The organism is Novosphingobium lentum NBRC 107847 (assembly GCF_001590965.1).
GTDB classification, from domain to species: domain Bacteria; phylum Pseudomonadota; class Alphaproteobacteria; order Sphingomonadales; family Sphingomonadaceae; genus Novosphingobium; species Novosphingobium lentum.
This window is the reverse complement of record NZ_BCTW01000008.1, coordinates 1-55,710: the sequence shown is the minus strand read 5'-3', so window position 1 is coordinate 55,710 and position 55,710 is coordinate 1. Positions and strand designations below refer to the sequence as shown.

Genomic DNA, 55,710 nt, shown 5'->3' with positions numbered 1-55,710 from the left:
CCGCTAGATGGGGCGGTGCGGCGCGGGCCGCAAGGGCTTCAAAGCTCGACGCGCACCGCCGCGCCCGAATTGCCGAGCGTTTCGGCATCGGGATTGGCGACGTGGAACTGCCAGTTGAGCACGGTGGCAAACAGCACCCAGCCGAAATACGGCACCAGCAGCCATGCCGCGAGCGGCCGGATGCGCGCGAACAGCACGATCGTGACCAGCACCATCACGTCGAGCGCAATCAGCAGGTACATGGCCCAGGTCACCTGGTGGGCCGAAAAGAACAGCGGGCTCCACGCCAGGTTCAGCGCCAGCTGGATCGCGAACGCCAGGATCGCCCACCCGCGCCCGGACGCGCCGCGCGCCGAAGCGATCACCGCCAGCGATATGCCGATCATCACGTACAGCACGGTCCAGACGATGCCGAACGCGGCGGGCGGCGGATAGATCGCCGGCTTGTGCAGCGCATCGAACCAGACATTGCCGGGGCCACTGCCGGCAGCGCGGCCCGACAGGAATCCCGCCGCCACCACCACGGGGACCGTGAACAACGACCATCGCAGCAGGCTGGCGCGCAATTGCGCAGGGGAAGCTAGATATCGCATGCTGGACCTGACGGACGCGCCCTTGTTTGATTCGCAACGGATATTGGCTGGCCCCAGCCATGCTGGCAACCGATCGCACCGCATCCGCGCAATCTGCCGGCAGACGGCGGACGGCAACCGAACCGATGCAGCGTCACGCGTGAAATGCCGAGATCAGGAATTCCACGTTGCCCTCAGGCCCGGTGATCGGGCTTTCCACCACCCCTTGCACCTGCCAGCCGCCCGCCTCAAGCCATTCGCGCACACTGTCGCAAACCCGGACATGCAGCGCGGGATCGCGCACGACCCCGCCCTTGCCCACTTCGCCGCGCCCTACTTCGAACTGCGGCTTGATCAGCGCCACCAGCCGCGTGGGCCGCGCCGCCAGCGCCAGCGGCACTTCCAGCACTTTGGCCAGCGCGATGAAGCTGGCGTCGCACACCACCCAATGGGCCGGGGCGGTGATCTGTGCCGGGGTCAGCAGCCGCGCGCTGGTCTGCTCCAGCACGGTCACGCGCGGGTCCTGGCGCAGCTTCCACGCCAGCTGGTTCGTTCCCGAATCAACCGCGAACACGTGGACTGCGCCCCCCTGCAACAGGACGTCGGTGAACCCGCCGGTCGAACTGCCGATGTCCATCGCGGTGACCCCGGCGGGATCGAGCGCGAAGTGTGCGATCGCGTGGGCCAGCTTGATCCCGCCGCGCGAAACCCACGGATGGTCGCGTCCGCGCACGTCGATCGCGGCATCGGCGGCCATCGGCTGGCCCGCCTTGGCCAGCTTGGTTTCGCCGCTGAACACCAGCCCGGCAAGGATCAGCGCCTGCGCGCGGGTGCGGCTTTCGACCAGGCCGCGCTCGACCAGCAACTGGTCGGCACGGATCTTCTTTTGCGGGCGCGGGGTTGAGGTCACGCGCGGTTGATCCCATACCCGGGGCATGAAGATCAACCGCCTGATCCTGTCGTTTGCCGGAATTGCCATGCTGGGCAGTTGCGTCGGGGAACCGCGTCAGGCGCCGCGCCCGGCCCCGACCCAGGCTCCCCGCCCGGTCCCCGCGCGCCCGGCACCGCCACCGCCGGCAGACTGGCGCGATGCTCCGATCACGGCGGGCGACTGGAGCTGGCGCCCGGAAACCAACGGTTCGATCGCCGCGTTCGCCCAAGGGACCGAAGCCCCGCTGATGGCGCTGCGCTGCGATCGCACGCGCGCCACGGTCACGCTGCTGCGCCGCGGGTCCGCCGCGGGTCCGGTCCCTGTCACGGTGCAGACGACGTCAGGCGGGCGCGCCTTTCAGGGTGATCCTGTCGCGGCGGGCGGCACGGCGGGCATGCTGGCCGTCACCCTGCCCGCGCGCGATCCGCTGCTCGATGCCATCGCGTTCAGCCGTGGGCGGATTGCCGTGCAGGCCAGCGGATTGCAGACGCTGTACGTGCCCGCATGGAGCGAACCGGCCCGGGTGGTGGAGGATTGCCGCTGAACCTTGCGGTGCCGGTGATCCCTGGTGACCCGAAGCCCGGCTGCGAGGAGCGCGAAAGCCCGATACTGACGACAATATATTTCTTTGCAAGACTTGTTGTTGTGCGCGCGATGATTCACATATTGCACAAGGTCGACGCAGGGCCCCGCCCTGATCGGCCGAGCCGCAGCAACGCGGTACTTTGGCTCAACAGCGCGAAAGGAGGTGATCCGATGTCTCATGGTTCAGCACAGAGGTCGGAGCAGTCCACGACGGAGCATTATCGCTGAGTTCCGCAAGGTAAGCGATAAAGGCTTCGTGGGCGGCACTTCCGGCCGCTGACCATGCGAAGGGCCGTCTCCGGTTTGCCGGGGCGGCCCTTCACATTTATTTCGATAAGCTTGCTTTTCACGCAACAATCGTTCACGGCGACTGGGCTTACCGACGCGCTCAGAAGGATTCCGAACGATGGCGACGCTCGCCGACCCTGCCCTTACATTTTCGCGGCTGCCGCATCCCTCGCCCGTGCCCGGCGCGACGCGCGCGCTGGCCTTGCAGGATCCCGGCTTCGGCAAAGTGTTCTCCGACCACATGGTCTCGATCGAGTGGGACATCGATCGTGGCTGGCATGATGCCACCATCGGTCCGCGCGGCCCGATCAGCATGGATCCGGCCACGGCGGTGCTCCACTACGCGCAGGAAATCTTCGAAGGGCTGAAGGCCTACCGCCTCGCCGATGGCGGCACCGCGCTGTTCCGCCCGCATGCCAACGCAGCGCGCTTCAACGCCTCGGCCCGCCGACTGGCGATGCCCGAACTGCCCGAGGAAACGTTCGTCGAAGCGGTGCGCCAGATCGTCGCCGCCGACCGTGACTGGTTTCCCCCGATCGACGGCGGATCGCTGTACTTGCGCCCGTTCATGTTCGCATCCGAAGCGTTCCTCGGCGTGCGCCCCGCGCAGCAGTACCGCTTCCTGGTGATCGCCAGCCCGGCAGGCAATTACTTCAAGTCCGGCGCACCGGCAGTGTCGATCTGGGTGAGCGAGGACTATACCCGCGCCGCGCCCGGCGGCACCGGCGCGGCCAAGTGCGGCGGCAACTATGCCGCCAGCCTGGTGCCGCAAGCCGAAGCGATCGCGCGCGGGCACGACCAGGTGGTGTTCCTCGATGCCGCCGAACGCAAGTGGATCGAGGAACTGGGTGGGATGAACCTGTTCTTCGTGTTCGACGACGGCAGCCTGCTCACCCCGCCGCTGGGCGGCACGATCCTGCCCGGCATCACCCGTGACAGCATCATCGCGCTCGCCCGCGAGGAAGGGCTGACCGTGCGCGAGGAGCGCTATGCCTTCGAACAGTGGCGCGCCGATGCCGCATCGGGCCGGCTGATCGAGACATTCGCCTGCGGCACCGCCGCCGTGGTCACCGCCGTCGGCACGGTGGCCGGCAAGCATGGCGAATTCACCATCGGATCGGGCGGACCGGGCCAGCTCACGCAGAAGCTGCGCAACCGGCTGGTGTCGATCCAGCGCGGCGAAGCACCCGATCCGCAAGGCTGGGTGATGCGGCTCGACTGAACGGCAGCGTTTACGCAGCCGCCAGCAGTTTGGCGGCGGCGGGCCCGTTCTCCAGCAGCGCGATCAGCGCGCGCTCATGGCGGGTCAGCCATTGCGTGCCACGCGGCAGCTTGAGCGACTTGCGCCACTTCTCCTGGCTGTCGACCAGCGCCAGCACGGCGGGATGGACATAGCTCTTGCGCGCGATGGCGGGGGTGTTGCCCAGCCGGTCTGAAACATCCGCCAGCAGGTCCTTGAGCGACAGCGGCGCCGTGGCACCCGCCAGCAGTTCCAGCGCCAGCGCGCTGGCGGTCCAGGTGCGGAAATTCTTGGCGGTGAAATGCTCGCCCATCGTCTCGCACAAGTAATCGTTCACGTCGGTCGAGCCGACCGGGCAGGCCACGCCGTCATCATCGAGATACTGGAACAGGTTCTGGCCCGGCAGATCCTGCATCCGGCGCACGAACCGCACCAGGCTTTTGTCGGTGATGCGCATCTCGCGGTCCTTGCCGCTCTTGGCCTTGAACCGCAGCCGCAGCGTGCTGCCCTTGATCGCCGCATGCCGCATGCGCAGCGTGGTCGCGCCGAAGCTGGCATTGGCCTTGGCATACGCTTCGTTGCCGATGCGAATCCCGCCGGTATCGAGCAGCCGCATGATCGAGGCGATGGCGCGTTCGCGCGTCAGCCCCGGGGCTTTCAGATCGTCATCCACGCGCTTGCGCACCAGCGGCAACAGGCGGCCGAAGCGCGCGCAGCCATCGAACTTCTCGCCCTCTTTGGCGGCGCGGAATTCGGGGTTGTAGCGATACTGCTTGCGCCCTTTGGCATCGATCCCCGTCGCCAGGATATGCCCGTTGCCCGCCGGGCAGAACCATGTGTCGACATAGGCGGGCGGCAGGCCGATCGCGTTCAGGCGGTCGATCTCGTCACGATCGGTCACGCGCTTGCCGGTCGCGTCCCAGTATCCCCAGCCCCGCCCCGCCTTGCGCCGAGTCAGGCCGGGCAACGAATCGTCGACAAACACCAGCCGGTGCTTGCCGGCGCGGGTCGAAGCGGGGGGTATGGGTTTGTCCATGTTCGGCGAACGAACGGATGACCCTTGCGGTTCCGCCGGGGCGACCGCATCTAGGCGGCAACACATACGATCCACAGGAGCGTTGCGATGAGCGAAGCCGAATACGTCCCCCCCGCAGTCTGGACCTGGGACAAGGCCAACGGCGGCCAGTTCGCCAGTATCAACCGCCCGATCGCCGGCCCGACGCACGACAAGGAGCTGCCCGTCGGCAAGCATCCGTTCCAGCTTTATTCGCTCGCCACGCCCAATGGCCAGAAGGCCACGATCCTGTTCGAGGAACTGCTTGGCGCGGGGCACGCGGGCGCGGAGTACGACGCGTGGCTGATCAACATCGGGCAGGGCGACCAGTTTTCCAGCGGCTTCGTCGCGATCAATCCCAATTCGAAGATTCCCGCGCTGCTCGACCGCAGCGGCCCCGAGCCGATCCGCGTGTTCGAATCGGGCGCGATCCTGCTGCATCTGGCCGAAAAGTTCGGCGCGTTCATCCCCACCGAGGCCAAGGGCCGCGCCGAATGCCTGTCTTGGCTGATGTGGCAGATGGGCTCGGCGCCGTTCATGGGCGGCGGCTTCGGGCATTTCTATCACTACGCGCCGTTCAAGATCGAATACGCGATCGACCGTTACGCGATGGAAACCAAGCGCCTGTTCTCGGTCGCCGACCGCCGGCTGGGCGAAGCGCGATTCCTGGCGGGCGACGACTACTCCATCGCCGACATCGCGGCGTACGTGTGGCTGGGCAACCTCTATCGCGGCGAAGCCTATGGCGATGCCGCGACGTTCCTGTCGCTGCACGAGTACGCGAACGTCGGCCGCTGGGTGGCAGAGATCGACGCGCGCAAGGCGGTGCAGCGCGGGCGCATGGTCAACCGCGGACAAGGGCCGCTCGACCAGCAGCTGCGCGAACGCCACGACGCTTCCGATTTCGATCTGCGCACGCAGGACAAGCTCGAACCCGCCGAGAGTTGAGCAAAGGCTGATGCTGAAGACCTGATGTTCGGGGCTTGATGTTGGGGGGCTGGCGCTCCGCATCGGCGGCGCTATAAGCGCGCCTCGCTGATGGGGCGTCGCCAAGTGGTAAGGCACCGGTTTTTGGTACCGGCATCCGCAGGTTCGAATCCTGCCGCCCCAGCCAGCGTTCCCCGATCCGGCCCGGCAGCGTAGGGATCATCCCCGGCGCGGATGATGACCGGACGGGCTCTGGGGGGAGCGGCGATGCACAACACCACCGAAGTGTTCCTGATCGCGCTGCTGATCATCTTTGCCGCGCCCTACCTCGTGTGGCGGCTGGCGCGGACCGATCACTATGCACCGCTGGTGGTGGTGCAGATCATCGGCGGCATCCTGCTCGGCCCCGGCGTGCTGGGCGCGGCGTTTCCGGCCTATTACGCCTATGTGTTCAACCCGCAGGTGGTGGGCGCGCTCAACGGCATCGCGTGGTGGGCGGTGATGCTGTTCGTGTTCGTGGCGGGTATCGAACTCGATCTGGGCGAGGCGTGGCAGCGCCGCCGCGAGACCGGTCTGACCTCAGGCCTCGCGCTGGCGGTGCCGTTGCTGTTCGGTGCGGGCGCGGCACTGGTGATGCTGCAGTGGCCCGGCTGGATTGGTCCTTCGGGCACGCGCTGGCAGGTGGTGCTGGGCATCGGCATGGCCTGCGCGGTGACCGCGCTGCCGATTCTGGTCCTGTTCCTCGAAAAGCTCGCCATCCTGCGACAGCCGCTGGGCCAGCGCATCCTGCGCTATGCCAGCCTCGACGACGTGGCGATCTGGGGCGTGCTGGCGCTGATCCTGCTCGACTGGCAGCGCGTGGGGCGGCAGGCGGCGTTTCTGGCCGCGTTCGCGATTGCCGCCGTGCTGGTGCGCAAGCTGGTACGCGCCATCCCCGCCAACGACCGCTGGTATGTGGGGCTGGTTTGGCTGGCCGCCTGCGGCTTTGCGGCCGACTGGTCGGGGCTGCACTTCATGGTCGGCGCGTTCATCGCCGGCGCGGTGATGGACAAGCAGTGGTTCGACGAACCGCGCCTCGATGCGTTTCGCGACAACATCCTGCTGGCGGTGATGCCGGTGTTCTTCCTCAGCACCGGACTGCGCACCAGCTGGGGTGTGGGCGGCGCGCAAGTGTTCGCCGCCGCCGCGCTGCTGCTGGTCGCCTCGGTCGCCGGCAAGCTGGCGGGCGTCCATCTGGCGGGTCGCCTCCTGCGCTGGGACAAGGGCGAGGCGTCGGTCATCGGCTGGCTGCTGCAGACCAAGGCGCTGATCATGATCATCTTCGCCAACATCCTGCTCGATCGCGGGGTGATCACCAGCGAGACGTTCACCGCGCTGCTGCTGATGGCGGTGGGCAGCACGATGCTGACGATACCGATCGTGGCGCGAAAGCTGCCGGGACTGGCCTGAGCCGTCGCTGGTCAGGCGGCGACGACCTCTACGGGATCAGCCTCGATCCGCACCGGGATCGACTTGGACGCGGGCGTCTTCGACAGTTCGTCGTGGTACGACAGCGGCACCAGCACGTTGCATTCTGGATAGTACCCCGCGACCGTCCCGCGCGGCAGCTTGTAGGCGGTGAGTTTTAGCCCGCCCAGCCGCCGATCGGTGCCGTCGTCCACGTCGGTGACCATGCGCACCTGCTGCCCATCGACCAGCCCGGCCTCGGCGATGTCATCGGGGTTCATCAGCAGCACGTCGCGCGTGCCCTCGATGCCGCGAAACCTGTCGGAATAGCCGTAGATCGTGGTGTTGAACTGATCGTTCGATCGCATCGTGATCAGGCGGAAGCGGCCCGGCGCATCGGTGAAGCCCAGCGAATTGAGCTCGCCCGGGGTGGTGAACACCGCACGGCCGCTGTCGGTCTTCCACACCCGCTCGTGCGCCGCGTTGCCGCGATAGAACCCGCCGGGCTCGAACATCCGCGCGTTGTAGTCGCGAAAATCCTTGGGGTAGGTCTGCTCGACCAGGTCGCGCACCAGCGCGTAGTCGCCGGTCCATTCGTCCCACTTCAGCTTGTCCGACGGCGGCAGCGCCGCCTTGGCGATGCCGGTGACGATCGCCAGTTCGCTGCGCAAGTGCTCCGACGCGGGCTTGCGGTGCCCGATCGAGCCGTTGATCATCGAGAAGCTGTCCTCGGTGGTGATCGCCTGCACGCCGCCCGCCTGCACATCTTCCTCCATCCGGCTGAGGCAGGGCAGGATATAGGCGGTCCTGCCCGGGAACAGGTGGCTGCGGTTGAGCTTGGTCGAGATCATCACGGTCAGGTCCTGCGCCGCCCACGCGGCTTCCATCAGCTTCTGGTCGGGCACCGCGCGCAGCAGGTTGCCGCCGAGCGACACGAACGCGCGCACTTTGCCCGCGATCAGCGCTTCGACCGCATCGACGATGGCCATGCCGTCCTGCTTCGGCGTGTCGACGTCGAACAGCGCCTTGATCCTGTCGACCGGGATCAGGTGAACCTTTTCGGCGATGCCCACGGTGCGCTGGCCTTGCACGTTGCTGTGCCCGCGCACCGGGCAGCACCCTGCCCCCGCCCGCCCGATGTTGCCGCGCAGCAGCAGCAGGTTGACCAGCATGGCGATGTTGGTCGCGCCGTGGATGTGCTGGGTCAGCCCCATGCCATAGACGCCGATCACGCGTTCGGCGGCGATATAGACTTGCGCCGCCTCGCGCAGCGCTTCTTCGGCCAGCCCGCTTTCCTGCTCGATTTCCGCCCATGGCACCGCGCGGCAGCGGGCGATAAAGGTGTCGTACCCGGTGGTGTGCTGCTGGATGAACAAGTGGTCGATCACCTCGGCCTTGCCCGCCGCCTTCGCCGCATCGTCCGCCTCGACCACGCATTTGCACAAGCCCAGGATCGCGGCGATATCTCCGCCCGCCTTGACCTGCAGGTAGTGGTCGGAAATTTTGGTCTCCTTGCCGGTCAGCATCGCGGTGGGGCTTTGCGGGTCGATGAACGAGACGAGGCCCTGCTCGATCACCGGGTTGAACGTGACGATCTTGCCGCCGCGATCCTTGCAGGCTTTGAGCGGATGGAGGAACCGCGGGCTGTTGGTGCCGGGGTTCTGGCCGAAGAAGAAGAACGCGTCGGCCTGTTCCAGATCGTCCCACACCACCGTGCCGACCGGCGATCCGATCACCTTGGTCAGCCCGACCGAGGTCGTCTCGTGGCACATGTTGGAGCTTTGCGGCAGGTTGTTGGTGCCGAACGCCCGCGCCAGCAGCGCGTAAAGATACGACGCTTCCAGCCCTGCATGGCCCGAGGCGTAGAACACCACGCTGTCGGGCTCCATCGGCTTCAGCTTGGCGCCGATGTCGGCCAGCGCCTCGTCCCAGCCGACCGCTTCGTAGCGGTCGGTCGCGGGATTGAAGCGCAGCGGATGCGTCAGGCGCCCGGCCATTTCCAGATCGTGGTCGCGCCATTCACGTAAGGCGGTCACGGTGTGACCGTCATCGTCCCAGAACGCGGGCGTGCAACGTTGCGAAGTCGATTCCCACAGTGTCGCCTTCGCGCCGTTCTCGCAGAATTCGAACGCCGAATAGTTGGCGGGCTTGGGCCAGGCGCACGACACGCACATCACGCCCTTGGGCTTGTTGAGCTTGCGCAAGCTGGCGAGCGAGCCGGGCGTGGACCACGTCTCGCCGAAAATCTCGGCAATGCCTTTCATCGATCCCCACCCACCAGCGGGGCCGGGGGAATGCGGCAGGTCTTCGCTATCGGCCATGGTTCGAACGCCTTCCGTCGCTGGCCCGCAAGGGCCGCAATGATCCCGGCTCGACAACGCGCGAAGGGCGCGGTGGTGCCGGATCAGGGCGATGAAAGAATGCTCAGGCGTGCAGCAGCCAGCGCAAGGTCATCGCCACCAGCCCGAGCGCAAGGACGCTGCCCAGCCAGATCGCCGCCATCCAGCCGATCCGCTGGCGCAGCGGGCGGGCATCGCCGCGCCGCGCCCTGTCGAGCCGGGGGTCAATGATAGCCATGCGTGCCCACCTTGCCGCGGAACACCCAATAAGCCCACGCGGTGTAGGCCAGGATCATGGGCATGATGATCGCCACGCCGACCAGCATGAACACCTGGCTGCGTTCCGGCGCGGCGGCTTGCCAGATGGTGACCGACTGTGGGACCGCGTAGGGCCACATCGACACCCCCAGCCCCGCCATGCCCAGCACGAAGATGCCCAGCGCGCACAGGAACGGCGCGTACGTCTGGCGCTTCGCCAGTCCGCGCAGCAGCCCCAGCGCGAGCGCGGCGGTCACGATCGGCACCGGCGCCACGAACAGCAGCGCGGGCATCGTGAACCAGCGTTCGCGGTAGCCTTCGGACAGGAACGGGGTGGCCACGCTCACCGCGCCCATCAGCGCCAGCGTGGCGAAGGCGGCGATGCGCGCAAGGCGAAACGCATGGTCTTCGGCGCGGCCTTCCACCTTCATCACCAGGAAACACGCGCCGAGCAGCGCATAACCGGCCACCACCCCCAGCCCGGTCAGCACCGAGTACGGCGACAACCAGTCGAGCCAGCCTCCGGCATAGGCGCGCCCTTCGACGTGCACGCCTTGCAGCAGCGCGCCCAGCGTGATCCCTTGCGCCAGCGCGGCCACGACCGATCCGGCAGTGAACGCCATGTCCCAGAACGCGCGATGGCGTGGATCGCGCCAGCGGAATTCGAAGGCCACGCCGCGAAACACCAGCCCCAGCAGCATCGCGATGATCAGCGGATAGGTCGCGGGCAGGATGATCGCATAGGCCAGCGGAAACGCCGCGAACAGGCCGCCACCGCCCAGCACCAGCCAGGTCTCGTTGCCATCCCACACCGGCGCGATCGCGTTCATCGCCTGATCGCGCTCCTCGCCCACGCTGAAGAACGGGAAGAGGATGCCGATGCCCAGATCGAACCCGTCCATCACCACGTACATCAGCACGGCAAACGCGATCACGAACGCCCAGATCGAGGTCAGGTCGAACGCGCTCATGCCGCACCTCCCGCCGCTGGCCGGGCCGGGCCGGGCGTGATCCCGGCGGTGCGCACAGGCCCTGCTTCCTCTTCCTCGAGCGGCGGTTCATGCGCATGCGGCGGATCCGCCATCAGCTTGAGGATGTACCACACGCCGATGCCGAACGCCGCGAAGTACACCACCGCAAACGCGGCGAGCGACGCCGCCACGGCAGGCGCCGCGATCGGGCTGCGGCTTTCGGCTGTGGTCAGGAGGTTGTAGACCGTGAACGGCTGACGACCGACCTCGGTCGTGACCCAGCCGGCGATCACCGCCACAAAGCCCGACGGCCCCATCGCCAGCGCCGCGCGGTGCAGCCAGGGCCAGTCGTAAAGCTTGCCCCGCGCGCGCGCCAGCAGGCTCCACAGCCCGATCCCGAGCATGGCGAAGCCCAGTCCGACCATCACCCGGAAGCTCCAGAACACTATCCACACCGGCGGGCGCTTGGCGGGCGCGATGGTGTCCAGCCCGGCAAGCGGCGCATTGAGATCGTGCTTGAGGATCAGCGACGATGCCTTGGGGATGCCAATGGCATAGTCGAGGTGCTGGGTGCGGTCGTTGGGCAGGCCGAACAGGTAAAGCGGCGCGCCGTGGGGGTGGCTTTCGAAGTGCCCTTCCATCGCCATGACCTTGGCCGGCTGGTATTGCAGCGTGTTGAGCCCGTGCTGGTCGCCCGCCAGGATCTGGACCGGCGCGACCAGCGCGGCCATCCACATCGCCATCGAGAACATCTTGCGCGCGTGGGCGTTGCCGCGGTCGCGCAGCAGGTGCCAGCCGCCAACCGCGCCAACCGCGAACGCGGTGGTGAGGTACGCGGCGATCACGGTGTGGACCAACCGGTAGGGAAAACTGGGGTTGAAGATGATCGCCAGCCAGCTTGGGCCGGGCAGGAACTGGCCGTTGGCGCCGATCTCGTAACCCGTGGGCGTCTGCATCCAGCTGTTGACCGAGATGATCCAGAACGCCGAAACGAATGTGCCCAGCGCGACCATCAGCGTGGCGGCGAAGTGCAGCTTGCGCCCCACCCGCTCCATCCCGAACAGCATCACCCCAAGGAACCCGGCTTCGAGGAAAAACGCGGTGAGCACTTCATAGGCCATCAGCGGGCCGACCACCGGGCCGACGCGATCGGAGAACACCGACCAGTTGGTACCGAACTGGTAGGACATCACCAGCCCGGAAACGACGCCCATGGCGAACGCCACCGCGAATATCTTCAGCCAGTAGCGGAACAGATCGAGATAAAGGTCTTTGCCGGTCATCAGCCAGCGCGCCTCAAGCACGGCGAGGAAGCTGGCCAGCCCGATCGAGAACGACGGAAAGATGAAGTGGAAACTCACGGTGAACGCGAACTGCATCCGCGCCAGTTCCGTTGCATCGAACCCTGCGAACACGACCCGTTCTCCCCTGTCGCGGCACAGTGATATGGGCCGCGCCTGCCCTCTACGCCTTCTGCACCAAGCTCACGAATGCAAATGTCGTGATGTGGTGTGCACCACGCGCAATCGCGATGCTACGGCGCAGATCTCGGTTCGCTCGCTTCGGCCAGCACCAGGCCAAACCGCGCGTCGTCGTCCTGCCACTCGGCCAGCGGCGTCCAGCCGCTCGCGACCAGCAGCATGGTCGCGCTGCGCGGGTCGTACTTGTGGCTGTTTTCGGTGTGGATCGTCTGGCCGCTGCGCATTGCAAACCGCTGCCCGGCGACCTCGAACGCCACGTTGCGTTGCGCCACCAGATGCATCTCGATCCGCGCCAGCTGATCGTTCCACAGCGCGTGGTGGGCGAATTGCTCCACCGGAATGTCGCCATCTAGTTCGCGGTTGATGCGCGACAGCAGATTGAGGTTGAACGCGGCGGTCACGCCTTCCGGGTCATCATAGGCGGCGATCAGGATCGCGGGATCCTTGATCCGGTCCATCCCGATCAGCAGCTGCGAACCCTCGCCCAGCGTCTCGCGCATCGACCGCAACAGATCGACCGCGCTCGACGGCACCAGATTGCCGATGGTCGATCCGGGAAAGAACCCCAGCATCGGCGATCCGGCCAGCTGCGATGGCAGCGCGACTTTCTTGGTGAAGTCTGCCTCGACCGGAAGCACCGGCAGGCCCGGGAAATCGGCCGCGAGCGACGCCGCCGATTCGCGCAGGAAATCGCCCGAGATGTCGATCGGGACATAGGCGGCAGGCGCGATCGCGCGCAGCAGGTGCGGCGTCTTCACGCTGCTGCCCGATCCGAACTCCACCACGGCGCGGCCCTTGCCCGTGAGCGCGGCGAATTCTGCACCGCGCGCGGCGAGGATCTGGGTTTCGGCGCGCGTGGGGTAATATTCGGCGAGCCGGGTGATGTCCTCGAACAACTGCGATCCGCGCTCGTCGTAGAACCAGCGCGCCGGCACGGCTTTCTGGCGCTGCGACAGGCCGGCGAGCACATCGGCACGGAAGGCGCGATCCACGCCGTCCGCGCCTTCATCGACGATGCGCAGCGTGGGCTTCAGGTGAGGCTCGGCCATTTACTGGTCCTTCGCGAGTCGCAGCCCGGTGAACTGCCAGCGCTGGTGGGGGTAGAAGAAGTTTCGGTAGGTTTCGCGACTGTGCCCGCGCGGGGTCGCGCAACTGCTGCCGCGCAGCACCGCCTGCCCGCTCATGAACTTGCCGTTGTATTCGCCCACTGCCCCATCGGCGACGCGGAAACGCGGGTAGGGCAGGTACGCCGATCGCGTCCACTGCCAGCAATTGCCGTGGAGCGACGGTTGCAGTTCGGCGCGGGGGTCGACCGGGCCTGCCAAGTCGAGCTGGACGCCACCGCCGTTATCGTGGCTGGCGGCAAGCGCTTCCCATTCGGCTTCGAGCGGCAGCCGCGCGCCCGCCCATGCAGCAAAGGCATCCGCTTCATACTGCGAGATGTGCGTGACCGGAGCCTGCGGATCGACCGGTTGCCAGCCGGTGAGCGTGAAGCGCTGCCATCCGCCGTCATCCTGCCGCCAGTACAACGGCGCGGCGATGCCTTCGCGCTGCACCCAGGTCCAGCCGTCGGACAGCCACAGCGCAGCGGTGCGGTAGCCGCCGTGGGCGATGAACTGCAGCCAGTCGGCGTTGGAGACCAGCGCGCGCGACAGCGCGAACGGTTGCAGCAGCACGTCGTGGCGCGGCCCTTCGCAATCGAAGGCGAAGTGGGTGCCATCGTGCCCGATCCGCACGATACCGCCGGGATGGGTTAGCCATGGCGCTTCGCCAGCATCCCCGCCATGTCCTGCGTCCCCGCGACGGCGGGGACCTCGCGCAGGAGCAAACCCGCGCTGCGCAGGCCCGAGGTCCCCGCCTCCGCGGGGATGCAATTCCGGTGGCGATGGCTGATCCCACAGCGCCGGACCCAGCGGGTTCTGGAACAGCGCATGCTTGATGTCGGTCTGCAGCAGTTCCTGATGCTGTTGTTCGTGCGCCAGGCCCAGTTCGATCAGCGCCGCTACGCTGTCATCGCGTTCCAGCAGGCGCATCATCGCATCATCGACATGCGCACGCCAGGCCACGATTTCGGCCAGCGCCGGGCGCGACAGCATCCCGCGCGCAAACCGCCCGATGCGTGCGCCTTCGGCCTCATAATAGCTGTTGAACAGGAACGGAAAGCGATCGTCGAACAGACGATAGCCCGGCACACGGTCGCGCAGCAGGAATGTCTCGAAAAACCACGTGACGTGCGCCAGATGCCATTTGGTAGGCGAGGCATCGTCCATGGACTGGATCGTCGCGTCGGCGTCCGACAGCGGCGCGGCCAGCGCCGTGGTCAGCGCACGCAAGGCGCGATAGCGATCGGCCAGAGCCGGTCGCGCGTCGGGTTGCTGATGCTCTAAAGGCTGCGTTCGCGAAGCGATGGCGGAGGTCCCCTGTCACTCGACGGCACTAACGCCCACCGGCCTAGCGCGTTCCCGCGCTTGCGACCAGCCGCACGCGCGTCTATCGGCGCCGCTCCCGCGCAATCTCCCGAACGGACCAGCCGCTTGGCCAATATCATTCCCCTTGCCGATGTCGATGGCGCTCTGGTCGAGGACTTGCTCGACGCCGCGTTCGAGCCGGAGCGCCGGGCGCGCGTTGCCTACAAGGTGCGCGAGGGCACCGAATGGCTGCCCGCGCTGAGCTTTGCCGCGCTGGATGAAGACGACATGCTGGCGGGCACGATCCAGTGCTGGCCGGTGGCGCTGACCGATCCCGACAAGCGGCGTCATCCGATGATCATGGTCGGCCCCGTGGCCGTGCTTCCCGCGCTGCAGGGCGAGGGTTATGGCAAGGCGCTGGTGCTGGCGAGCATCGCCGCGATCGATCCGCGCGCGCCGTTGCCGCAAGTGATGATCGGCGATCCGGAATACTACGAACGCTTCTTCGGCTTCACCAACGCGCACACCGGTGGATGGCGCCTGCCCGGCCCGTTCGACCAGCGCCGCCTGCTGTGCCGCAGCGCCAATCCCGCCGTCCTGCCGGCCGAAGGGCTGCTGGGGCCTTGGCGCGGGTAGGCTGATCTGGCATCGGCGGTTGCAACGATGCCCTATGTCCCCCCTCCCGAACTTGCCGCGCTGTCGCTGGCCGAACTGGCCGAGGCCGCGAACGCGCGCCGCCTACCCCCGCTGGACCAGTGGACGCCCGAGCGGACCGGCGACAGCGAGATGCGCATCGCGCGTGACGGCACGTGGTTTCACCAGGGCGGCGCGATCACCCGTCCGGCCATGGTCCGCGCGTTTTCAAGCCTGCTCGCGCGCGATGGTGATGGCCAGCACTGGCTGATGACTCCGTTCGAGCGCCTGGCCATCGCGGTGGACGATGCCGCCTTCCTCGCCACCGATGTCGAAGTGCGGCAGGATGCCACAGGCCGCCCGGTGCTGGCGTTCCGGCTCAACAGCGACGACATCGTGATCGCCGGGCCGGATCATCCGTTGCGGATCGCGGGCAGCGCCGATGTTCCCGCGATCTACCTCGCGGTGCGATACGGCACCGAGGCGCGGCTGAACCGCAGCACGTATGGCCAGCTGGTCGATCACGCGCTCGATAGGGCCGATGGCGGCGATTTGGCGGTGGCAAGCAACGGCGCGACGTTCGTGCTGGCGCCCGCGCCATGACCGCGCCGCTGATCGACCGGCTGCAATCGCTGTATGGCGCCGGGCATGCCGAGCCGGTGGAAGGACTGCGCGACGATTCGCGCTTTTCCGGACGCGAGGATCTTCGCGAAGCTGCGGTGCTGGTGGCCGTCACCGACCGGGCGGAACCCGGGGTGCTGGTCATCCATCGCCCCACCAACATGCGCTCGCACCCCGGCCAGGCGGCGTTTCCCGGCGGCAAGATCGATCCCGGCGAATCCGCGATCGAAGCCGCGTTGCGTGAGGCCGAGGAAGAGCTGGGCATCCGCGCCGCCGATGTCACCGTGATCGGCGCGAGCGACCGCTACAGCACCGGCTCGGGCTATGTCATTACCCCGGTGCTGGCGGTGATACCGGCCGACCTGCCGATCCATCCCAACCCGCACGAAGTGGCCGACTGGTTCGAACCGCCGTTCGGCTATATCCTCGATTCGGCGAACCACCAGGTCAAAACGGGCACCTGGAACGGCGTGACGCGCGATTATCTCGAAATCTTGTGGAATGGCCATCGCATCTGGGGCGTGACCGCCGGAATGATCGCCAACCTTGCGCGCAGGATCGCCTGGCATGGCTGAAGGCGGACCCATCACTCGCCTGCCGCCCGCGCCATGGACGCAGCGCGCGGACCTGGCCGAACTGCTCACCGCGCTCGATCCCGCCGGCGAAGCCTGCCGGTTTGTCGGCGGCGCGGTGCGCGATACGCTGCTGGGGCAGGAGGTGGCCGACATCGACGTGGCGACCACGCTCGAACCGGTCGAGGTGATCGCCCGGCTCGACGCCGCGGGCATCCGCAGCGTACCCACGGGGCTGGCCCACGGCACCGTCACGGCGATCCGCGAGCACGGCAACGTCGAGATCACCACGCTGCGCCGCGATGTCTCGACCGACGGCCGCCGCGCCACCGTGGCGTTTTCGTCCGACTGGCGCGACGACGCGGCGCGGCGCGATTTCACCATCAACGCGCTTTACGCCGATCCGCACGAGCTGACGGTGGCCGACTATTTCGGCGGGCTGGACGATCTGGCGGCGCGGCGGGTGCGCTTCATCGGCGATCCCGAGCAGCGCATCCGTGAGGATTACTTGCGCATCCTGCGCTATTTCCGCTTCCAGGCGCGGTTCGGCTCGCTGCCTGCCGATACGGAGGCCGAAAGCGCCTGCGCCCGACTCGCGCCCGGGATGAAGGCGCTGTCGCGCGAACGGGTGGGCTGGGAACTCCTCAACCTGCTGGCGTTGCCCGATCCAGCGCCGACCGTCGCGCGAATGGCCGAACTGGGTGTGCTGCGCGAAGTCCTGCCCGAAGTGCGCGAGGCCGGCCCGCAGGCGCTTGCCGCACTCGTGATGGAGGAACGGTCACAAGGCGTTGCGCGCGACGGATTGCGGCGGCTGGCGGCGCTGCTGCCGCCTGAGCCCGCGCTGGCGGAGCAGCTGGCCGCGCGGCTGCGGCTGTCGATCGCGCAGCGCAAGCGCCTGTCGGTGGTGGCCCGCGGCGACGATGCCTCGTCCACCGGCGATCCGCGCGCGCTGGCCTATCGGATCGGCCGCGATGCGGCGATCGACCGGTTGCTGATCGCGGGACAGTCGGTTGCGCCGCTCGCTGGCTGGGAAAAGCCGCGGCTACCGATCAAGGGCGGCGACATCGTCGCGCGCGGCATCGGTCCCGGCCCGGAGGTGGCGCGAATCCTCCAGACGGTCGAGGCGCGGTGGGTGGCAGAAGGCTTTCCCGATGCAGCCCGCGTGGCGGAATTGCTGGAGGCGACGTTGCAGGGCAACGCTGCCTAAATCTTCCGGTTCAAAACGCGCCGCCCGTTCGTGTCGAGCGTAGTCGAGACACCGCGCGACATGTCTCGACTACGCTCGACACGAACGGGGTTGGCATTGATGCAGTCGTTCGGCCCGGTCAGCCCTTCCATTCGCGGCGCTCCTCGCCCGCGCGGAGCACTTCGTAGGCCAGTTGCAGCGCCTGGAACGCTTTCGCGGCATCGGCATCGCCCGGACGGACGTCGGGGTGGACTTCCTTGGCCTTGGACCGCCACGCCTTCTTGACCGCCTCGAAATCGGCATCGGGCTCCAGCCCCAGCAGGTCGAGCGCGCGCATTTCATCGCGGGTGCGGCTGCCATCGCCCGATCCGGCCCAGGCATAGTGCGCCGCCTCGCTGTAGCCGCCGGCATCGCGCCGCTCGTCGCTTTCGCGCGCGGCGGCTTCTTCCTTGCTCAGCCCTTCGAAATAGTTCCAGCCCGAGTTGTATTCGGCTGCGTGCTTCTCGCAGAAGTACCAGCGTTCGGGGCTGTTGGGCGATTTGGGCGCGGGGCAATCGCCCCGGTCATCGCAGCCCGAGCGATCGCACAACCGCACGGGCGCGGCTTCGCGGCCGCCGCTATAGCCGCGCCATCGGGGAAAGCCCCAGTCGGTGGATCGTCCATGCCGGGCCATCGCTACGCCTCGATCGGTATAAGCCAGCCCGGGAGTCGCCCGCGCTATGAATCCCCGCCTTTGCGACGGGATGGCGCGGGTGGAAAGTCCCTTTTTGCGCAAGCACCGGGATTACGCCGGATTGGCGGAACCGACGCTACTGAACGGTGACGGTGACTGCGCGCCGGTTCTGTGCCCAGCTCGCTTCATCGGAACCCAGCGCAATGGGGCGTTCCTTGCCGTAGCTGACCGTGGTGATGCGCGCGGCGTCGACGCCCAGGCTGACGAGATAGTTCTTGGCCGAGTTGGCGCGGCGCTCACCCAGCGCGATGTTGTAATCGCGCGTGCCGCGTTCGTCGCAATGCCCTTCCAGCGTCACGCGCTTGGCGGGATAGCGCCCCAGCCACTGCGCCTGGCTCTGCAAGGTCGCCATCGATGCGGTGTCGATGTTGAACCGGTCGGTGTCGAAATGGATCGTATCGGACGCAACCGAGGCGACGAAATCGGCCTGGCTGCCCGGCACCGGCGCGGTCGGACCGGCCGGCGGCATGGTCGTGGTGGTCGATCCGGTGCCCGGTTCGGGCGGCAGTTGCTTGGGCGCCTTGGCGCCACACGCGGCCAGCGCAAGGCTGCCGGCGATCACTGTCGCCGCGAAAATGGGGCGCGATCCAAAAAGTAGACGGGGCATGGCTAGTCTCCTTCGCTCGTCAACGGTGCGACCCGTATCGGCTGATTCAAAAACCCGCTCAAGGCAGAACGGGTCCCCAGGCGGGGTCGGACGCATCGACCGGGGTGTTGAGGCGGCGTTCGTTGCTGCCGGTCAGATCGACCTGCCACAGCGAACCCTTGCCCGAACCCTTGGCGGTGCGGAAAAACTGGATGATGCGGCCGTTGGGCGACCAGGTCGGCGCTTCGTCCTGCCAGCTGTCGGTGAGCGTCCGGACCGATCCGCCCGCCGGGCTCATCACCGCGATGCGGAAGTTTCCGGCGATCGAGGTGAACGCGATCTGGTCGCCGCGCGGGCTCCATTCGGGCGTCGCCGCGCGGCCACCGCCAAAGCTGATGCGGCGCTGGTCCGATCCATCGGCGTTCATCACATAGACTTGCTGGCTGCCCGACCGGTCGCTTTCGAACACGATCTTGCTGCCATCGGGCGAGTAGCTGCCGCCGACGTCGATCCCCGGCGAATCGGTCAGCCGGGTCGAGGGACCGCCTTGCGCCGATACGCGATAGATGTCGGTGTTGCCGGCCACGGCCATCGAATAGAGGATCGTCTTGCCATCGGGCGACCAGCGTGGCGCGAACGTGGCGTTGGTGCTTTGCGTCACCAGCCGCTGGTGGCCGCTGCCGATATCGTAGACGAAGATGCGCGGAAAGCCGTTGAGGTACGACAGGTACACGATCGACTTGTAGTCGGGCGAATAGCGCGGGGTCAGCGCGGTGGCCTGCCCGTTGGTGATGAAGCGGTGGTTGGCGCCGTCCGAATCCATGATCGCCAGCCGCTTGACCCGGTGGTTCTTGGGCCCGGTCTCCGCGATATAGGCGATGCGGCTGTCGAAGAACGGGCTTTCGCCCGAGAGCCGCGAATAGACCATGTCGGCGCATTTGTGCGCGGCGCGGCGCCATTCGCCCGGCTGCACGACATAGCCCTGCCGCGCCAGTTCGGTGCCCAGCGCCACGTCGTAAAGATAGCAGCCGACCGTCAGCCTGCCATCCGCCGCGCCCTTGACGAAACCCTGCACCAGCATCTCGCTGCCGCGCGAGCGCCACGTCGGGAATAGCGGCGCGGCGACTTCGGGATAGGCGATGCCGGGCAAGGCATCGGGCCCGGTCGGCTTGAACAGGCCGTTGTTCTTCAGATCGGCAGTGATCACTCCCGCCAGGTTGCGCCCCAATGCAGCGGTATTGCCGCCTTCGGCCGCGGTCGGCACTTCGCTGTCGGTGGCAAACGCCGGGATGGCGATGCCGAGGTCCTGCCAAGTCGATTCGTCGGACACGGACCCGGTCAGTCCGCCCGTGTCGGCAGCTGCATCGGTCGCGGCTGCGGTCGGCGCACTCGACACCGGCAGCGACGCCTTCTGCGCGATGGCCGGGCCGGCGAGCAGCGCAAACGCCAAGGCCAGCGATCCGGCAAGCGAACGGGAGGTCGGGAAGGATGGCGAGATCATTGGGACAATTTCCTGTCGAAACGGAACGCGGCGACGTGTTTCCAGCCGCTGTAGAATTCTGCCGGCAAATCGAACGGCGCGGCAAGCTGCACCGCGCGGATCGCCTGTTCGGCGTGGCGAGCGGCCTGCGGGCGGTTGGCATCGTTGATGCCGTCCTGGCTGACCACGCGCGGACGACCGGCCAGGCTGCCGTCGGGGTTGAGATCCCACGCCAGCACGGTCACCAGCTTGTCGGCATCGACGCCCTGCGGCGCGACCCAGTGCGGCTTGAGCTGGCGCGACACCGCGCCGCGCAGCGAGGCGGCGACTTGCGGACCGATCGTGGCGGCGGGCGGGTTCCTGCTGGCGCCGGCGGCCTGCGAGCCGGGAATGCCCTTGAGAAAATCGTTGCCGACGCGGCTCGCACCTTCGGGGGCATCGGGGCGGCGGCGCGGGCGATCGTCCGACGGGCGCGCAGCGGGCTTGGCCGGTGCCGGCTTGGCCGCAGGATGCGGCTGTGGACGCGGCGCAGCAACGGGCGGGGCGGGTCGCTCCACCGGACGCGCGACGGCCCTGGGCGCGGGTCGGGCAATCGGCCGCGGCTGCGGCACCGGTGCCGGTTCCACGCGCGGCGCAGGCTGCGGCATGGGCTGAGGTGGGGGTTGAGGCTGCGGCTGCACCACGGGCAACGGTTCGGGCTGTGGCGCGGATTGGGCCTCCCCGCGATCGGGTGCGACCTCGGGCGCGGCTTGCGCCTGCGGTTCGGGTGAGGTCGATTGCAGCGCGACCTGATCGGAAAACGTCACCGTCATCCGCTCGGGCAGCGGCACCGGCTTGCGGCCCGGCGCGCCCATCGTCAGGGCTACGGCCAGCGCGACATGCGCCGCAATGGCCACGACCAGCGCGATCCGCTCTTCCCGGGTCAGGCCGGCAGTGCGGGGCTCGGAAAATCCGGAGCCTGCGGGCGTCTGCCCGGCGGGAGAGAGTAAGGCGCGCATCGACGAACCGCTATGGCGCCTGCGATGAACTGTTGGTGACCAGCGAGACGCTGTTGCAGCCCGCGGCATTCAACTCACCCATCACCGCCATCACCCGGCCGTAATCCAGCCCCCGGTCGGCGCGCAGTGTGATCAGCGGCGGTTTCGCGGCGCTGGCGCAGCGCGACAGCCGATCGGCCAGTTCGCCCGGCGCCAGCGGCTGATCGTCGAGAAACACCTTGCCCGATGCATCGATGCTCAACGTCAGCTGGTCGGGATCGGGGCTCAGCGCCTTGGCCCGGCTGTCGGGCAATTCGATCGGCACCCCGGCAACCAGCAACGGCGCGGTGACCATGAAGATGATCAGCAACACCAGCATCACATCGACCAGCGGAGTTACGTTGATCTCGGCCATCGGCGCCCGCCCGCCGCGCCCGCGCCGGCCACGCCCCGATGTGCCCGATGAAAGGTTCATTGCCATCGCGTTATTGCTCCAGCTCGCGGCTGAGCGAGGCGTGGAAGCGGTCGGCAAAGCGGTAGAGCCGCGTCTCGAACCGGTTCACGCGATGCGAGAAGCGGTTGTAGCCGATCACCGCCGGGATCGCCGCGAACAGGCCGATGGCGGTGGCGAACAGCGCCTGCGAAATGCCCGGTGCCACCACCGCGAGCGAGGAATTCTGCTGCGCGCCGATGCTGAAGAAGCTGTCCATGATGCCCCACACCGTGCCGAACAGCCCGATGAACGGCGCCACAGAACCCACCGTGGCGAGGAAGTTCAGCCGGTTGGCCAGCCGGTCGCTCTCCTGCGTGACGGCGCCGTCGAGCGCACTGCCCAGCCGCTGGCGCGTGCCTTCGCGGTCCACGTTGCTGCCGGCGGTCGATCGCCGCCATTCCCCCAGCGCGGCGTTGACCACGCGCGCCGACGGAATGTCGCGCTTGGCGTTTTCCTTCTGGAACGCGTCGATGTCGCGCGCCTGCCAGAATTCGCCTTCATAGGTATCGCAGCGGCGCTGCAGCCGCCCGATCCGCAGCGAGAAGCCGACGATGATCGTCCACGTCCACACGCTGGCCAGGATCAGCCCGGCCATCACCGCCTGCACCACGATATCGGCATCAAGGAACAGGCGCACCGGATCGAGCCTGCTGGGTGAGGCGAGGCCGGAACCGGCGGCGGAGGCCAGGAGAGATAACACCATCATGCGGATTAAGGACTTTCTGCAGTCGCGGGCCGAAGCACGGATTGGAAGGCGGCCACCCAGTCGCGCGGCTGGCGCCGGGGGCGGCCCTGGGGGCTGACGAAAGCGGCGCGGACGGTCGCGCTGGCCAGCAGCACATCGCCGCGCCATGCCGCTTGCGCAATGCGGCAGCTGGAGGCGGCAACCTCGACAGTCTCGCTGCGCACCAGCACGGCGTCGTCGAGCCGCGCCGGTCGCAAGTAGCGGATGGCCAGTTCGCTCACGGCATAGGCGCCCTCGCCCGCTTCGTGCGCCGCACGCTGGTTGACCCCCAGCACGCGGAGCATGTCGGACCGCGCGCGTTCGAACCAGCGCAAGTAGTTGGCATGGTAGACCACGCCCGAAAGATCGGTGTCCTCGAAATAGACGCGCACCGGGAACAGGTGGGTCGCGCCGTCGAAGCGGCCGGTCTGGGGTTCGGGAAACGGCATGAAGCCCGCGTTCTAGCCGCCGGAGCGAACCGAGGGCAAGGCCGCGTTAACCATTCCTCGCCCGCAGGACTCATTCTGTCGTGCCCAAAGGCGCTCAGCGCACCAGCATCGGCCCCAGCGGACGCCCGGCAAACAGGTGAACATGCAGGTGCGGCACTTCCTGGTGGCTGTCGGTTCCCGCGTTGGCCAACAGGCGATACCCCGGCGCAACCAGCCTGGCATCGCGCGCCACCGTGCCCACCGCGCGCACGAACCCGGCGATCTCCGCCTCGGTGCCTTTGGCCGAAAAGTCGTCCCAGCTCACGAACGCACCTTTGGGGATGACCAGCACATGCATCGGCGCTTGCGGGTTGATGTCGTGGAAGGCGAGCGCGAAGTCATCCTCATAGACCTTGCGGCATGGAATTTCACCGCGCAGGATCTTCGCGAAGATGTTCCGGTCGTCATAAGGCTGGGTGGCATCGACGCTCATCGCGTGCTCCTCGGCATAGTACGCTAGGTGGTTGGACGCGCGGCCTTTTCGGCAATGCCCGACGTGCCTTCGCGGCGCTGCAGTTCGGCCAGCACATCGGCAAGCGGCACGCCTTTGGCGGCCAGCAGCACGATGAGGTGGAACAGCAGATCCGCCGCTTCGCCGACCAGTTCCGCATCGTTGCCGGACAGCGCCGCGATCACCGTTTCGACCGCTTCCTCGCCCACTTTCTGCGCGATCTTGCCGACGCCGCGCGCGTTGAGCTTGGCGACGTAGCTTGATGCGGGATCGCCGGTCAGCCGTTCGGCAATCGTGGCTTCGAGCCGGGAAAGGATCGCTGCGTGGTCCATCGGCGCGGCATGGCGCGCGGCGGGACGCGGGTCAAGCGCTGGGCGACTGGACCGCGTAGACCGCCGGATCAATCCTCGTCGCGATCGCGCCGCCGCGCGCCGCGTCGGCCGATCACCAGCCCGATCACACCCATCGCGAACAGCGCGAGATCGGTGGGTTCGGGCACTTTGGTTCCCACGGCCTGCGCCATCGCGGGCGAAGCGACCAGTGCGGCGATGATGGCGGTGGCAATGGCCGAATGGACGAGACTTCGCACGATGAATCAAAACCCCAAGCCTGCACCAAGGTTAAGCAAGCCTTGTGCCACGACTGCGGGAATCGCGCAGGTGCGGGATAACGTTGGTTAACGGTTCGCGACCGCTCGCACGAAGTGTATGGAAATCCGACAGTTGGGCTGTAACGGTGGCGAGCGTCAGCCGCGCGCGGGTAGGCCCGCCGCGCGCAACGCCGCGTGCGCCTCGCCGATCGAATGCGTGCCGAAGTGGAAGATCGAGGCAGCCAGCACCGCGCTGGCGTGGCCTTGGGTGACCCCCGCGACAAGGTGATCGAGCGTGCCCACGCCGCCGCTGGCGATCACCGGCACCGGCACCGCGTCGGCAATCGCGCGGGTCAGTTCCAGATCGTAACCGGCTTTGGTGCCGTCGCCGTCCATCGAGGTGACCAGCAGTTCGCCCGCGCCGAGCCGGGCCAGGTTGAGCGCATGCTCCAGCGCATCGAGCCCGGTGGCCTTGCGGCCGCCGTGGGTGAAGATTTCCCAACGTCCGGGCGCAACGCGCCGCGCATCGACCGATCCGACCACGCACTGGCTGCCGAACCGCGCGGCGATCTCGCCCACCAGTTCCGGCCGGGAGACGGCAGCAGAATTGACCGCGACCTTGTCCGCGCCCGCCAGCAGCAGCGCGCGCGCATCCTCGACCCCGCGCACGCCGCCGCCCACCGTCAGCGGCATGAAACACACCTCGGCGGTGCGCGACACCACGCCGAGCAGCGTGCCGCGCCCTTCGTGACTGGCGGAAATGTCGAGGAAGCACAGCTCATCGGCGCCGGCAGCGTCATACGCGCGCGCCTGCTCGACCGGATCGCCCGCATCGCGCAAGTCGACGAAGTTCACGCCCTTGACCACGCGGCCATCGCGCACATCAAGGCAGGGAATGACGCGGACGCGGACGGTCATGGGATCAACAGCAACCCAAGGAAAACGCAGGTCAGAAAAATGATAATTCCGCCTTGAAAGAGCGTTGTACCCCAAAAAGCACGCTGATCAGTTGCTCTTTCATATCGCAGGCTTTTGCCAGCGTAGCGCATCTTCACCGTCACGTAGCCGGCTCGAAATTCACGGACTGCGATAAATGCGCGCCATGACAAATATGCCAGCCCAAACACTGCCATGATTTGTTGAGGCATCATGCCTCTGCCGCCATCGCCAGCGCCGCCGCCAGATCGAGCCGCCCGTCGTACAATGCGCGGCCGGTAATCACGCCCTCGATCCCGTCATTGGCATGAAGCGCCAGCATGCGGATATCGTCGAGCCCCTTGACCCCGCCGCTGGCGATCACCGGCAGGCGGGTGGCGCGCGCGAGGTCGAGCGTTGCCTCGATGTTACAACCCTTGAGCAGCCCGTCGCGACCGACGTCGGTGAACAGGATCGAGGCGACGCCTGCATCCTCGAACCGGCGGGCCATGTCGGCGATGGGAACATCGGACACATCGGCCCAGCCGGCGGTGGCGACGAAACCATCGCGCGCATCGACCGCCACCACGATCCCGCCGGGATAGGCGCGTGCCATGTCGCGCACGAAATCGGGGTCCTTCAACGCGGCGGTGCCGATCACCACGCGGCTCACCCCCAGATCGAACCAGCCATCCACCGCCACCGGGTTGCGGATGCCGCCGCCCAGCTGGACGTGGCCGGGAAACGCATCGAGGATCGCACGCACCGCCCCTGCATTGCGCGCCTCGCCCGCGAACGCACCGTCGAGATCGACCACGTGGAGGTGCATCGCGCCCGCATCGGCGAACAGCGTGGCCTGCGCGGCAGGATCGTCGCCATAGACGGTGGCGCGGTCCATGTCGCCTTCGGCAAGGCGCACGACCTGCCCGGACTTGAGATCGATAGCGGGAAAGACAATCATGATGTGCGCGCGCCTAGCAGCGGTTCAGGCGGGGCGAAAGCTTCCTTTGGGCACATGGGTGATGCGGCACGCCAGATCGGCCTCGCCCGACGCGACGATGAAGTGATCGCCCGCGTCCACGATCCCTGTCGTGAACACCACGCTGTCGAGATAGAGCTGGTGGGCGAGCCGCGCGGTCAGGCCGGCATCGGGTTCGATCAGCGGTTGGTGGCTGGTGGCGATCACCCGGCTCGGGTCGGTGGGATCGAGCAGGGTCCAGTAGGTGCGATAGGTCCCCACCCCGGCGTTGGGTTCCACGCCGTGCCACAGCGACAGCCAGCCGCGCTGCCCGGCGATCTCGGTCAGGATCGGTGGCGCACCCCCGCCCATCCGCGCGGTCGCCACCGTATCGGCGTGCGGGCGCAGGCCCGGCCTTATGTGCGGCCGCCAGTGCAGCGCATCGGGCGACGTCGCCAGGTTGATCGACGGACCGGCGCGCCATTCGCTGCCCGGCGGATAGGCGAAATAGAGATCGCCCAAAGGCCGCGTCTGCGCCCAGTACTGGCCCCGGATCAGCCCTTCGAAGATCAGCATGTCCTTGTTCTGGTGATCCAGCACGATCCCCTCGAACGTCCAGTCGAGCGCGTCGGCCGAACTGTAGAGCGTGGTGGAATGGCGCTCGGGGCTGACCGAGCAGGTGGTCATCAGGTACGATCCGTCGATGCAACTGATCCGCGCATCTTCGATGCCGTAGCACTGGAGGCTGGCGTGCGGCGCGATCACGCGATCATAATGCACCGCGATGACACGGCCGCCGTCCGCCGACAGTTCGACCGGCAGCAGCCATGACAGCGAGGTCAGCCCCAGCACTTTCCAGCCCGCCGGATCATGAACGGTGAACGTGCGCGGGTCCGAGGTATCGACCCAGTCGAGCGGCCAGGCGTCCAGCACATAGGTTCCGTCGTGCCAGCGGATCGCGTGGATCTGGCCATCGCGGATCGGTTGGCGCAGCGCTTCGGCCACGCGCACCATCATCATAAGGTTGCCGCTGTCCAGCCGCGTCAGCCCCGGATTGAACGCTCCGAGCACGAACGTTTCGACGCCCAGCTGCCCGGCCAGCGGCGAACGCGACAGGTCGACTTCGTCAGGGGTAAACACCAGGCGGTCCATGCAAGGCTCCTTCGGATGATGGAAGGAGCGGGCGGAGCGTTGGTTCCCCGGACGATGGATGGAGTCGTCAGGGATCTGTTCCCACCCCGTTGATCCCGCGTGAAGTCGAGGGACGCTGCACGACGTTCAAAGTAGCGCGACGTGTCTCGACTTCGCTCGACATGAGTGGGTGAGGGTTTCGCTCGACACGAGCGGGTGAGCGTAACGTCTTCGCTCCTACGGCCGCCAGTCGAGAAAGCGCGCCAGCAGTTCCAGCCCGTAGGCCTGGCTCTTTTCGGGATGGAACTGCACGCCCAGGATATTGTCGCGCGCCACTGCCGCGACCAGCCCGCCGCCGTGGTCGGTCATCGCCGCGATCCGGGCGCCGTCCTCGGGCACGAAGTGGTAGGAGTGGAGGAAATAGGCCTCGCCGCCGCGCAGCAGTTGCGATCCGTCGTCGTGGCCCAGCGGCGCGACGTCGTTCCAGCCCATGTGCGGCACCTTGATCGCCGGATCGGTGACCTCGATCGCGCGCACTTCGCCCGCGATCCAGTCGAGCCCGAGGGTGACGCCGTGTTCTACTCCGCGCGAGGCGAGCAGCTGCATGCCCACGCAGATGCCCAGAAACGGCGCGGCGCCGATCAGCACGCGTTCTTCCATAGCATCGACCAGGTGGGGCACGCCCCGCAACGCATCGGCACAGGCCTTGAACGCGCCCACGCCGGGAAGCACGATGCGATCGGCCGCGCGCACCACGTTGGGGTCCGCCGTAACCTGCACGCCCTCTGCGCCCGCCGCCTTCAGCGCGTTGGCCACCGAGCGCAAGTTGCCCGCGCCATAGTCGATCAGGGCAATGACCTCGGCCATGCTGCCGTTCAGCTTTCGAGCGAGCCTGCGCCAAGGATGCCCTTGGTCGAGGGCACGGCATCGGCCTTGCGCGGGTCGATCGCCACCGCGCTGCGCATGGCGCGGGCAAAGCCTTTGAACACGCCTTCGATGATGTGGTGGTTGTTCTGGCCGTACAGCGATTCGACGTGCAGCGTGATGCCCGCCGCCTGCGCGATCGAGTGGAACCAGTGCTCGAACAGCTCGGTGTCCATTTCGCCTAGCCGGGGCTGGGTGAAGCCGACCTTCCAGATCAGCACCGGCCGCCCCGAAATGTCGAGCGCGACGCGGCTCAACGCTTCGTCCATCGGCGAATAGGCGCTGCCGTAGCGGGTGATCCCGCGCTTGTCGCCCAACGCCTGGCTGATGGCCTGGCCGATGGCGATGGCGCTGTCCTCGGTCGTGTGATGCTGGTCGACGTGCAGGTCGCCACGCACCCGACACTCGATGTCGATCAGCGAATGGCGGCTGAACTGTTCGATCATGTGATCGAGAAACCCGATCCCGGTCGAAACCGCATACGTGCCGGTGCCATCGAGGTTCACCGCCACGGCGATGTCGGTCTCCTCGGTCTTGCGGGTGATCGAGCCGGTGCGCATGGCGTTGCCTATAAGCTGCGGCGAAACGGAATCAACCATCTCCCCCTTGACCGTCGCGTCAACCACGGCCACTTGTCCGCAGAATGAACGACAGCGCGCCCGACAGCCTGATCCCTTACGACGAGATCGTGCAGGAAGCCCTGCGTGCCGTCGTCGGCCGCGTGCTGGGCCAGGTGGAAGCGACCGGCGGCACGCTGCCGGGCAGCCACCACTTCTACATCACGTTCAAGACCACCGCGCCCGGCGTCGATATCCCGACCCGCCTGCGCGAACGGTTTCCCGACGAGATGACGATCGTGCTGCAGAACAAGTTCTGGGATCTGCGCGTCGATGAAGACGGGTTCAGCGTGGGCCTCAGCTTCAACCAGATCCCGTCGAAGCTGGTGATCCCGTTCTCCGCGATCACCGCGTTCGTCGATCCCGCCGTCGATTTCGGGCTGCAGTTCCAGGCGATGGCCGAAAGCGAAACGCCCGAACCGCACGAGGACGCCGAAAACGATTCGCCCGAGCAGGACTCGGAACAGAGCGCGGCGGCCGACGTTGACAAAGCCGATGACGGATCCAACGTCGTCACGGTCGATTTCGGCCGCAAGAAGTAGGCGGCGGTGCCCGTCCCCCGTTCGTCGGGGCCTGATGACGGGAATCGCGCCGCAACGGCAAAGGCAGCTTCATGGCGATATTCGGCCGCAAGCGTGGCAAAGTGCAGACGGCGCTGAAGCGTGCCAAGGGCAAACTCGACAAAGTCCCGCCGGCATCGCCCAATCCCGTCACCAACCTGATCATCGCCGACATCGCCTTGCGCGTGGGTGGGCAGCTTTTGCGCCATGCGGTCGAACGCGGGGTGCTGCGCACCAAGTACGACGCGAAAAAGGCCAAGGGCATCATCAAGGGCCGCAGCATGGGCCAGACGCTGATCGGAACGGCCGTCGCCCGCATGGCGACGCGTTCGGTGCCGGGCGCGATCGTCGTGGGTGGCGGTCTATTGGCCAAGTCGCTGTACGACCGGGCGCGCGGCGATAAGGTCGCCCATGCCGAGGGCGCCGCGAAAGTGACCGAGCAGGCCGACAAGGGCACCGCCAAGGAATAGCCTCGACCCCGTGAGCGGCTTGACGCTCGCGCGGTCGCCTCGCATCCACCTTGACGCACCGCCCGCTTGACCGCCGCCATGGCCTTGCGCCACTAGCGGGCATGGCCTCCGACAATTCCGACACCTCCACCGATCCGCAAATGGGCGATACGCTGCATCGCCGCGGCTTGATGTTCATCCTCTCGTCGCCCTCGGGCGCGGGCAAGACCACCATCGCGCGGATGCTGCTCGACCATGACGACGAGATCGCCATGTCGGTTTCGGCCACCACCCGCCCGATGCGCCCCGGCGAGGTGGACGGGCACGACTATCATTTCGTCGATCAGCCCACGTTCGACCGCATGGTCGAGGACGGGCTGTTCTATGAATGGGCGCACGTGTTCGGGTACAGCTACGGCACGCCCAAGGCGCAGATCCGCGCGGGGCTGAAAGCAGGCCACGATTTCCTGTTCGACATCGACTGGCAAGGCACCCAGCAGTTGTACCAGCGCGCCGAAACCGACGTGGTGCGGGTGTTCATCCTGCCGCCCAGCCTGGGCGAGCTCAACCGCCGGCTGACCGGGCGCGGCACTGACAGCGCCGAAGTCATCGCCGCGCGCATGGCCCGCGCGCAGGCGGAAATCAGCCACTGGGACGGCTATGACTATGTCGTGATCAACGACGACGTGAACGAGTGCTTCGCCAAAGTCAGCCAGATCCTCGCCGCCGAACGCATGCGCCGCGCCCGCCAGACCGGGATCGTGGACTTCGTGCGCGAACTGACGCGGGGGTAGAGGGCTGGCGTCGTCCCGGACTTGATCCGAGATGCAGGGATTCGGGACTGATTGGGGTAAACCTCTGGGATTGCGGGGGTACCCAACCCCAAACCCGTCCATCCTGAGCTTGTCGAAGGAGTGCTTTTTCTTCAGCAAGTTGCGCGAACGGCACGAAGAAAAGGGCAATCCTTCGACAAGCTCAGGACGGACGGTTCTTCGGTCAGTCCGACGATCAAACCTACAACGCGTTCCCCAGCGGATCGACGCCGCGCTCGCGCATCGAGCCGTTGACGATCCCGCCGTCGATTGGCAGCGTCGTGCCCACCACGTAATCGCCCGCGCGACTGGCCAGGAAGATCGCGCCACCGGCCATGTCCAGCGTATCGCCGATGCGCTTGACCGGAATGCCCTTGGCCACCAGATCGCCCGCGTTCTTGGCCGCCTTGTTCATTTCCGACGGAAACGCGCCCGGCGCGATGCCGCTGACCACGATGTTGTCCTTGACCAGTTCCGCCGCCATCCGCCGGGTGAGGTGCACCAGCGCCGCCTTGGAGGCGTGGTAGCTGTAAGTGTCCCACGGGTTGTTCTTCATCCCGTCGATCGACGAGACATTGATGACCTTGGCCGGGTGATCGGTCGCGGCGGCTTTCAGCAGCCCGTGCAGCCGTTGGGTCAGGAAGAACGGGGTCTTGACGTTGAGGTCCATGACTTTGTCCCAGCCCTGTTCGGGGAACGTCTCGAACGTCGCGCCCCAAGCCACGCCAGCGTTGTTGACGAGGATGTCGAGGCCCGTCTCGCGCTTCGCCAGTTCATCGGCGAGCGCCTGGATGCCGTCGAGCGTGGAGATGTCGCCCGGCAACGGCACGCAAGCCTCGCCCAGTTCGTGCGCGGTCTGTTCGACCACGGCGGCTTTCCGCGCGGTGATGTAGACGCGGGCACAACCGGCGGCGACGAAGCCTTCGGCAATCATCCGCCCGATCCCGCGCGAACCGCCGGTGACCACCGCGACCCGGCCTTCGAGACTGAACAGCTTGGCAAAATCCATCATGGGTTCCTCAGTATCCGCTCAGCCGGGCGACGCGTTCGGCGTGGTAGTAGGGATCGCCCATGAATTCGGCCAGAGCGCGGTCGCGCTTCATGTACAGGCCGATGTCGTATTCATCGGTCATGCCCACGCCGCCGTGCATCTGCACGCCTTCGCGCACCGCCAGGTTGCAGGCGCGGCCCGCCTTGGCTTTCGCCACCGACACCATCAGGTCGGCCTTGTCAGAGCCGCCATCGAGCAGTTGCTGCGCCTTGATCGCGGCGGCGGTGGCGATCTCGATCTCGGAATAGAGATGCGCCGCGCGGTGCTGCAGCGCCTGGAACTCGCCGATCAGCTTGCCGAACTGCTTGCGCGTTTTCAGGTACGCCGTTGTCATGTCGAATGCGCCCGCGGCGACGCCGGTCAACTCGGCAGCGGCCCCGGCCCGGCCCGCCAGCAGCACTTTTTGCAGCAGCGCGCGGCCGTCGTCGATATCGCCGATCACGGCATCGCCATCAAGCTCCACCCCGTCGAAGTGGACATGGCTGGCCATGCTCGAATCGACCAGCCGCTGGCTGTCATGACTGAGCCCGCCAGCGCCCCTGGGCACGGCGAACAGCGTGATACCGTCGGCATCGCTGTCGCTGCCAGACGTGCGCGCGGCCACGATCAGCGCATCGGCGGACGCGCCGTAAACCACGAAGTCCTTGGCCCCCGACAACCGGAAGCCGTTGCCGGCCTTCTCGGCCTTCAGCGCAATGCGTTCCGGGCGGTGCTTGCCGCCTTCGTCGATCGCCATGGCGAGCACGGTTTCGCCCGCGATGATCCCCGGCAGGTAGCGGCCCTTGAGGTCGTCGGACCCGCCCGACAGTGCGGTCACGCCCATCACGGCGGTGGTCAGGAACGGCGACGGCGTCAGGTTGCGACCGATCTCGGCCAGCACGATCCCGGCCTCGACATGCCCCATGCCCAGCCCGCCGTCGGCCTCGCCCGCCAGCATCCCGGTCAGCCCCATTTCGGCAAACTGCTTCCACAGCGCGTGGCCGAAGCCATCCGGGCACCCGATGTCGCGCCAGTGCCGCAGCTGCGGCTTGATCGCGCCCTCGCTAGCCATGAACCCGGTGACGGTATCGGCCAGCATCGCCTGGTCGTCGGTATGATAGAGCGGCATGGTTGTCTCCAATCGTCGTCCCGGACTTGATCCGGGACCGCGGGCCTGAATGGTCGAGCCCGGCGGCCAGCGGTCCCGGATCAAGTCCGGGGCGACGCCAAAAATTTACGCCCCCGGCAAATCGAGGATGCGCTTGGCGATGACGTTGAGCATCACCTCGCTGGTGCCGCCCTCGATCGAGTTGGCCTTGGTCCGCAGCCACCCGCGCGCGGCCGCGCCGCCTGCGGTTTCCTCGCTGTCCCATTCCAGCGCGCGGCTGCCGCCCGCCGCCATCAGCAGCTCGTGGCGGCGCTTGTTGAGTTCGGTGCCGGCGTACTTCATCATGTTGGGCTGCGCCGGGTTGCCGCGCCCGACCTTGACCTCGTCGAGGAACTTCTCGCCCATCGCGGAGAACGCCAGCGCATCGACATCGAACAGGGCGAGGTCGGCGCGCAGCAGCGGGTCGTCCAGCCCCACGGTGCGCGCCATGGTCGCGCCGATGGTGGTCAGCCGGTCGGCGTTGCCCGCGCCCGAGATCATCTCGCGCTCATGCCCCAGCAGGTACTTGGCCACATCCCAGCCGCGATTGAGCGCGCCGACGATCTGGTGCTTGGGCACCGCGACGTTGTCGAAGAACGTCTCGCAAAACGGCGAATTGCCGCTGATCAGCTTGATCGGCCTGGTGGTGACGCCGGGGGTTTCCATGTCGAACAGCAGGAACGAGATGCCCTGGTACTTGTTGGCCTTGTCGGTGCGCACCAGGCAGAAAATCCAGTCGGCCTTGTCGGCATAGCTGGTCCAGACCTTCTGGCCGCTCACCGACCAGTGGTCGCCCATGTCCTCGCCAAAGGTTTGCAACGAGACGAGATCCGATCCCGAACCCGGTTCCGAATAACCCTGGCACCAGCGGATTTCGCCGCGCGCGATCGGGTTGAGGTAATGAACTTTCTGCTCCTCGGTTCCGAACTTGAGCAGCGCGGGGCCGAGCATCCAGATGCCGAAGCTCGACAGCGGCATGCGCGCGCCGATGCGGCCCATCTCCTCGCGCCAGACTTTCGCTTGGGCGGGACTCATCCCCGCGCCGCCATAGGCCTCGGGCCAGTCGGGCACGGTATAGCCCTTGGCCGCGCACGCTTCGAGCCAGGCCTTCTGCGCCAGGCTCTTGAACACGAAGTGCCGGCCGCCCCAGCACACGTCGTTCTCGTCCTTGACCGGTTCGCGCATCTCGGCCGGGCAGTTCGCCTCGAGCCAGGCGCGAATCCCGGCCCGGAACTGTTCGATCTCAGACATCTCGGGATGCTCCTCTCGACGCCAGCCTAGGTCCGATTCGCGGTTCGTTGCAAGCGCCACGGCGCGGCCCAAGGATGCCGTAGCGTCAGGCACGAGGTCGTTGACGCGCCCCGCCCGCCGCCTATGCATCAAGGCCCAGAACAGGGCTTGGGAGAGCCGGAAAAATGCGATTCTCTGGAAAAACCGTCGTGATCACAGGCGCCGCATCGGGCATCGGCCGCGCCGCCGTGCTGCTGTTCGCGGGCGAAGGCGCGACCGTGTATGCTGCGGACATCGATGCCGCAGGCGGCGAGGCGCTGGCGCAGTCCTCGAACGGCGCGATCCGCTTCCAGCACTGCGAAGTGACCTCGACCGAAGCGATCCGCGCGCTGATGGACCGTGCCGCTGCCGAGACCGGCGGGATCGACGTGGTGTTCAACAACGCCGGCGCGGGCGGCGACCCGGCGGCGATCGACACCATCGAGCCCGAGGGCTGGGATCGCACGATGGACCTGCTGCTGCGCTCGGTCGCGTTCGGCATCCGCCACGCGGTGCCGCACATGATCGGCCGCAAGGGCGCCGCGATCGTCAACACCTCCAGCGTGGCGGCGGTCGGCCCCGGCTATGCCCCCACCGCTTATGCCGTGGCCAAGGCAGGCGTGCTGCACCTGACCAAGTGCGCCGCGACCGATCTGGCCCGCCACAATATTCGCGTCAATGCGGTGCAGCCGGGCTTCATCCAGACCAACATCTTCACCGCCAGCATGGACATGACCGCCGAGACCAAGGCCACCGCCAAGGCGATGCTCGCGACCATGGGCGAGCACGCGCAGCCGGTCGCCCGCGCCGGACAGGCCGAGGACATCGCCCGCGCGGTGGCGTTCCTGGCCAGCGACGACGCCGCGTTCGTGACGGGCACCACGCTGCTGGTCGATGGCGGGCTGACCGTGGGCCCTCGCCATAGCTGGGATCCCGAGGCACCCAACATGCTGGGCGCGTTGCGCGAACTGGCCGATAGCCAGGCACCCGTTTAACTGATCGATTAAATCGAGGGTTGGCGGGCGCCTGCGGCTCTGCCACTTTCAAACAGCCACAGACTCACAGCGACACGACTTGGGAAGGACGCGCCATGGATTTCGATCCCACCGACCGCCAGAAGCATTGGCGCGACCGCGTCCGCCAGTTCATCGAGAACCACGTCCGCCCGCGCACCAAGGACTACGTCGCCGAGAAAGCGGCAGGCGAGCGCTGGAAAGTGCTGCTGGTGGTCGAAGAGGAGAAAGCCCGCGCCAAGGCGCAGGGCATCTGGAACCTGTTCATGCCGCCACGATCGGGCCGCGCACATGTGGACGACACGTTCGAATTCGACGGCCCCGGCCTCACCAACCTCGAATACGCGCTGTGTGCCGAGGAAATGGGCCGCGTCGGTTTCGCCAGCGAAACGTTCAACTGCTCCGCACCCGACACCGGCAACATGGAAGTGCTCTATCGCTATGGCACGGCCGAACAGAAGCAGCGCTGGCTGAAGCCGCTGATGGACGGCGATATCCGCTCGGCCTTCCTGATGACCGAGCCTGCGGTGGCATCGTCGGACGCGACCAACATCGAATGCTCGATCCGGCGGGAGGGCGACGAATACGTCATCAACGGGCGCAAGTGGTGGTCGTCGGGCGCGGGCGATCCGCGCTGCAAGATCGCCATCGTCATGGGCAAGACCGATTTCGAGGCGAAGCGCCACGCCCAGCAATCGATGGTGCTGATGGAGCTTGATGCGCCCGGCGTGATCATCGAGCGCCACCTGCCGGTGTTCGGGTACGACGACGCCCCGCACGGCCACATGGAAATCCTGCTCAAGGACGTGCGCATTCCCGCTGCCAACATGCTGCTGGGCGAAGGGCGCGGGTTCGAAATCGCGCAAGGGCGGCTCGGACCGGGCCGCATCCACCACTGCATGCGCACGATCGGCGTGGCCGAGGAAGCCATCGGAAAGATGGCCCGGCGGCTGCAATCGCGCGTCGCCTTCGGCAAGGCGGTGGCCGACCAGACGGTGTGGCACGAACGCATTGCGCGCGCGCGCATCGACATCGAAATGACGCGGCTGCTGTGCCTCAAGGCCGCCGACATGATGGACAAAGTCGGCAACAAGTCGGCCGCGGCGGAAATCGCGATGATCAAGGTGCAGGCGCCCAACATGGCGCTGCGGATCATCGACGATGCCATCCAGGCGCATGGCGGCGGCGGCGTGTCCGACGATTTCGGGCTGGCCGAAAGCTGGGCACACCAGCGCACGCTGCGGCTCGCCGACGGCCCTGACGAAGTGCACAACCGCGCCATCGCCCGTATCGAGTTCGCCCGCCACACGCCGATGCCCGGCACGGACCCGGGGTTCAGTTCGGGCGATGTCGGCGTGGCGCGTTAGAATCACGTCGTCCCGGGCTCGACCCGGGACCGCTGGCCGATACACGCAAGGCTGCGGCGATGCGGCCAGCGGTCCCGGATCAAGTCCGGGACGACGAACATGGAGAACTGGGTCCAATGAAAGCCGCCATCCTCGAAGCGCCCGGCCAGCCGCTCGTCATCGACCAGTTGACGATCGACAAGCCCGGCCCGCACGAAGTGCTGATCCGCACGGCGGCGTGCGGGCTGTGCCATTCCGACCTCCACTTCATCGAGGGCACATACCCGCATCCGCTTCCGGCGGTGCCGGGGCATGAGGCCGCCGGCATCGTCGAGGCGGTGGGCAGCGAAGTGCGCACCGTCAAAGTCGGCGATGCGGTGGTCACCTGCCTGTCGGCGTTCTGCGGGCATTGCGAGTTCTGCGTGACCGGCCGCATGGCGCTGTGCCAGGGTGCCGACACCCGTCGTGCCATCGGCGCCGCGCCACGCCTGACCCGATCGAGCGACGGCAGCGCGATCAACCAGATGCTCAACCTCTCCGCCTTCGCCGAGATGCTGCTGGTTCACGAACACGCCTGCGTCGCGATCAATCCCGACATGCCGCTCGATCGGGCGGCGGTGATCGGGTGTGCGGTGACGACGGGTGCGGGCGCGATCTTCAACGCCTGCAAGGTCACGCCGGGCGAGACCGTCGCCGTTGTCGGCTGCGGCGGCGTGGGGCTGGCCACGATCAACGCCGCGAAGATCGCAGGTGCGGGCCGGATCATCGCCGCCGACCCGATGCCCGAAAAGCGCGCACTGGCGATGAAACTGGGCGCGACCGACGCGATCGACGCGACCGATCCCACCGCCGCCGCGCAGATCATCGAACTGACCAAGGGCGGGGTCGATCATGCGATCGAGGCGGTCGGGCGACCGGCGTCGGCGGAGTTGGCGGTCAAGGTGCTGCGACGCGGCGGCATGGCGACGATCCTGGGCATGATGCCGCTCGACCAGAAAGTCGGGCTCGGCGCGATGGACCTGCTCGGCGGCAAGAAGCTGCAAGGTGCGCTGATGGGCGCCAACCGCTTTCCCGTGGACCTGCCGCGGCTGGTCGATTTCTACCTGCGCGGGCTGCTCGATCTCGACAGCATCATCGCCGAGCGGATTCCGCTGGAACAGGTCAACCAGGGCTTCGAGAAGATGAAGCAGGGCCATTCGGCGCGCTCGGTCATCGTGTTCGACCAATGACCACCGCCACACCTATCGACGCCGAGGTCGAATTCGTCGGCACCATCGTTCCCGAAGGTGCCGACCGTCTCGATGAAGCCCGGCTCACCGCATGGCTGGAAACCAACGTCGCCGGATTTCGCGGGCCGATCGAACTGACCAAGTTCAAGGGCGGGCAATCGAACCCGACCTACCGGATCGTCTCGCCATCGGGCCGTTATGTGCTGCGACGCAAGCCGTTCGGTCCGCTGCTGCCGTCGGCGCATGCGGTCGATCGCGAGTATCGGGTTCAGGCCGGGCTGCATGCCGTCGGCTTTCCGGTCGCACCGCAATACGGGCTGTGCACCGACGATACTGTGGTCGGTTCGTGGTTCTATGTCATGGGCATGATCGACGGCCGCACGATCTGGGACGGAGCGATGCCCGGCGCCGATCCTGCCGTCCGACGCGCCACCTACTTCGCGCTGGTCGATACGCTCGCCGCGCTGCACAAGGTGGACATCGCGGCAGCGGGGCTTTCGGAGTACGGCAAGCCGGGCAACTATTTCGGGCGGCAGGTCGAACGCTGGACCCGCCAGTACCGCCTGGCCGAAACAGAGCGGATGGAGCCGATCGAGCGGCTCATCGAATTCCTGCCGCGCACCCTGCCCGAGCAGACGCGGACCAGCGTGGTCCATGGCGACTTCCGCATCGACAACATGATCTTCGCCGCCGACCGGCCCCAAGTGCTTGCGGTGCTCGACTGGGAGCTGTCGACGCTGGGCGATCCGCTGGCCGACTTCACCTATTTCTGCATGGCGTGGGTGACCGACAACGAAGGGCGATCGGGCGTCGCCGACCTCGATCGCAAGGCGCTCGGCATTCCGGAACTTGGCGAGGTGATCGAACGCTATTGCGCCGCCACCGGCCGCGATGGCGTGCCCGACATGAACTGGTATTTCGCCTACAACTTCTTCCGCCTCGCCGGGATCATCCAGGGCATCAAGAAGCGCGTGATCGACGGCACCGCCTCATCCGCGCAGGCCCGGGCGATGTCCGAGCGGGTCGCGCCGCTGGCCGAAACGGCGTGGGCGTTCGCGCGCAAGGCCGGCGCCTGAACCGGCTCAGCGCCGGGGCGGGACCACCGGCACAGTCGCCGGCATCGCGCCGGGCGCAGGGTTGGGAGCGGGAACCGGCGGAGCAGCGGGCGCAGCAGGTGTCGCCGGAAGGTTCAGCGTCACCGGCGCCACCACCGGCGCCACGCCCGCTGCCGGCGCAGGCTCGGCGCTTGCGCCATGGCGTGCCTTCTCCGGCGACAGCACGGGCTTGTACACCCGCCCATGCAGCGCCTCGATCTCGACCTTGCGCATTTCCTGGTAGTACTGGCGCGAGCTGGCATACGGATCGGGCGTGTCCTGCTGGCGCTGCAGTTCTGCATCGAAGTTTACCCGGTAGTCGAGCGAACGAACCACGCCGACAGGCAGCGTGTAGTACGGCTTGCTGAACGGCGTGCCGAAGAACGTCGGCACCACCAGCCGGTCGATGCTGAGCCCGACCAGATCGCGCAAGTTGGTCGGCCCGATCAGCGGCACGAACAGGAACGGCCCCGGCCCCACGCCGTAAAAGCCCATGACATCCGCGATGTCGTTCGGGCGGTAGGGCAGGTTGAACGGGTGGTTCTTGGCCACGTCCATCACCCCGGCGATGCCCACCGTGGAGTTGACCGCGAACCGTGCGAGCGATTCCACCGCCTTGCCCGGCTTCAGTTCCAGCAGGTAGCTGATGATCACCACCGGCTGGTCGAGGTTGAGCAGGAAGTTGTGCAGCCCCTTGCGCACCGGCCTGGGCAGCACGCTTTTGTAGACGTTGGCGGCGGGCGCGACGAACGCCTTGTCCACATCCTGCGTCACCGCATACGACTGGGCGTTGACCGCCTGCATCGGATCGCCCGGCGGCGGGGCGGAGCGGGCCTGCACCACGATCACGTTGTCGGGCTGGCCCGATCCCGCGCCCGCCGGCGGGGCGTCGGCAGCGGGCGTCGTCGCATCGGGTGGCGGCGCCCCGGCGTCGGCAAAATCCGGCAGCTGGGCGAACACGACCGGCGGCACCGCTGGCGATGTGCCCTGCCCGGCAGCCGCGGAACCCGCTGCAGCTGGCGCCACCGGCGGGGTCGCCAGCGCAGGATCCGCCATCCCGGCCCCGCCCACGTCAACCGCACCCGGAGCAAGCGGCGCTGCAGACAGCATCAGAACCGTGGTCATTACCGAAACGCTCAAACCACAATCCTTTTAAGCACTTGATGGCCCTGAAACGTCTGACGACGCCAGAACCGCATCACCGCAGTTGCCCGTCCAACCGCAACAGGCCTCCCCCTCAGGCCGCTTCGGATTTCTTGCCGGCCGCCCGCTCGAGATTGAGCATTTCGGCCAGCAGGAACGCCAGTTCGATCGACTGTGCCGCATTCAGGCGCGGGTCGCAATGCGTGTGGTAGCGATCGGCCAGTGCTTCGTGCGTGATCGCCACCGCGCCGCCGACGCATTCGGTCACGTCCTGCCCGGTCATCTCGATGTGGATGCCGCCGGCATGGGTGCCTTCGGCGCGGTGCACCGCGAAAAAGCCCTTCACTTCGCCCAGGATGCGGTCGAACGGCCGCGTCTTGTAGCCGCTGTTGGCCTTGATCACGTTGCCGTGCATCGGATCGCAGCTCCACACCACCGGGTGCCCTTCGCGCTTCACCGCGCGCACCAGCGGCGTCAGACCGGCTTCCACCTTGTCATCGCCGAAGCGGCTGATCAGCGTCATCCGCCCCGCCTCGCGGCCCGGATTCAGCGTATCGAGCAGCTTGAGCAGCGCGTCGGGCGTGAGGCTCGGCCCGCACTTCATCCCGATCGGGTTGCCCACGCCGCGCAGGTATTCGACATGCGCCGATCCTTCGAACCGCGTGCGATCGCCGATCCACAGCATGTGCGCCGAACAATCGTACCACCCGCCGGTCAGCGAATCCTGCCGTGTCATCGCCTGCTCGTACGGCAGCAGCAGCGCCTCGTGGCTGGTGTAGAAGCTGGTGCCCTGCAACTGCGGCACGGTGCGCGGATCGACCCCGCAGGCTTCCATGAAATCGAGCGCCTCGCCGATGCGGTCGGCCATTTCGGAAAACTTCGCCGCCCACGGGCTGCGGCCGATATGGTCGAGCGTCCACTGGTGGACCTGGCGCAAGTTGGCATAGCCGCCGCCCGCGAACGCGCGCAGCAGGTTCAGCGTGGAGGCCGCCTGGCTATAGGCTTTCACCATCCGTTCGGGATCGGGGATCCGCGACGCGGGGGTGAACTCCATGCCGTTGATGTTGTCGCCCAGATAGCTTGGCAGCTCGACCCCGTCCTGCACTTCGACCGGCGAGGAGCGCGGCTTGGCGAACTGGCCTGCCATGCGGCCCACCTTGACCACCGGCTGCTTGCTGGCAAACGTCAGCACCACCGCCATCTGCAGCAGCACGCGGAAGGTGTCGCGGATGTTGTTGGGATGGAACTCGGCAAAGCTTTCGGCGCAATCGCCGCCCTGCAGCAGAAAGCCCTTGCCCGCCGCGACTTGGGCCAGATCGTCCTTCAGCGCGCGCGCTTCACCGGCGAACACCAGCGGCGGATAATTCGACAGCGTCTGTTCGACATCCGCCAGTTTCGCCGCATCGGGATACACCGGCAAGTGCCGTGCTTCCGCCCCGCGCCAGCTATCCGAAGTCCAGTTGCTCGCCACGATCGCTTCCTTTCAAGAGGCGCGCGCATACGCCGCAAGCGGCGCAAATGCAAAGGTTACAAGGCGAACGATGCGGCGGCGGCCGGGCCGGAGGCGTCGGCCCAAGCTTCGCCAACTTCTCTATGTTTGCCCGTATAAACGCCCGAATGTTGCGAGGGGCGAGTCGTGGGTACTCGGGAAATATGGTTGCGTTTCAGATGGTTGTAGGATCGAACGAACATCGCGGGTGGCCTTGGACGGGAAGGCGGACGTCATCGCGATTTTGGGGTGTGTAGGAAAGGGTATTTGGGGGTGGAGGATTGCGCGGCAACCACGCCCGTCGCTCCTGCGCAGGCAGGAGCCTAACCGCCCTCGCCGTTTGTCACCTGCCGCGCATCAACGAGGGACCCGATCGGCTCCTGCCTGCGCAGTAGCGACGGGGAATGGCTACGGGATCACTGAGAGCCACAGTAACAGTGCAATAAATTCATCCGCCTTATAAACCCCGTACTATACGAGCAATGCGGGGACCTCCAAAAAAGGACATGTCGCCGTATTTCCAGCATATCAATTCGACGCCACAGTCGGATTATTGTTTCGAACGATCGTTTTTGCTTGTTGGCCTAGCCAATCGCGTGGTCTCGATCGCGGCCTTCTCTCGTGCCGATTCCAGACCGGATCGGTCGGCTGGACCAAGAAAACCCTTCACCGCCATTGCCTCCCATTGCGCCACGACATCGCGCCAATGAATACCCGAGTTTGCTATCTGCGCTAGCTTTGCGAGCGAAATGGCAAGTTCGTATTGCACTTCAGCATTGTCAGGATGCTGGGTGGCCACCTTGCGGCGGATGGTCAGGCTTTCGCCATAAGCCTTGCTTGCCGCTTCAACATCATGCTGCACCATCCGCAAATCGCCAATCTTTTCGAGGCTACCTGCCAGACCACAGTTGCACAGGCGGGCGATGGCCAGTTCTTCACCATATGCCACGCCCGCTCCAGCGAGATCGTTTTGCTTGATCCGCACATCGCCGACTCTTTCCAGGATTTCGGCCAACTGGGCCTGCGCTTCGAGATCATCCGGATCGGCAGCGAGCTTGCGGGCGATGGCGAGGCTCTCACCATAAGCTTTGTCCGCTCCGATGAGATCGCCTTGCTTGATCCGCACGTCGCCGATGAACGCGAGGCTCCAGAAGACATCACTCTCCGCCGCCGCGCTCCCGGAATCGGCAGCGGCAAGCTTGCGGGCAATAGCCAGTTCTTCACCATATGACTTGTCCGCTCCGATGAGGTCGTTTTGCTTGATCCGCAAGTGACCGACGAGTTCAAGGCCGATCAGAAGATCGGTCTGTAGATTTAGGTTGCCGGGATCAGCGGCGGCGAGCTTGCGCGCAATGGCGAGGCTCTCAGCATAAGCGTTGTCCGCTCCGGCGAGATCGTTTTGCTCGATCCGCACTTGGCCGGTCGACAACAGACTCCATACGACAGCACTCTCCGCCTTAGCATTGCCGGGATCGGCGGCGGCGAGCTTGCGGGCGATGGCAAGACTTTCATCAAAAGCCTTTTGCGAACCGCCAAGGTCGTCATTGATCAAATACCCAAAGCCAATATTTTGGACGCCAACCCACAAATCACGTTGCGCAGCGAAGTCGCCCGGGCTGACAACGGCGAGCTTGCGCCGAATGGCCAAACTCTCACTATAGGCCTCGGCCGCAGAGTTAAGATCGCGTCGTATTCGCAGAATGGCGCCGCGATCACTGAGGGCGACACTCCTGTCGCGGTCGCTTCGCGCCAGCTTGCGCTCATTCTCGTTTGCGCGAGCGGCCTCGGGAAGCCTGCCCGCAGCAACGTAAAGCGAGAAGAGTGCCTCCCAATCATCGAACAAGCCCGGATCAACGCGGGTAACGTCTTCGTAGCGCGCGATAACAGCAGCGGTCGCAACTTTCCCTTTGCGCTGCGCATCGAGCGCCAAACCAGCAATTCGGCGACCTTCCACCGCACTGGCCAGATTTGATTGCATCTTGCGGGCCAAGTCATTGGCAGCGCGCAGCCGATCGAGAATGTCCAGCGCTCCCGCTTCATCGCCAGCGTTATACTGCGCTAGCGCTGCCAGCCCTTCGGGCGTGCCAGCAATATCGACCACCGAGTTACGAAACTGCGCAATTGCCCCGGCATACGCTCGGTCTTTCGCTGCCAGATCTGTGACGAATTTCTGCTGTGCAAGCAACAGCGTCAGCTGCGATGCTTCGGCTTCGCCCCGGCCCGCAAGCATCTGCGCGCGCAACGTATCGATATTCTCACGCTGCGTCAGCAGGTCAGGGTTAGCGAATTTTTCGAAGGCCGCTTGTGTCGTCGCTGCGCCATAGACTGCCGCTGCCACCTCAACCACATCGTACCGTGCAGAACCGGGCGACTTGCACAGGCGCTTGTTCGCCATCGCCTCCGACCCGGCGAGTATCACCACGTCGCTAACGGTGATGCAGCGCAGATCGGTCGCGGCACTGGCGGGCACCGCGACAAGCAACGCCATCACCGCTGCGCCACCCCTACCGAACAGCCGCACCAGGCTCCTCCTTAGCAATTCAATCCCAGCTTCAAATGTTCAGTATTTCACAAAAGCTGGCAACATCATTATGCTAAGCTGCACGGGCGATCCGGCCTTGGATTACGATGACGGGTTACGGTGACAATACACTAAATTGCCAAAACCCCGGCAATTTTGGCTCCGCCGCCTGACCGCTTAACTTGAAGCACATCGATGCGTTGGCGTGCATCCTTCGACAGGCTCAGGATGAGCGGGGCTGGATGGGGGCCATCCTTGCTCCACTCCCGCTCCCCCCATCCCGTTCGTCCTGAGCTTGTTGAAGGGCCGTCCGTCGCTGCTTGCCTGTCGGACAACAAAAAGCAGTCCTTCGACGGGCTCAGGACGGACGGGGTATGGGCGCGAGGCTGTGCATCGGCGGGAGCCGACCTTCATTGTCAACCTACGGGGACACGGTATCTGCGTGTCCCCATCCGATCCACCAATCCAGCGACGTGCCCTACTTCGCCTTCCCCTCGGGCAGCACTTCCAGTTTCCAGCTTTTGTCCGTCTTCAGATAGCGCAGCGCCATGGCCTGCATGCGTTCGGGCGTGGTCTGGCTGTAGTCGTTGAGGATCGAGCGGATGTCGGTCAGCTTGTCGGGTTCGTAGGCCGCGCCTTCCAGCTGATAGAGGTAGAAGCCGTTGCCGGTGCTGGCGCGGGTGATCAACTGCTTCATCGGTTCGGTCACGCGCGCGATTTCGTCGGCGGTCGGCGGGGTGGCCTGAAGGTCTCCCGCGATCTTGGTGGCGGCGGCGAAGAACGCGGGCATGTCGCCGGGGCGCAGCTGCACCGTGGCGGCGATGAAGCCGCCGCTCGGCAGGTCGAGCGGCCAGGTGCTGCTGACCTGCGGGGCATAGCTGGCGCCGATCTTCTCGCGCATTTCATCGAACAGGCGGATGTTGATGATCTGCGCCAGCAGTTCGAGCTGGCGCGCCTCGTGCACGCCCGCGCGGCCGCCGCCGGTGGGCCAGGCGATGACCGCCGCCGCGGTGTTCGGATCGCCGCTGTGGGTCAGCACCAGCGGATCGGTGTTGTGCGCCGGGATCGTGGGCGCGAGCGTCGAGAGCGGCAGCGGGGTGCGCGGCGGCAGTGCGCCGAAGGTGTTCTGCAGTGCGGTGATCGCAGTGGCGCGATCGAAGTTGCCGAACATGTCGACCTCGATCGGGCCCTGTTTCAGCAGCGGTTCCCACACCCGGCGGAAGCCTTCGGGCGTCGCCTTGTCGAGCTCGGCCGGGTTGGGCGTGGCATAGCGCGGATCGGCGTTCTTGAGCAGCCAGCCGAGATCGCGGTCGAGCACCGTCTGCGGCGAGGCGCCGTAGGTCTGGTACTGCAGTTTCGCGGCGGCCTTGGCGCGCAGCAGCGGGTTGGGATCCCAGCGCGGCATCGCCAGCTTGGCGGCGATCAGATACAGCTGGTCGACCATGTCGGCAGGGCGGGTATCGGCCGAAATCGCGAAGTTGTTGTCATCGACGCCCAGGTCCAGCGTCAGCTTGCGCCCGGTGGACAGCCGGTCGAGCTGTTCGCGGCCCAGCGTGCCGATGCCGCTGTCGATCAGCGCCGCGTCGCCCAGCGGCAGGTACACCGCGTCCCGGGGATCGACCACGGCGCGGCCACCGCCGAAGCGCACCTTGATGATGATCCGCCCCGGTTCGGCATCGTTGGACCACAGCATCGCGCGCACGCCGTTGGACAGTTCGACCTGTTCGATGCCGAGCAGGCCGACCGGCTTGTCGGCCACCACGGTACCGGGCGTGCCGATCGGCGGCAGGTCGGAAAACTTGATCGTGCTGGCGGCGAGGCGGCTGCCCGATGCGGCATCGACCGGCGCGGTCAGCGCGGCGCGCATCGCGGCGGCATCGGCCTCGCCCGCCTTGGGCGTGACGTACAGAGCGCGCTCGACCGTGCCCTGGAACAGCGCGCGGGTGTGCTCCAGCACCGCCTGCGGGGTGAACAGCGGGATCGACTTCCTGAAGATGTCATAGACCACTTCGGGCGAGGCGACCGTCTCGCGGATATCGACCGCGTTGACGATGTCATCGGCCACTTTCGATCCGGCGAGCGTTTCCTGCGTTTCGACCGGCACCTTGAACGCCACGTCGAATTCGGACACCTCGCGCGCGATTTCCTCCTCGCTGGGCGGGGTGGCGAGCGCGTCGGAGATCACCCCGCGCACGTCGTGGACCGCCGCCTTCCAGTCCTCGCCCAACGGCGTGACGGTGACGGTGGTGGTGTTGGCGGTGCGGCTCACGTCCTGCTGCTCCACGCCCGCGAGCAGGAAGCTGCCCCCGGCGCGGGCGCGCGCTTCCAGCCGCCGGTTGATCAGCGCCAGCGCCAGCCGATCGACCATCAGGCCCTGGTTGTAGACGATCGTGTCGTTCTTCTTGTGCCACGGGCGCACGACGCCGAAGTTGAAGATGCGCGGCAGCTGCGGTTCGACCAGCACGCGGGTTTCGCCCACCGGCACCTGTCCGGCAGGGCTCGGCTCGGCCGATCCGGTGGGGGCCATGGGCACGCCGAAGCTGGGCTGTTCGGGCTTCTTGCCGCCGGTCTTCCAGTCGCCGAACCACTTGGTGATCTCGGCGATCATCGCGGCCTGATCGGTATCGCCGGCGACGACGATCACGGTGTTGTCAGGGCGATACCACTTGTCATGGAACGCGCGGACGGTGCCGTCGGTCGCCGCCTCGAGCGTTTCGATGGTGCCGATGGGTGAACGCGTGGCGAACGGCTGCCCGGCGAAGAACACCGAGCGCGTGGCGTCGAGCGCGCGCGTCTGCGGCCCGCCGCGCTCGCGCATTTCGGCGAGCACGATCGGCACTTCGGTTTTCACCCCGTGGGGCGTGAAGATCGGCGCGGCGATCATCCCCGACAGCAGCATGAACGTTTCGTCGAGCGCGGGCGGCGTCGCGTTGGGCAGGTCGAGCTTGTAGACCGTCTGCGTGCCGCTGGTTTCGGCGTTGGTGTCGCTGCCGAACGTGGCGCCCAGCCGCTGCCAGGTGGGGATCGCCTGCCCTTCCTTGAGGTACTTCGATTCGCGGAACGACAAGTGCTCGATCAGGTGGGCAAAGCCGCGCTCGGGCTCGGTCTCGTAGAGCGATCCGGCATCGACCAGCACGCGCACCGAAACCTGCCCCGGCGGCACCCCGTTGTGGCGCACGGCATAGCGCAAGCCATTGGGCAGTTCGCCGAACGTCCATTCCTTGTCCTGCGGCACGTCGCTGCCGCGATAGAGCCACGGGCCGCCCTTGGCGCTGGCCGCGCGCGGGCTGTGGACCGCGGGGACCGCCGCAATGTGGGCCGCGGTGCGGGCGGCAGCCTGGCTGGCGAGGACGGGGAGCGTTGCCAGCACGAGCGGCGGCAGGGCGCAAAGAAGGCGCCGGGCGGCGCGAGACATCGGCTTCATGGTGACGGGTATAGGAAGCGGATGGCTGAAGGACCAGTGAATAGAACCTGCGTTTTTTTGCGCAAGTCGATGACAGCGCGGGCTGGTCCGCGCGTCGTCCCGGGCTCGACCCGGGACCGCTGGCGGTCAGGCACAGGAACGCCGGCGGTCCCGGATCGGGTCCGGGACGACGTGTAACCTCAAGGCTTGGCCGGCTCGTTCTTCACCGGCGCGTCGGGGTGGTTGTCCTGCGCCTTGCGCATCGCCTCGACGTCGGCGGCCGAGCGCAAGTCGAGCAGTTCGACCTGGAACACCAGATCGGCGTTGGCCGGGATCGGCCCGGTGCCCGCCGCGCCATAGCCCAGCTTGCTGGGGATGCAGAAGCGATAGACGCTGCCCTTGGGCATCATCTGCAGCCCTTCGGAAAAGCCGGGGATCACGCCGTTGGCGGGGAACGGGGTCGAGGCGTTCTGGTCGAACACCGCGCCGCTGGCGGCCAGGAAGCCGATATAGCTGACCAGCACATAATCGCTCGCCGCCGGTTTGGCCCCGGCCCCGGCGCGCAGCTGGGTAAAGCCCAGCCCCGACGCGGTCTTGCCCGTGCACGCGCGCAACGTCGGCGGCACGACCGGCTGCAACGGCACCGGCAGGATCTTCGCGATGGCGGCGGCGGGGGTCGAGGCCGGTGCCGCTTTGGGAGCCGCCTTGTGCACCGCCGCCTGCGCCAGCGGGACCGCCACCGCGATCAGCGGGAGCACCGCGATCAGCGGGAGCACAAGGGCGAAGCGGCGCGGCGCGCGGAACGGCAAGGTCATGGTCGCGCTATAATCAGTCCGGGCCGCAACGACCAGCCCCCCGCCGTGCTCGGCGTTTGGGGAAAGTGCGTGGCTATAGGGAGGTGCGGACAACCCCGACGCTGAATGAAGGGCCGCTTCCGGGGAGCGCGAGTCAGGCGCTGCTTGGCGGAAAAGTTGGGGGGCGCGGACGCTATCGCAGCGCGAAAAAGGAAGGGTTGCAGAATTTACCTTTCAGCCTCGCGGGGAGCGTGGGATCGCGCAAATCCTGAAGTTCGGAAACGTAGGGGCCGAAAGCTTGGGCAGCTAAATCGCCCAAGACATCGTAATGGCAGGGCGAGTTCCCTTCACCGGACGTAATTCGCAAACCTCGTCGCCGCTCAAAGGCAAGAGGATTACCATCAGTGAGACTGCGCCCCTCGCCCGAATAGTCGTCGGTAATCTCATCCCACTGTCGCAGGAATAGTTCTAAATCGGGCTTCGGAATGTCGAACTTCTGATGTCGCAGCAGCTCTCCAGATGGTGTCGTGACGATCACTTCGCCATCCCCTCGCCCGTTTCTGGAGGCGACAGACATTGCAAACCACCTTTTCCCGAACGATGGCATCACAGCAAAACGGAGACCATCGCTTCCGTCGGACGGTATCAATCCGGCCATCATAGCATGAGCATCAGCCAACACTGGATTGTTAGAATCAATCAACAAAGGGCGGTCATTCGTTCGGTTGAATTCAGCTAGCCGGTGCCTTTCCCACGCAAGGAACAGGCCCAAGCTGACTGCCGAAAACGCCAACAACCCCGCGATCCCGTAAAAGCATCGCCTCGTCCAGCGCCAGATCGCCTGCTTCATTCGGGATCGATTAGCACAGTGCAGACCGTCCGCAATGTGGTCGTGTCCGGAAAGTCCGCTTTCGGCGTGGAAATGCGGATGGCGGACGTTTGGCGGTCGGTGAACCAACGACAGCCTTCGGACATTCCCACGCGGCGCCCCGCGCTTGACGCGGGGCTTGGCTCCCGTTCCGGCTCCGGCGGCACGCGCCACGCCGTTTCCGGCTGATGTTCAAGCCATGCCCCGTGTCAAGCACGGGGCGACGGGGATGGGGGCGGGCTGCGGCTGAGGGCTTTGCTGCCGGGTTTGAATGGCGGGAATGTCGGGGGAAGCGACCATCTGCATTTGTCATATACCGAAAATTTTAGATTTGCATTCAGATTAGATGGATACAATGAAATCCGTTAGAGAGATTTTTTGTGCACTATATATTGCCACTTATCATCAGCTTTTTATTGGGAGCGATTTGTCAAACCATCTCGATTTCTATCGAATATTTCTGCTGTAGGTTCACGAATCGCGCAGTTATAATTGCGATTTTTTGGTCTGTATCCTCCATATGCTTGTTCGGTGTTTTGCTGTTTGCTTCGATGTCGATTTCGAAGCATTTTCCGATCAACGCGACGTTAGGGCCTCTCGCGTTTATTGCCGGATTTTCGTCGGTGCACCTGATCAACCGATGGCGGCGAGATAAAAAATTCGGATAGTCGATCGACCACGCGAACTTACCCGCCTCGCCCACAGAGCGCCCCCACGCATTCCCCCGTACCCCCCACTAACCCCATCGCAATGCTGTGCGTGGCATTGTCGTGGCCCGTTCAATGCCGGAACCAGCGCGTGGCAATCAGCACCAACTATCCTCTCCCGGTGATCGTGAACGGCTTTTCGTGCCGCAACTGTTCCGAGGTGGACCAGGCGCAGAAGAACATCGATCCGGCCGATCCGCTGGCCGGTCCGTTCGGCGTCAACGATCCAAAAAAGCCGCAGACGAACCAGTTCTCGCCCGAAGCGCGCCACCGCGACACGCTCGATGCGCTGCACCGGGCGCGCAACACGGCGCAGACCTCGCCCGTGGCGGCGGCCTATGCCGGGCAGGCGGCGGCGCCACGGCTGGTCGATATTGCCGCCTGACGGCTGAAATCATGCGCCTTGCGACCCGGCGGACCCTTGACCCGCCCCCGCGCGCGCCTACATGCGGTGCATGTTCATAGAAACCGAAACCACGCCCAACCCCGCCACGCTCAAGTTCCTGCCCGGAGAGCAGGTGATGCCGGCGGGCACGCGCGAATTCACCACGCCCGAAGACGCCGCCGCATCGCCGCTGGCCGAGGCGCTGTTCGATCTGGGCGAAGTGACCGGGGTATTGTTCGGCCGCGAATTCGTGGCGGTGACCGCCGCGCCCGGCGTGGCGTGGAGCGACCTGAAACCGCAGGTGGTTTCCCTGCTGCTCGACCATTTCGTGTCGCAGGCGCCGCTGTTCTTGGCCGGCAGCGCGGGCGAGATCACGGTGCCGCTGGACGATGCCGACGACGCCACGGTGGGCGACGATCCGGCCGATGCCGAAGTGGTCGCGCAGATCAAGGACCTGATCGAAACGCGCGTGCGCCCGGCGGTGGCCAACGACGGCGGCGACATCACCTATCGCGGGTTCCGCGACGGCGTGGTCTACCTGAAGATGCAGGGCGCCTGTTCGGGCTGCCCGTCATCCTCCGCGACGCTGAAGAACGGGATCGAGAGTCTGCTGAAGCACTACGTCCCCGAAGTGCACGAAGTGCGCGCCGCCTGATCTGGCGACGGCCCGTATTGCCGCAAGCATTCCGACCGTAATCCCCGAGGAGCCCCCATGTCCCAGCCGCTTTCCGATGCCGCGCTCGACCAGCTGTTCCGCACCGCGCGCACCTACAACGGCTATCTCGACCAGCCGGTGAGCGAAGCGCAGCTGCACGGCATCTGGGACCTGATGAAGATGGGGCCGACGTCTGCCAATATCCTGCCCGCGCGGTTGGTGTGGTGCGTCAGCCAGGACGCCAAGGACAAGCTGGCCGCGCTGGCGGGCGGGACCAATCCCGACAAGATCCGCAAGGCGCCGGTCACCGTGATCATCGGCATGGACCTCGATTTCCACGAACAGCTGCCGTGGCTGTTCCCGCACGCCGATGCCAAGGCGTGGTTCGACGGCAACGAGCCGCTGCGCGAGATTTCGGCGATGCGCAACTCCTCGCTGCAGGGCGCCTATTTCCTGCTGGCGGCGCGCGCGCTGGGGCTCGATACCGGGCCGATGTCGGGGTTCGACAACGCGGGCGTGGACGCGGCGTTCTTTGCCGACCAGCCGCGCGTGCGCTCCAACTTCATCTCGACGCTGGGCTATGGCGATCCGGCCACGGTGTTCGATCGCAGCCCGCGCCCCGGCTTCGAAACCTTCAACCGCATCGACTGACGCGACGGGTCGGCGGCGGGAAGCCGGGATGCGACGTCTGGTGATCGACTGTGCAACCGAAGCCTGTTCGGTCGCGCTGTTCGAAGGCGGCCTGATGGTCGCCGGGAATATGCTGATGCTGGGTCGCGGCCATGCCGAGCGGCTGGTGCCGATGATCGCGACGTTGCCCGGTCGCGGGCGCGCCGATAGCATCGCCGTCGATGTCGGCCCGGGCAGCTTCACCGGCATCCGCGTGGGACTGGCCGCCGCCAAGGCGCTGGCGCTGGCATGGAATGCGCGGATCGAGGGCTATCACAGCCTGGCGCTGGTCGCGGCGATGGCGCGCGCCGATCACCCCGGCCAGCCGATCGACGTGGCGCTGACCGGCGGGCACGGTGAATGGTTTTTCCAGGCGTTCGATGCGTGCGGTGTCGCGCTGTCCCCGATCGAATCGCTGACGCCCGATGCCGCCGTGGCGCGGTCGCGCGCCAGCATCGTCGCGGGCAGCCAGGCCGAAGCGCTGTGCCGCCAGCGCCCCGGCACGCACGCGGTGCCGCTATGGCCCGATGCGCAGCGCGCGGGGGATCTGACGGCGAACGCACTGCATCCCGATCCGCACCCGCATTACGGCCGCGCACCCGATGCGCGCCTGCCGGGCGGCATCCTGCCCGATGCGGCCGTTCCGGCGGCCGGCTGAGGAGCGCGTGGCGCGATGACCGTGCAGGACGACATCGACCGCATCATGCACGTGATGACCGATGCGTTCGATCCCGCGTTCGGCGAGGCGTGGAACCGGCGCCAGATCGGTGATGCACTGATCCTGCCCGCCACCCATTACGGACTGATCTTCGGCGACGGCAGTATCGGCGCGGACGATGCCGACGACGTCGCCGGCTTTTTCCTGTCGCGCGCGGTGCTGGACGAAGAGGAACTGCTGCTGTTCGCGATTGCCCCGCCGTTCCGCCATCGCGGACTTGGCCATCGCCTGCTCGACCATTTCATCGCGCAGGCGCGCGACCGGGGCATGCAGCGATTGTTCCTGGAAATGCGCAAGGACAATCCCGCCGGCCAGCTTTACTACCGCCACGGGTTTCGTCCGGTAGGTATTCGGCCTGCCTATTATCGAACACCGTCCGGGATTAGGCTCGATGCGGTGAGTCAGGAACTGGTGTTGAATTAAAAATATCAACATTGCTATGCGTTTATGAAATTTCGGTCATTCTTAGGTATTAAAAACTCCACAACGGTTGTATCAATGACACCATTGCGTATAGGAATAGCTGGCGGGGACGCATAGTCCGTTGGGCGATGCGCACGACGGCAGACCATCAAGCAAAGGCAAGAACACAATGACCGAGATCGAAAACGACATTCGCGAAACGCTGATCACGCTAACATCCGATATCGTCGCGGCGCACGTCAGCAACAACAGCGTCGCAGTAAGCGATATTCCGACGCTGATCACCAACGTTTACACCGCACTGGCGGGACTTTCGCCGAGTGAACCGGCCGCCGCGCCGGCGCCCGAACCGGCCGTTTCGGTCCGGTCTTCGGTCAAGAACGACCACATCGTCTGCCTCGAAGACGGCAAGAAGCTGAAGATGCTCAAGCGGCATCTGGCCACGCGTTACAACTTGACGCCCGACCAGTATCGCCAGCGCTGGAATCTTCCCGCCGACTATCCGATGGTCGCGCCCGCTTATGCCGAAAAGCGCCGCGAACTGGCCAAGAAGATCGGCCTTGGCCGCAAGCCTGCGGTGGCCGCCGTCACCAAGAAGCCGCGCGGCCGCCCGCCCGTCGCGGCCTGATCGCGCACGACACCGGGTCACACGGCCCGGTCATCGAACGCCGGGTCACTGCCCGGTTGTAGATTCGACCCGCCGGTCTATGATCGGCGGGTCTTGTCATTCTAGCGGAACCCACCTTGCACCAGGCTATCGACATCGAGGCGCTCTGCGCCGAACGGGGACTGCGCATCACCGATCAGCGGCGCGTGATCGCGCGCGTGCTGTCGGACAGCACCGACCATCCCGACGTCGAGAAACTGCACGAACGCGCGGTGGCGCAGGACCCGCGCATCTCGATCGCCACGGTGTACCGCACGGTGCGCCTGTTCGAGGAAGCCGGCATCCTCGACCGCCACGATTTCGGCGACGGCCGCGCCCGTTATGAAGCCGCGCCCGAAGCGCACCACGATCACCTGATCGACGTCGAAACCGGCCGGGTGATCGAATTCGTCGATCCCGAACTGGAAGCGCTGCAACGCCAGATCGCCGAAAAGCTGGGCTATCGGCTGGTCGACCATCGCATGGAACTCTACGGAGTCCGGCTTGATCGCGGCGAGTAGCCCGGACGACGGTGCAGCGCTGTCACTGGGCGACCGACTGCGCATCGTCGCCCGGCTGAACGCAATGCTGCTGGCGCTGCTGGTCAGCCTGCCGCTGTATTACCTGTGGCGCATCGTGCGCCTGCCCAACCCGTGGCCCCGCCGGTTCCTAGGCGCGATCGCGTGGATCGTGGGCGCGCGCGTGCGGGTCGATGGCGCGCCGCTGCGGCGCGGCGCGTTCCTGCTGGCCAACCATGTCAGCTGGATGGACATCCCGATCATCGCCGGCGCGACCGGCACCGCGTTCGTCGCGCATGACGGGCTGGCCGAAAGCGCGCTGTTGAAATGGCTGTGCGAGATGAACGACACCGTGTTCATCGCGCGCAACGATCGCGCCGGGGTGCACGACCAGGTCGCGCTGGTCCGCGCGGCCTTGAGCGAGACCGGCGCGCTGGCGATCTTTCCCGAAGGCACCACCAGCGACGGCACCGGGCTGCTGCCGTTCAAGTCGTCGCTGCTGTCCGCGCTCGATCCGGCGCCGCCCGGGATCATGGTGCAGCCGGTGGTGCTCGATTACGGCGCCGGGGCTCCGCGCATCGCCTGGGTGGGCGAGGAACACGGGCTGCACAACTTCCTGCGGATTCTCGCGCAGCGCGACCGCGTGGCGGTGACGCTGCACGTGCTCGAACCGTTCGAGCCGGGCGCCGCAGGATCGCGCAAGGCGATTGCCGCGCTGGCCCAGCGACTGATGGCCGAGCGGCTTTCTCCCCCCGCCTCCGCTCCGGCGCGCTGACCTTTTACAAAGCGCCACGATTGGCCTATCGGCGCGCCATGCCCGATACCTCGAACCTGCGCGATGCCGCCCTGCCCCAGACGTTCGCCATCAAGAGCTTCGGCTGCCAGATGAACGTCTATGACGGCGAGCGCATGGCCGAACTGCTCACTGCGCAGGGCATGACCGCCAGCGATGGCCGCGCCGAGGCTGACCTGATCGTGCTCAACACCTGCCACATCCGCGAGCGGGCGGTCGACAAGGTCTATTCGGACATCGGCCGGTTGCGGCGCGAGGACGGCACCGTGCCGCTGATCGCGGTGGCCGGTTGCGTTGCGCAGGCCGAGGGCGAGGAAATCATGGCGCGCGCGCCGTCGGTGAAGATGGTCGTCGGCCCGCAAGCCTATCACCGCCTGCCCGCGATGATCGCCGAAGCCGCCGCCGGCCGCCGCGCCACCGATACCGACATGCCCGCCGAAACCAAGTTCGACGCGCTCCCGCGCCGCCGCAAGAGCGGGCCGACCGCGTTCCTGACGGTGCAGGAAGGCTGCGACAAGTTCTGCACGTATTGCGTGGTGCCCTATACCCGCGGCACCGAGATCAGCCGGCCGTTCGCCGCGCTGGTCGATGAGGCCAAGGCGCTGGTCGAGGCGGGCGCGCGCGAGATCACGCTGCTGGGGCAGAACGTCAACGCCTGGAGCGGCGAGGACGACAAGGGCCGCAAGGTCGGGCTGGCGGGGCTGGCCGAAACACTGGCGGACATCCCCGCGCTGGCCCGCATCCGCTACACCACCAGCCACCCGACCGACATGGACGATGCGCTGATCGCGGCGCATGCCGACAACCCCAAGCTGATGCCGTTCCTGCACTTGCCGGTGCAATCGGGCAGCGACCGCATCCTGAAGGCGATGAACCGCAGCCACACCGTGGAGAGCTACCGCAAGCTGCTCGACCGGGTACGCGCGGTGCGCCCCGACATCGCGTTGTCGGGCGATTTCATCGTCGGCTTCCCCGGCGAGACCGAAGACGATTTCGCCCAGACGCTGCGGCTGATCGACGCGGTCGGCTACGCGCAGGCGTTCAGCTTCAAGTACAGCCCGCGCCCCGGCACGCCCGCCGCGACGATGGACGGGCAGATCGCCGCCGATGTGATGGACCGGCGCCTGCAAGACCTGCAGGCCGCGATCAACCGCGACCAGCACGCGTTCAACCTCGCCAGCATGGGCCGGCGCTGTTCGGTGCTGATCGAGCGCAAGGGCAAGCTGCGCGGCCAGATGCTGGGCAAATCGGCGTGGCTGCAATCGGTCCACCTGATGACCGACGCGACGATCGGCGACCTGCTTGAGGTGGAGATCACGCTGGCGGGGCCGAACTCGCTGGGCGGCACCGAACTGGCGCGGGTGGCGGTTTAGGGCCTGTTGGCCAACAACTGAACCGCTCATGGTGAGGAGGGACTGAGCTTGTCGAAGTCCCGTCTCGAACCATCATAC

57 protein-coding genes and 1 tRNA gene are annotated in these 55,710 nt (G+C 66.5%); 25 read left to right on the top strand and 33 right to left on the bottom strand.

Annotated elements, in window-relative coordinates; translation table 11 throughout:
• Window positions 1-38 precede the first annotated feature (38 nt).
• Window positions 39-593: a TspO/MBR family protein gene (locus NL2_RS08560; RefSeq protein ID WP_068073741.1), complete on the bottom strand. Its 555-nt coding sequence runs from the start codon at window positions 591-593 to the stop codon at window positions 39-41.
• Window positions 594-726: 133 nt separating this feature from the next.
• Window positions 727-1,509 (bottom strand): TlyA family RNA methyltransferase, encoded by a 783-nt coding sequence (locus NL2_RS08555; protein ID WP_068073738.1) that lies wholly within the window; start codon window positions 1,507-1,509, stop codon window positions 727-729.
• On the opposite strand from NL2_RS08555, the gene NL2_RS08550 reads away from it, so the two are divergent.
• Together NL2_RS08550 and NL2_RS08545 are read left to right on the top strand one after the other, a co-directional pair.
• Entirely contained in the window at window positions 1,508-2,047 is a 540-nt protein-coding gene (locus NL2_RS08550) for a hypothetical protein (RefSeq protein WP_068073736.1), read from the top strand. The genes NL2_RS08555 and NL2_RS08550 overlap by 2 nt on opposite strands.
• Window positions 2,048-2,494: 447 nt before the next feature.
• Window positions 2,495-3,598 (top strand): branched-chain amino acid aminotransferase, encoded by a 1,104-nt coding sequence (locus tag NL2_RS08545; RefSeq protein WP_068073734.1) that lies wholly within the window; start codon window positions 2,495-2,497, stop codon window positions 3,596-3,598.
• A 10-nt stretch (window positions 3,599-3,608) separates the two neighbouring features.
• Here the strand turns inward: NL2_RS08545 and NL2_RS08540 are convergent, their stop codons facing one another.
• Window positions 3,609-4,652, bottom strand: coding sequence for a DNA topoisomerase IB (locus tag NL2_RS08540; protein ID WP_068073732.1), 1,044 nt, complete (start codon window positions 4,650-4,652; stop codon window positions 3,609-3,611).
• Window positions 4,653-4,739: 87 nt separating this feature from the next.
• Here NL2_RS08540 and yghU point away from each other — a divergent pair, with 87 nt between their 5' ends.
• The 3 genes from yghU (at window position 4,740) to NL2_RS08525 (ending at window position 7,046) form a co-directional block, all read left to right on the top strand.
• Complete coding sequence (gene yghU / locus NL2_RS08535) at window positions 4,740-5,618, top strand: glutathione-dependent disulfide-bond oxidoreductase (protein WP_068073731.1); 879 nt, start codon at window positions 4,740-4,742, stop codon at window positions 5,616-5,618.
• 91 nt (window positions 5,619-5,709) lie between these two features.
• Window positions 5,710-5,784: transfer RNA gene (locus tag NL2_RS08530), tRNA-Gln, on the top strand.
• 50 nt (window positions 5,785-5,834) lie between these two features.
• Window positions 5,835-7,046, top strand: a complete 1,212-nt coding sequence (locus tag NL2_RS08525; protein WP_439646888.1) for a cation:proton antiporter — start codon at window positions 5,835-5,837, stop codon at window positions 7,044-7,046.
• A gap of 11 nt (window positions 7,047-7,057) precedes the next feature.
• Here NL2_RS08525 and NL2_RS08520 read toward each other — a convergent pair whose 3' ends face one another.
• From NL2_RS08520 to egtB, 6 genes are all read right to left on the bottom strand, one after another.
• On the bottom strand, window positions 7,058-9,364 hold the full coding sequence (locus NL2_RS08520) for an FdhF/YdeP family oxidoreductase (RefSeq protein WP_068073724.1): 2,307 nt from the start codon (window positions 9,362-9,364) through the stop codon (window positions 7,058-7,060).
• A 103-nt stretch (window positions 9,365-9,467) separates the two neighbouring features.
• On the bottom strand, window positions 9,468-9,620 hold the full coding sequence (locus tag NL2_RS20730; RefSeq protein ID WP_084355983.1) for a DUF2474 domain-containing protein: 153 nt from the start codon (window positions 9,618-9,620) through the stop codon (window positions 9,468-9,470).
• Window positions 9,607-10,611: a cytochrome d ubiquinol oxidase subunit II gene (gene cydB / locus NL2_RS08515; protein WP_068073720.1), complete on the bottom strand. Its 1,005-nt coding sequence runs from the start codon at window positions 10,609-10,611 to the stop codon at window positions 9,607-9,609. The genes NL2_RS20730 and cydB overlap by 14 nt, the downstream gene beginning before the upstream one ends.
• Entirely contained in the window at window positions 10,608-12,026 is a 1,419-nt protein-coding gene (locus NL2_RS08510; RefSeq protein ID WP_068073718.1) for a cytochrome ubiquinol oxidase subunit I, read from the bottom strand. Before NL2_RS08510 ends, cydB begins: the two co-directional genes overlap by 4 nt.
• A 119-nt stretch (window positions 12,027-12,145) precedes the next feature.
• Entirely contained in the window at window positions 12,146-13,141 is a 996-nt protein-coding gene (gene egtD, locus NL2_RS08505; protein WP_068073715.1) for an L-histidine N(alpha)-methyltransferase, read from the bottom strand.
• Window positions 13,142-14,500 carry an ergothioneine biosynthesis protein EgtB gene (egtB, locus tag NL2_RS08500; protein ID WP_068073713.1) on the bottom strand — a complete coding sequence of 453 codons (1,359 nt, stop codon included), beginning with the start codon at window positions 14,498-14,500 and terminating at the stop codon, window positions 13,142-13,144. It abuts the gene before it with no gap.
• A 126-nt stretch (window positions 14,501-14,626) separates the two neighbouring features.
• Between egtB and NL2_RS08495 the strand changes: the two genes are divergently transcribed.
• The 4 genes from NL2_RS08495 to NL2_RS08480 are packed head-to-tail and all read left to right on the top strand — an operon-like array spanning window position 14,627 to window position 17,533.
• Entirely contained in the window at window positions 14,627-15,136 is a 510-nt protein-coding gene (locus NL2_RS08495; RefSeq protein ID WP_068073710.1) for a GNAT family N-acetyltransferase, read from the top strand.
• Between the two features lie 27 nt (window positions 15,137-15,163).
• Window positions 15,164-15,736 (top strand): DUF1285 domain-containing protein, encoded by a 573-nt coding sequence (locus NL2_RS08490; protein WP_068073709.1) that lies wholly within the window; start codon window positions 15,164-15,166, stop codon window positions 15,734-15,736.
• Window positions 15,733-16,329, top strand: coding sequence for a CoA pyrophosphatase (locus NL2_RS08485; RefSeq protein ID WP_068073707.1), 597 nt, complete (start codon window positions 15,733-15,735; stop codon window positions 16,327-16,329). Before NL2_RS08490 ends, NL2_RS08485 begins: the two co-directional genes overlap by 4 nt.
• The gene (locus tag NL2_RS08480) at window positions 16,322-17,533 is read left to right on the top strand and encodes a CCA tRNA nucleotidyltransferase (RefSeq protein ID WP_068073703.1); all 1,212 of its coding nucleotides are present in this window, start codon (window positions 16,322-16,324) and stop codon (window positions 17,531-17,533) included. Before NL2_RS08485 ends, NL2_RS08480 begins: the two co-directional genes overlap by 8 nt.
• Window positions 17,534-17,651: 118 nt before the next feature.
• Here the strand turns inward: NL2_RS08480 and NL2_RS08475 are convergent, their stop codons facing one another.
• The 15 genes from NL2_RS08475 to hisB all read right to left on the bottom strand — a co-directional run bounded on the left by NL2_RS08475 (window position 17,652) and on the right by hisB (window position 28,521).
• Window positions 17,652-18,185, bottom strand: coding sequence for a J domain-containing protein (locus NL2_RS08475; RefSeq protein WP_068073701.1), 534 nt, complete (start codon window positions 18,183-18,185; stop codon window positions 17,652-17,654).
• Window positions 18,186-18,321: 136 nt separating this feature from the next.
• Window positions 18,322-18,852, bottom strand: coding sequence for a peptidoglycan-associated lipoprotein Pal (gene pal / locus NL2_RS08470; protein ID WP_068073699.1), 531 nt, complete (start codon window positions 18,850-18,852; stop codon window positions 18,322-18,324).
• Between the two features lie 58 nt (window positions 18,853-18,910).
• Window positions 18,911-20,332 carry a Tol-Pal system beta propeller repeat protein TolB gene (gene tolB / locus NL2_RS08465; RefSeq protein WP_084355982.1) on the bottom strand — a complete coding sequence of 474 codons (1,422 nt, stop codon included), beginning with the start codon at window positions 20,330-20,332 and terminating at the stop codon, window positions 18,911-18,913.
• Window positions 20,329-21,309 carry a cell envelope integrity protein TolA gene (gene tolA / locus NL2_RS08460; RefSeq protein ID WP_245647621.1) on the bottom strand — a complete coding sequence of 327 codons (981 nt, stop codon included), beginning with the start codon at window positions 21,307-21,309 and terminating at the stop codon, window positions 20,329-20,331. The genes tolB and tolA overlap by 4 nt, the downstream gene beginning before the upstream one ends.
• Window positions 21,310-21,319: 10 nt before the next feature.
• Window positions 21,320-21,769 carry an ExbD/TolR family protein gene (locus NL2_RS08455; protein WP_068073697.1) on the bottom strand — a complete coding sequence of 150 codons (450 nt, stop codon included), beginning with the start codon at window positions 21,767-21,769 and terminating at the stop codon, window positions 21,320-21,322.
• A 4-nt stretch (window positions 21,770-21,773) separates the two neighbouring features.
• A complete protein-coding gene (tolQ, locus tag NL2_RS08450) occupies window positions 21,774-22,484 on the bottom strand; it encodes a protein TolQ (protein WP_068073985.1) in 711 nt (236 codons plus the stop codon).
• An 8-nt stretch (window positions 22,485-22,492) separates the two neighbouring features.
• A complete protein-coding gene (locus tag NL2_RS08445) occupies window positions 22,493-22,954 on the bottom strand; it encodes a YbgC/FadM family acyl-CoA thioesterase (protein WP_068073695.1) in 462 nt (153 codons plus the stop codon).
• A 94-nt stretch (window positions 22,955-23,048) separates the two neighbouring features.
• On the bottom strand, window positions 23,049-23,426 hold the full coding sequence (locus NL2_RS08440) for a histidine triad nucleotide-binding protein (RefSeq protein WP_068073693.1): 378 nt from the start codon (window positions 23,424-23,426) through the stop codon (window positions 23,049-23,051).
• A gap of 23 nt (window positions 23,427-23,449) precedes the next feature.
• Window positions 23,450-23,776 carry a phosphoribosyl-ATP diphosphatase gene (locus NL2_RS08435; protein ID WP_068073691.1) on the bottom strand — a complete coding sequence of 109 codons (327 nt, stop codon included), beginning with the start codon at window positions 23,774-23,776 and terminating at the stop codon, window positions 23,450-23,452.
• Between the two features lie 68 nt (window positions 23,777-23,844).
• Window positions 23,845-24,033: a PEP-CTERM sorting domain-containing protein gene (locus NL2_RS08430; protein WP_068073689.1), complete on the bottom strand. Its 189-nt coding sequence runs from the start codon at window positions 24,031-24,033 to the stop codon at window positions 23,845-23,847.
• 156 nt (window positions 24,034-24,189) lie between these two features.
• A complete protein-coding gene (gene hisF / locus NL2_RS08425; protein ID WP_068073688.1) occupies window positions 24,190-24,951 on the bottom strand; it encodes an imidazole glycerol phosphate synthase subunit HisF in 762 nt (253 codons plus the stop codon).
• Window positions 24,952-25,180: 229 nt separating this feature from the next.
• Window positions 25,181-25,909, bottom strand: coding sequence for a 1-(5-phosphoribosyl)-5-[(5-phosphoribosylamino)methylideneamino]imidazole-4-carboxamide isomerase (gene hisA / locus NL2_RS08420; RefSeq protein ID WP_068073686.1), 729 nt, complete (start codon window positions 25,907-25,909; stop codon window positions 25,181-25,183).
• A 24-nt stretch (window positions 25,910-25,933) separates the two neighbouring features.
• A complete protein-coding gene (locus NL2_RS08415) occupies window positions 25,934-27,058 on the bottom strand; it encodes a glycoside hydrolase family 130 protein (protein ID WP_068073684.1) in 1,125 nt (374 codons plus the stop codon).
• Window positions 27,059-27,274: 216 nt separating this feature from the next.
• On the bottom strand, window positions 27,275-27,904 hold the full coding sequence (gene hisH, locus NL2_RS08410; protein ID WP_068073682.1) for an imidazole glycerol phosphate synthase subunit HisH: 630 nt from the start codon (window positions 27,902-27,904) through the stop codon (window positions 27,275-27,277).
• Window positions 27,905-27,912: 8 nt separating this feature from the next.
• Window positions 27,913-28,521: an imidazoleglycerol-phosphate dehydratase HisB gene (gene hisB / locus NL2_RS08405; RefSeq protein WP_068073983.1), complete on the bottom strand. Its 609-nt coding sequence runs from the start codon at window positions 28,519-28,521 to the stop codon at window positions 27,913-27,915.
• A gap of 83 nt (window positions 28,522-28,604) precedes the next feature.
• Between hisB and NL2_RS08400 the strand changes: the two genes are divergently transcribed.
• The 3 genes from NL2_RS08400 to gmk all read left to right on the top strand — a co-directional run bounded on the left by NL2_RS08400 (window position 28,605) and on the right by gmk (window position 30,381).
• The gene (locus NL2_RS08400; protein WP_068073680.1) at window positions 28,605-29,120 is read left to right on the top strand and encodes an SspB family protein; all 516 of its coding nucleotides are present in this window, start codon (window positions 28,605-28,607) and stop codon (window positions 29,118-29,120) included.
• A gap of 71 nt (window positions 29,121-29,191) precedes the next feature.
• A complete protein-coding gene (locus NL2_RS08395; RefSeq protein ID WP_068073679.1) occupies window positions 29,192-29,608 on the top strand; it encodes a hypothetical protein in 417 nt (138 codons plus the stop codon).
• 101 nt (window positions 29,609-29,709) lie between these two features.
• Window positions 29,710-30,381, top strand: a complete 672-nt coding sequence (gene gmk / locus NL2_RS08390; RefSeq protein WP_068073678.1) for a guanylate kinase — start codon at window positions 29,710-29,712, stop codon at window positions 30,379-30,381.
• Window positions 30,382-30,601: 220 nt separating this feature from the next.
• Here gmk and NL2_RS08385 read toward each other — a convergent pair whose 3' ends face one another.
• From NL2_RS08385 to NL2_RS08375, 3 genes are all read right to left on the bottom strand, one after another.
• Window positions 30,602-31,408: an SDR family oxidoreductase gene (locus NL2_RS08385; protein WP_068073981.1), complete on the bottom strand. Its 807-nt coding sequence runs from the start codon at window positions 31,406-31,408 to the stop codon at window positions 30,602-30,604.
• 10 nt (window positions 31,409-31,418) lie between these two features.
• Window positions 31,419-32,558, bottom strand: a complete 1,140-nt coding sequence (locus NL2_RS08380; protein ID WP_068073677.1) for an acyl-CoA dehydrogenase family protein — start codon at window positions 32,556-32,558, stop codon at window positions 31,419-31,421.
• A gap of 105 nt (window positions 32,559-32,663) precedes the next feature.
• Window positions 32,664-33,827: an acyl-CoA dehydrogenase family protein gene (locus NL2_RS08375; RefSeq protein ID WP_068073675.1), complete on the bottom strand. Its 1,164-nt coding sequence runs from the start codon at window positions 33,825-33,827 to the stop codon at window positions 32,664-32,666.
• 164 nt (window positions 33,828-33,991) lie between these two features.
• Here NL2_RS08375 and NL2_RS08370 point away from each other — a divergent pair, with 164 nt between their 5' ends.
• The 4 genes from NL2_RS08370 (at window position 33,992) to NL2_RS08355 (ending at window position 38,509) form a co-directional block, all read left to right on the top strand.
• Complete coding sequence (locus tag NL2_RS08370) at window positions 33,992-34,840, top strand: SDR family NAD(P)-dependent oxidoreductase (RefSeq protein ID WP_068073673.1); 849 nt, start codon at window positions 33,992-33,994, stop codon at window positions 34,838-34,840.
• A gap of 95 nt (window positions 34,841-34,935) precedes the next feature.
• A complete protein-coding gene (locus NL2_RS08365) occupies window positions 34,936-36,225 on the top strand; it encodes an acyl-CoA dehydrogenase family protein (RefSeq protein WP_068073671.1) in 1,290 nt (429 codons plus the stop codon).
• Between the two features lie 116 nt (window positions 36,226-36,341).
• A complete protein-coding gene (locus NL2_RS08360; protein WP_068073669.1) occupies window positions 36,342-37,433 on the top strand; it encodes a Zn-dependent alcohol dehydrogenase in 1,092 nt (363 codons plus the stop codon).
• Window positions 37,430-38,509, top strand: coding sequence for a phosphotransferase family protein (locus NL2_RS08355; RefSeq protein ID WP_068073667.1), 1,080 nt, complete (start codon window positions 37,430-37,432; stop codon window positions 38,507-38,509). The genes NL2_RS08360 and NL2_RS08355 overlap by 4 nt, the downstream gene beginning before the upstream one ends.
• A gap of 6 nt (window positions 38,510-38,515) precedes the next feature.
• Here the strand turns inward: NL2_RS08355 and NL2_RS08350 are convergent, their stop codons facing one another.
• From NL2_RS08350 to NL2_RS08325, 6 genes are all read right to left on the bottom strand, one after another.
• Window positions 38,516-39,652 (bottom strand): MlaA family lipoprotein, encoded by a 1,137-nt coding sequence (locus tag NL2_RS08350; protein WP_068073665.1) that lies wholly within the window; start codon window positions 39,650-39,652, stop codon window positions 38,516-38,518.
• A 112-nt stretch (window positions 39,653-39,764) separates the two neighbouring features.
• Complete coding sequence (locus NL2_RS08345; protein WP_068073663.1) at window positions 39,765-41,141, bottom strand: class II 3-deoxy-7-phosphoheptulonate synthase; 1,377 nt, start codon at window positions 41,139-41,141, stop codon at window positions 39,765-39,767.
• Window positions 41,142-41,709: 568 nt separating this feature from the next.
• The gene (locus NL2_RS08340) at window positions 41,710-43,680 is read right to left on the bottom strand and encodes a tetratricopeptide repeat protein (RefSeq protein ID WP_157083099.1); all 1,971 of its coding nucleotides are present in this window, start codon (window positions 43,678-43,680) and stop codon (window positions 41,710-41,712) included.
• 478 nt (window positions 43,681-44,158) lie between these two features.
• On the bottom strand, window positions 44,159-47,104 hold the full coding sequence (locus NL2_RS08335; protein ID WP_084355981.1) for a M16 family metallopeptidase: 2,946 nt from the start codon (window positions 47,102-47,104) through the stop codon (window positions 44,159-44,161).
• Between the two features lie 179 nt (window positions 47,105-47,283).
• Window positions 47,284-47,898: an FKBP-type peptidyl-prolyl cis-trans isomerase gene (locus NL2_RS08330; RefSeq protein ID WP_068073659.1), complete on the bottom strand. Its 615-nt coding sequence runs from the start codon at window positions 47,896-47,898 to the stop codon at window positions 47,284-47,286.
• 172 nt (window positions 47,899-48,070) lie between these two features.
• Window positions 48,071-48,727, bottom strand: coding sequence for a hypothetical protein (locus NL2_RS08325; RefSeq protein WP_068073657.1), 657 nt, complete (start codon window positions 48,725-48,727; stop codon window positions 48,071-48,073).
• A gap of 816 nt (window positions 48,728-49,543) precedes the next feature.
• Here NL2_RS08325 and NL2_RS08320 point away from each other — a divergent pair.
• The 9 genes from NL2_RS08320 (at window position 49,544) to miaB (ending at window position 55,632) form a co-directional block, all read left to right on the top strand.
• On the top strand, window positions 49,544-49,837 hold the full coding sequence (locus NL2_RS08320) for a hypothetical protein (protein ID WP_157083098.1): 294 nt from the start codon (window positions 49,544-49,546) through the stop codon (window positions 49,835-49,837).
• 70 nt (window positions 49,838-49,907) lie between these two features.
• A complete protein-coding gene (locus NL2_RS08315) occupies window positions 49,908-50,492 on the top strand; it encodes a NifU family protein (RefSeq protein ID WP_068073655.1) in 585 nt (194 codons plus the stop codon).
• A gap of 57 nt (window positions 50,493-50,549) precedes the next feature.
• Complete coding sequence (locus NL2_RS08310; RefSeq protein ID WP_068073654.1) at window positions 50,550-51,143, top strand: malonic semialdehyde reductase; 594 nt, start codon at window positions 50,550-50,552, stop codon at window positions 51,141-51,143.
• Window positions 51,144-51,171: 28 nt separating this feature from the next.
• On the top strand, window positions 51,172-51,819 hold the full coding sequence (tsaB, locus tag NL2_RS08305; RefSeq protein WP_068073652.1) for a tRNA (adenosine(37)-N6)-threonylcarbamoyltransferase complex dimerization subunit type 1 TsaB: 648 nt from the start codon (window positions 51,172-51,174) through the stop codon (window positions 51,817-51,819).
• A gap of 15 nt (window positions 51,820-51,834) precedes the next feature.
• On the top strand, window positions 51,835-52,302 hold the full coding sequence (locus tag NL2_RS08300; RefSeq protein ID WP_068073650.1) for a GNAT family N-acetyltransferase: 468 nt from the start codon (window positions 51,835-51,837) through the stop codon (window positions 52,300-52,302).
• 169 nt (window positions 52,303-52,471) lie between these two features.
• Window positions 52,472-52,930: a Ros/MucR family transcriptional regulator gene (locus NL2_RS08295; protein WP_068073977.1), complete on the top strand. Its 459-nt coding sequence runs from the start codon at window positions 52,472-52,474 to the stop codon at window positions 52,928-52,930.
• 116 nt (window positions 52,931-53,046) lie between these two features.
• Window positions 53,047-53,469 (top strand): Fur family transcriptional regulator, encoded by a 423-nt coding sequence (locus NL2_RS08290; RefSeq protein WP_068073647.1) that lies wholly within the window; start codon window positions 53,047-53,049, stop codon window positions 53,467-53,469.
• Complete coding sequence (locus tag NL2_RS08285) at window positions 53,453-54,241, top strand: lysophospholipid acyltransferase family protein (protein WP_245647619.1); 789 nt, start codon at window positions 53,453-53,455, stop codon at window positions 54,239-54,241. Before NL2_RS08290 ends, NL2_RS08285 begins: the two co-directional genes overlap by 17 nt.
• Window positions 54,242-54,279: 38 nt before the next feature.
• Window positions 54,280-55,632 (top strand): tRNA (N6-isopentenyl adenosine(37)-C2)-methylthiotransferase MiaB, encoded by a 1,353-nt coding sequence (gene miaB, locus NL2_RS08280; protein ID WP_068073645.1) that lies wholly within the window; start codon window positions 54,280-54,282, stop codon window positions 55,630-55,632.
• Window positions 55,633-55,710: the final 78 nt, after the last annotated feature.

Bases quoted from the DNA above. Each gene is read 5' to 3' on its own strand.
- NL2_RS08560 (WP_068073741.1), bottom strand. From the start codon at position 593: ATGCGATATCTAGCTTCCCCTGCGCAATTGCGCGCCAGCCTGCTGCGA.
- NL2_RS08550 (WP_068073736.1), top strand. From the start codon at position 1,508: ATGAAGATCAACCGCCTGATCCTGTCGTTTGCCGGAATTGCCATGCTG.
- NL2_RS08555 (WP_068073738.1), bottom strand. From the start codon at position 1,509: ATGCCCCGGGTATGGGATCAACCGCGCGTGACCTCAACCCCGCGCCCG.
- NL2_RS08545 (WP_068073734.1), top strand. From the start codon at position 2,495: ATGGCGACGCTCGCCGACCCTGCCCTTACATTTTCGCGGCTGCCGCAT.
- NL2_RS08540 (WP_068073732.1), bottom strand. From the start codon at position 4,652: ATGGACAAACCCATACCCCCCGCTTCGACCCGCGCCGGCAAGCACCGG.
- yghU (WP_068073731.1), top strand. From the start codon at position 4,740: ATGAGCGAAGCCGAATACGTCCCCCCCGCAGTCTGGACCTGGGACAAG.
- NL2_RS08525 (WP_439646888.1), top strand. From the start codon at position 5,835: ATGACCGGACGGGCTCTGGGGGGAGCGGCGATGCACAACACCACCGAA.
- NL2_RS08520 (WP_068073724.1), bottom strand. From the start codon at position 9,364: ATGGCCGATAGCGAAGACCTGCCGCATTCCCCCGGCCCCGCTGGTGGG.
- NL2_RS20730 (WP_084355983.1), bottom strand. From the start codon at position 9,620: ATGGCTATCATTGACCCCCGGCTCGACAGGGCGCGGCGCGGCGATGCC.
- cydB (WP_068073720.1), bottom strand. From the start codon at position 10,611: ATGAGCGCGTTCGACCTGACCTCGATCTGGGCGTTCGTGATCGCGTTT.
- egtD (WP_068073715.1), bottom strand. From the start codon at position 13,141: ATGGCCGAGCCTCACCTGAAGCCCACGCTGCGCATCGTCGATGAAGGC.
- NL2_RS08490 (WP_068073709.1), top strand. From the start codon at position 15,164: ATGCCCTATGTCCCCCCTCCCGAACTTGCCGCGCTGTCGCTGGCCGAA.
- NL2_RS08485 (WP_068073707.1), top strand. From the start codon at position 15,733: ATGACCGCGCCGCTGATCGACCGGCTGCAATCGCTGTATGGCGCCGGG.
- NL2_RS08480 (WP_068073703.1), top strand. From the start codon at position 16,322: ATGGCTGAAGGCGGACCCATCACTCGCCTGCCGCCCGCGCCATGGACG.
- NL2_RS08475 (WP_068073701.1), bottom strand. From the start codon at position 18,185: ATGGCCCGGCATGGACGATCCACCGACTGGGGCTTTCCCCGATGGCGC.
- pal (WP_068073699.1), bottom strand. From the start codon at position 18,852: ATGCCCCGTCTACTTTTTGGATCGCGCCCCATTTTCGCGGCGACAGTG.
- tolB (WP_084355982.1), bottom strand. From the start codon at position 20,332: ATGATCTCGCCATCCTTCCCGACCTCCCGTTCGCTTGCCGGATCGCTG.
- tolA (WP_245647621.1), bottom strand. From the start codon at position 21,309: ATGCGCGCCTTACTCTCTCCCGCCGGGCAGACGCCCGCAGGCTCCGGA.
- NL2_RS08455 (WP_068073697.1), bottom strand. From the start codon at position 21,769: ATGGCAATGAACCTTTCATCGGGCACATCGGGGCGTGGCCGGCGCGGG.
- tolQ (WP_068073985.1), bottom strand. From the start codon at position 22,484: ATGGTGTTATCTCTCCTGGCCTCCGCCGCCGGTTCCGGCCTCGCCTCA.
- NL2_RS08445 (WP_068073695.1), bottom strand. From the start codon at position 22,954: ATGCCGTTTCCCGAACCCCAGACCGGCCGCTTCGACGGCGCGACCCAC.
- NL2_RS08440 (WP_068073693.1), bottom strand. From the start codon at position 23,426: ATGAGCGTCGATGCCACCCAGCCTTATGACGACCGGAACATCTTCGCG.
- NL2_RS08435 (WP_068073691.1), bottom strand. From the start codon at position 23,776: ATGGACCACGCAGCGATCCTTTCCCGGCTCGAAGCCACGATTGCCGAA.
- hisF (WP_068073688.1), bottom strand. From the start codon at position 24,951: ATGACCGTCCGCGTCCGCGTCATTCCCTGCCTTGATGTGCGCGATGGC.
- hisA (WP_068073686.1), bottom strand. From the start codon at position 25,909: ATGATTGTCTTTCCCGCTATCGATCTCAAGTCCGGGCAGGTCGTGCGC.
- NL2_RS08415 (WP_068073684.1), bottom strand. From the start codon at position 27,058: ATGGACCGCCTGGTGTTTACCCCTGACGAAGTCGACCTGTCGCGTTCG.
- hisH (WP_068073682.1), bottom strand. From the start codon at position 27,904: ATGGCCGAGGTCATTGCCCTGATCGACTATGGCGCGGGCAACTTGCGC.
- hisB (WP_068073983.1), bottom strand. From the start codon at position 28,521: ATGCGCACCGGCTCGATCACCCGCAAGACCGAGGAGACCGACATCGCC.
- NL2_RS08400 (WP_068073680.1), top strand. From the start codon at position 28,605: ATGAACGACAGCGCGCCCGACAGCCTGATCCCTTACGACGAGATCGTG.
- NL2_RS08395 (WP_068073679.1), top strand. From the start codon at position 29,192: ATGGCGATATTCGGCCGCAAGCGTGGCAAAGTGCAGACGGCGCTGAAG.
- gmk (WP_068073678.1), top strand. From the start codon at position 29,710: ATGGCCTCCGACAATTCCGACACCTCCACCGATCCGCAAATGGGCGAT.
- NL2_RS08385 (WP_068073981.1), bottom strand. From the start codon at position 31,408: ATGGATTTTGCCAAGCTGTTCAGTCTCGAAGGCCGGGTCGCGGTGGTC.
- NL2_RS08380 (WP_068073677.1), bottom strand. From the start codon at position 32,558: ATGCCGCTCTATCATACCGACGACCAGGCGATGCTGGCCGATACCGTC.
- NL2_RS08375 (WP_068073675.1), bottom strand. From the start codon at position 33,827: ATGTCTGAGATCGAACAGTTCCGGGCCGGGATTCGCGCCTGGCTCGAG.
- NL2_RS08370 (WP_068073673.1), top strand. From the start codon at position 33,992: ATGCGATTCTCTGGAAAAACCGTCGTGATCACAGGCGCCGCATCGGGC.
- NL2_RS08365 (WP_068073671.1), top strand. From the start codon at position 34,936: ATGGATTTCGATCCCACCGACCGCCAGAAGCATTGGCGCGACCGCGTC.
- NL2_RS08360 (WP_068073669.1), top strand. From the start codon at position 36,342: ATGAAAGCCGCCATCCTCGAAGCGCCCGGCCAGCCGCTCGTCATCGAC.
- NL2_RS08355 (WP_068073667.1), top strand. From the start codon at position 37,430: ATGACCACCGCCACACCTATCGACGCCGAGGTCGAATTCGTCGGCACC.
- NL2_RS08350 (WP_068073665.1), bottom strand. From the start codon at position 39,652: ATGACCACGGTTCTGATGCTGTCTGCAGCGCCGCTTGCTCCGGGTGCG.
- NL2_RS08335 (WP_084355981.1), bottom strand. From the start codon at position 47,104: ATGAAGCCGATGTCTCGCGCCGCCCGGCGCCTTCTTTGCGCCCTGCCG.
- NL2_RS08330 (WP_068073659.1), bottom strand. From the start codon at position 47,898: ATGACCTTGCCGTTCCGCGCGCCGCGCCGCTTCGCCCTTGTGCTCCCG.
- NL2_RS08325 (WP_068073657.1), bottom strand. From the start codon at position 48,727: ATGAAGCAGGCGATCTGGCGCTGGACGAGGCGATGCTTTTACGGGATC.
- NL2_RS08315 (WP_068073655.1), top strand. From the start codon at position 49,908: ATGTTCATAGAAACCGAAACCACGCCCAACCCCGCCACGCTCAAGTTC.
- NL2_RS08310 (WP_068073654.1), top strand. From the start codon at position 50,550: ATGTCCCAGCCGCTTTCCGATGCCGCGCTCGACCAGCTGTTCCGCACC.
- tsaB (WP_068073652.1), top strand. From the start codon at position 51,172: ATGCGACGTCTGGTGATCGACTGTGCAACCGAAGCCTGTTCGGTCGCG.
- NL2_RS08300 (WP_068073650.1), top strand. From the start codon at position 51,835: ATGACCGTGCAGGACGACATCGACCGCATCATGCACGTGATGACCGAT.
- NL2_RS08295 (WP_068073977.1), top strand. From the start codon at position 52,472: ATGACCGAGATCGAAAACGACATTCGCGAAACGCTGATCACGCTAACA.
- miaB (WP_068073645.1), top strand. From the start codon at position 54,280: ATGCCCGATACCTCGAACCTGCGCGATGCCGCCCTGCCCCAGACGTTC.